Below are 54,964 nucleotides of genomic sequence, written 5' to 3' on the forward strand. Positions count from 1 at the left end.
GCCAGCCTCATCGAAACATGCAAACTGGGCGGTATCAACCCGCAGGCCTACCTCGCCGATGTCCTCGCACGCATCGTCCTGTGCGGCGACACAGATCCCATCGATGATCTGCTCCCCTACAACTGGGGAGATAGTCGCGTCACCGCCAGCCCCGTCATCGATCAGGCCGCCTGAGCGCTCCCCTGTGGGAGTGTTTTAGCGCTTACGATCGGCTGGCGGTAGGGCGATCCAGAAAATTCCGTTTGTTTCGAGCGTGTCGAGAAACCTTGGCTCAGCGCTACCCGCTTCTCGACTTCGCTCGAAGTGAACGGGGTGGGGGAGGGGCCTGCTACAGAATTGGGCGCGTGCTGAATGGATCCCGGATCAAGTCCGGGATGACGGCAGTTTTTGGGGCTGGCGTGGGGTCAGGTTCCCTCCACCCACAGCACCGCGCCCTCGGCACCCGTCACGCGGACCCGCGCGCCCGCTTCGCTGTCCGGGCCGCGGGCGGTCCAGACGCTGTCGCCGACCTTGACCCGGCCTTCGCCGCCGCGGATCGGCTCTATGACTGTCACCAGTTCGCCGATCAGGCGGGCGGTGCGGTCGTTGAGATTGGGGTCGGTCGAGGGCACCGGATTGTCCACATACCAGCGTCGCCCGGCCCAGACCGAGATGACGCAGAGCGCGGCGAAGATCAGCAGTTGGAGCGGAATGCCGATCGGCAGCGCCAGCGCGGCGAGGCCGGTGATGGCGGCGGCGATCGCAATCCAGATCAGGAAGACGCCGGGGATCAGCACCTCCGCAATGGCCAGCAGCGCGGCGAAGACCAGCCAGGCCCAATGATCCTGGAGCATGCTGAGCCAGTCGTTCATGGGGTGGTCCTGTGGTTGGTGGGGTGGGGTGTTTTTGCGTCGTTTCGGTGGCGGTGGGGCGCTATCGCTCCGGCGTCGTGGATAGCGGAGAGTGTGGGAGATGGGTTCCCGCTTTCGCGGGAATGACGGGGGTGGGTGGGGCCAAACACAATCCGTTCGGGCTGAGCTTGTCGAAGCCCTCGCCTGAGTGGAGCGAAGGCCTCACTTCGTTCGGCTGAGCCCCCTTCGACTGCCCGCCTGCGGCAGGCGCTCAGGACAGGCTTCGACAGGCTCAGGGCGAACGGTTTTAGGAGGATGCGTTGCGCTGCGGGCTTCTCGACTTCGCTCGAAGCGAACGGAAGGTGGAGGACTGGGCCGCTCAAATTGGACCGGTTGCGCAGGGGCGTCATGGCCACCCCCGTCAACCCTGCGCTTGGCCGAACGGGCCTCGGCGCGGCGCGGCGGGTGGCGGGGGAGGGGTGGGGGTGTCGCCCAGCGCTTCCTTGGCGAGCTGGCCGATGCCGCCGAGCGTGCCGATGAGTTGGGTCGCCTCGACCGGGAAGAGGATGGTCTTGGCATTGGGCGAGGTGGCGAATTGTTGCACCGCGTCGGTATATTTCTGGGCGATGAAGTAATTGAGCGCCTGCGGATTGCCGGCCGCGATCGCGTCCGACACCATCTGGGTCGCCTTGGCTTCGGCTTCCGCCTCGCGCTCGCGCGCCTCGGCATCGCGGAAGGCGGCTTCGCGGCGGCCTTCGGCTTCCAGGATCTGCGACTGTTTCTGACCCTCGGCGCGCAGGATCTCGCTGCTTTTCAGGCCCTCGGCCTCCAATATGTTGGCGCGCTTCTCGCGCTCCGCCTTCATCTGCCGGCCCATGGCGTTGACGATGTCGGCGGGCGGGCGGATGTCCTTCAGCTCGACGCGGGTGATCTTGATGCCCCAGGCGTTGGTGGCGTGATCCACCACGGAGAGGAGGCGGGCGTTGATCTCGTCGCGCTTCGACAGGGTTTCGTCGAGGTCCATCGAGCCCATCACGGTGCGCAAATTGGTGGTGGCGAGCTGCATGATGGCGACATAGAGTTCGGACACTTCATAGGCGGCCTTGGCGGCGTCGAGCACCTGGAAGAAGACCACGCCGTCGACCGACACCATGGCATTATCCTTGGTGATGATTTCCTGCCCCGGAATGTCGACGACCTGCTCCATCATGTTGATCTTGCGACCGACGGCGTAGAAGAAGGCGGGGTAGAAATTGAGGCCGGGCTTCGCCACCTCGGTAAAGCGGCCGAAACGCTCGATGGTATATTGATAGCCCTGCCGCACCACCTTGACGCTGACCGCCAGGTAGAAGAGCACCAGAAACGTGACCGTGAGTGCGAAGGTCGTCACCATATGTCCTCCCCAGAGAAGGGGATCACTATGGCGGCTATTCGTTAACGGGAAAAGGCAAAGTGATGGAGAGACATAAGATGCAGTTGCGCCACGCCCGATCCCTGCTGTTCCTGCCCGCGTCCAATCCGCGCGCGGTGGCCAAGGCGCGCACACTGGCGTGCGACATGGTGATATTGGACCTGGAGGATGCGGTGCCCGACGCGGACAAGGCGGCAGCGCTGGACGCGGCGGTGGAGGCCGTGGGCGAGGGCTTTGGCGGGCGGCTGATGGCGGTGCGGATCAATGTCGAGGGGATGCCGTCGCACGGGCCAGAGATGGTGGCATTGAAGCGCACCGCGGTTGACTATGTGGTGCTGCCCAAGGTCGAGAATGCCAAGCAGGTGAAGGATGTCTATTCCGTCGCGCAGAAGCCGGTGATCGCGATGATCGAGAGCGCCAAGGGCGTGCTGGCGGCGCCGGGAATCGCGGCGGGCGAGGGTTGCGCGGCGCTGTTCGTGGGCACCAATGATTTGCGCAAGGATCTGGCCATTCCGCCCTCGGCCGGGCGGGCGGGACTGGCCCATGTGCTGCAGAGCGTGGTGCTGGCGGCGCGGGCGGCGGGCATCGCGGTGTTCGACGGCGTGTTCAACCGGCTGGACGACGAGGCGGGGCTGGAGGCGGAATGCGCCGAGGGCCATGGCTTCGGCTTTGACGGCAAGACGCTGATTCACCCCGGACAGGTGCCGGTGGCGAACCAGGCGTTCGGCCCGGATGCGCAGGCGGTGGCGGATGCGCGCCGGCTGATCGAGGCGGCGACCGGCGGGGCCGAGCGCTTCGAAGGGCGGATGATCGAGGCGATGCATGTCGAGGAGGCGCGGGCGCTGGTGGCGCGGGCGGAGGCGGTCGGGCAATAGCGAAAGGCGACAAGGCATGGCGGTGCGGTTCGACAAGGTTGCGATCATCGGGACCGGCCATGTCGGCGCCACGGCCGCCTATGCGATGATGCTGCGCGGGCTGTTCACGCAGATATTGCTGATCGATGCGGACGGGCCGCGCGCGCAGGCCGAGGCGCTGGACATTGCCGACGCCAATGCGCTGGCGCGGCCGGCCCATGTCCTGCGCGGCGACTATCGGGATGCGGGCGACGCGGCGATCCTGGTCATCACGGCGGGCGCGACCACCCATGGCGAGGAAAGCCGGCTGTCGGTCGCCGGACGCAGCGCCGCCATCGTGGCGGACTGTGCGCGGCGTGTGGTGGAAGCAGGCTTTGGCGGGGTGATGATCGTCGCGTCCAACCCGGTCGACGCGATGGCGCAGGTGGCGCAGCGCGCGTCGGGCCTGCCGGCGGGGCAGGTGATCGGCACCGGGACACTGCTCGACAGTGCGCGCTTTCGCCGGCGGCTGGCCGACCGGCTGGGGGTGGCGCCGGTGTCGGTCGAGGGGCAGGTGCTGGGCGAGCATGGCGACAGCGAGGTGGCGGTCTTTTCGGGCGTGCGGATCGGCGGGGTGACGCTGGACCAGTTTCGCGGCGGCGCGGTGCTGGACCGGGCGGAACTGGCGCATGAGACGATGCGGGCGGGCTATGCGATCAACTATGGCAAGGGCCATACAAGCTATGGCGTGGCGACGGCGATCGTGCGGCTGTGCGAGGCGGTGCGGCGCGACGAGCAGGTGGTGCTGCCGGTGTCGACCCTGGCCCATGGCGAATGCGGCGTGGCGGGCGTCTATCTGAGCCTGCCCTGCGTGATCGGGGCGCTGGGGGTGAGCCGGGTGCTGGCGCCGGATCTGGATGCGGAGGAACGGGCGGCGCTGCAGGCGTCGGCGACGGTGCTGCAGGGCATCATGGACGGGCTGGAATCCCATTGAAAATCCCCGGCGATCATCCCTCCGGCAGGTCCACCCTGGGCAGCAGTTCCGCCTCCAGCGCGGGATAGAGGTGGGAGACGCTGCGTTGCAGTTCGTATCGGGCGGCGGCGATGGTGGCGAAGCGGTCGGGGATGGGGAGGGTGCCGGCCTCCACCATGTCGAGGCCGGACTGCACGGCGGTGCGCAGCATCGCATCGAGCCAGTCGAGCCAGTCGCGGGTCTGGGCGATGGCGCGGGTGCCGGCGGGATCGAACGGGCCATGGCCGGGGATCGCCGCCTTGTGCGGCAATCTGGCGAGCGCATCCAGGCTTTCGCGCCAGCGGGCGAGGTTCGCGGTCGGGGTGCTGGGCGCGCGGTCGAGGAAGAGCAGATCGCCTGCGACCAGCGTGCCGGTGCGTTCGTCCAATAAGGCGAGATCGGCATTGCTGTGGCCGGCGAGCGGCAGCAGTTGCAGGCGGCGGCCGCCGAAATCCTCCGCCGGCTGGTCGATCCGCCGGCCCGGCAGGGCGAGGTCGGTGCCGCGCATCCAGTCGCCCAGCAGGCGATAGAGCGCATCGGAAAAACCGCGCCCGTCCCATTCCATGTCGGCGATGGTGCCGGGCAGGGCGGCGACGATGGCGGGTTCGAAAGCGGCGATGCCCATGCCATGGTCGGGATGGAGATGGGTGACATAGACCCGCACGACCGGCTGGCCGGTCAGCGTCTCCGCCATTTTCCTGAGCATATGGCCATAGCGGATCGACGGGCCGGCATCGACCAGCAGCGTGCCGGCCGGGGTGGCGATGATCACGATATTGGCGATCGCGCCGCCATTGGCGAAGAGCATCGGTTCGTCGGCGCCATGGATCATCCACAGGCCATCGGCGACCGGCTGCGGATCGATGCGATACTCGTCCGTCGCGGCGCCGGTCAGCAGGGGGAGGGCGCCGGTCATGCCGGCCAGCGCCTGTCGGCGGTTGAGCATCATCGGCCGGTCGCGCCGGTGGCAGTGGGCAGTGGGGACTGGTGGGCGACGGTCACCTTGGCGAGATAGGCGCGGCCATTGGTGTCGCGCGCAGCGATGGAGAGCGTGTCGCCGGGATGGGCGCGGGGCATCAGGGTGATGGCGGGGTCTTCCGCCACGGCGGCCCATATCTCCATCTCGCCGAGCAGCCCGCCGTCAGGGCCGGTCACGCGCATCTGTTCGATATGATAGGTCGGGATATTGGCGACGAAGCCGGTGTCCATCGGATGGCGGAAGGTGACGCGCAGCCGACTGGCGCCGTCGGCCATCGGCCAGGCTTCGCCGTGCATTTCGCCCAGATGCTGGGCCCAGTCGCCCTTCACCCGGCTGACCGGTGGGGCCGAGCAGCCGCCGCCCGCCGCATCGACCCAGCCGCCGCTGACCAGCCATTGGCCGTCCGCCAGTTGCACCGCGCCGCGCACCGGGGTGCGCTGGTCGAGCTTGATGCGGGTGGCGACATAGGGCTGCGCGCCGGCGGGGCGATAATCGATGGCGATCGGGATGGGATTGAGATCAGCGAGGATCAGCATGCGCCTGACTGGACCGAGGCCCGGACCGAGGCCGCGCGCGTCGAGCGCGATCGGGAAGCTGCGCTGGTTTTCCGCGATTTCGGGATAGCTGACCTTCACGCGCGGGTCGAAGCGGACCGGATCGTCGCCGAAGATGGTCTGCGCATGGGCGGTCCACATGGGCGAGTGCAGCGGATCGGCGGGATAGGGCGCGCGGGCAGGCGCGATGCCGCCGCTTGCCAGCAGGCAGGACATGGCCATGGCTGTCAGGGTCTTGCGCCTGTTCATCCTCTTCTCCCAAAGTCCATGCCTAGCGCCGGGAAAAACCGGCTACCATTGCACCTTGGGTCGTGGAGCCTGGGAGGGATGGGGATGCGGGCGAGGATGGGGCTGATGGCGGCGCTGCTGCTCGTGCCGGGGGTGACGGAGGCGCAGGAGGCGGGGCTGTTCGACGCGGCGGGCTATCGCATCGCTCATTATCGCAGTCCCGTGCATCGCCCGCCCGAGGGCGTGGGCCGGATCGCGCCGGCCGCGATCGCCGGGCTGCGGGCGGATGTCGACATGATCCTGATCGACGTGCTGCCGGCCGAGGGCGGCCATCGCGAGGCGGACGGACGCTGGCAACTGGCGCAGCCGCATGAGAGCATCCCCGGCGCCCACTGGTTTCCCGAAAGCGGGCGGGGCGCGCCGATGCCGGATATCGCCGACTGGTTCGCGCGCGGGGTTGCGCGGCTGACCGGCGGGAGGCGCGACCGGATGATCGTCACCTTCTGCCGCGCGGATTGCTGGATGGGCTGGAATGCGGCGCGGCGGCTGCGGGCAATGGGCTATCGCAATATCTGGTGGCTGGCCGAGGGGATGGACGGCTGGCGCGATCTGGGCCGAGACCTGAGGCCCGTCCAACCCGCGCGCCGATAGGACCAAAGGTCAATTGTCTGGCCCCCGTTTTTGGGCATGTTGCACGCTAACGGGGTAGTTCAAACCATTGATTTTCGGGAGAGAGTAAATGCTTCATCGTTCGGCGCTGGCGATCATCGGCGGCCTGGCCATGGCCAGTGCGATGCCGGCCGCGGCCAAGGACATCACCGTCCATATGAAGAACAAGGGCGCCGATGGCGCGATGGTGTTCGAGCCGTCCTTCGTGAAGGCGGCGCCGGGCGACGTGATCCATTTCCAGCCGACCGACCCCAGCCATAATGCCGAGACCATCTCCACCATGTTGCCGGCCGGCGCGACCCCGATGAAGGGCGCGATGAACAAGGAGGCGGTGCTGACTGTCAGCAAGCCGGGCCTCTATGGCATCAAGTGCATGCCCCATTATTCGATGGGCATGGTGGCGCTGGTGCAGGTGGGCAAGCCGACGGCGGCCGATGTGACGGCGGCCAAGGCGGTCAAGCTGCCGCCCTTCGCCGCCAAGCGGATGAATGCGGCGCTCGCCCAGGTGAAATAAGCGCGGGCCGGTCCCGCAAACAGGCAGGCCGGTCATCCACCAGGATGGCCGGCCTGTTCTCTGTCATTCGTAGCGCAGCGCGTGGATCGGGTTGGTGCGCGCGACGCGGAAGCTGTGCGCGCCGATGGTCAGGATCGCGATCAGCAGCGCCAATCCGCCCGCCAGCAGGAAGGGCAGGGGCGTCAGCGCGATGCGGGAGTCAAAGCCATTGAGCCAGTCCCGCATCACCCACCAGGCGACCGGCCAGGCGATGAGGTTGGCGATCAGCACCGGGCGGGTGAACTGCCAGACCAGCAGTTGCACGATCTTGCCCGTGCTGGCGCCCAGCACCTTGCGGATGCCGATTTCCTTGGTCCGGCGCTGCGCGGTGAAGGCGGACAGGCCGAACAGGCCAAGGCAGCCGACGATCACCGCCAGCAGGGCGAAGGCGGCGAAGGCCTGGGCCCGTGCTTCTTCGGCATGATAGACTTCGCGCACGATATCGTCGCTGAAGCGCGCGCTGAAGGGCACTTCGGGAGCGAGCCGCTTCCACACGCTTTCGATCCGCGCCAGCACCGTCGCCGGATTGCCATGATAGCGGATCAGCATTTCGTTATGATTGTCGCGATCGAAGAGGAAGAAGATCGGGTCCATCGGGTCGCGGATCGAGCGGAAGCGCGAATCCTGGACGACGCCGATGATGGTGATGGGCACGCTGCCGCCAAATTCGTCGCGCACCAGGCCGCCGCGCACCTGCTTGCCGATCGCGTCCTGCGGTGAGGCAAAGCCCAGCCGCTTGACCGCCAGTTCGTTGACCACGGTATTGGCGCCGCGCGCGGCAAAGGCCCGCTCGGCCTCCGGAACCTCCGGGAAGGGACGGGTGATGTCGTCGATCGGCCGGTTGATGTCGAAGCTCCGCCCGGCAAGCAGCTTGATGCCCATCGTGTCGAAGAATTTGGTGTCGACCTGATAGATGCCCATGCTGATCGGCTCTTCACGGCCGGGCACGAGGATACCGCTATTGGTGTTGTTGGTGGTGCTGATGCCGATATTGGTGCGGCCGACCGAGGTCACGCCGTCGACCTTCTCGATTTCCCGCACCATCGTGTCGAGCACCGGATCAAGCTGGCGGCGGCTGATGCCGGAAATCTGGATCAGCCCCTCGCGCTTGTAGCCGGGATCGGAATTGCGGGCGTAGAGGGTCTGGGCATAGACCACCGCCGTGCAGATGATGAGGCCGATCGACACGGCGAACTGGGCGACGACCAGCGCACTGCGCAACCGGCCCGATCCTTCCGCATCGGCGGCCGACTTGTTGGCCTTGAGCACGCGGGCGGGCTGGAAGCGGGACAGGTAGAAGGCGGGATAGGCGCCGCCGGCCACGCCGACCAGCAGCACCAGGCCGATGATCGGCAGGATGAGGCCGCCGCTGCCGAAATAATGGAGGCTGAGGTCCGCGTCGAGGAAGCGGCTGACCAGCGGCAGCAGCAATTCGGTCAGCGCCAGCGCGACCAGCATCGCCACCGCCGAGACCAGGATGGATTCGCCGATGAATTGCAGCACCAGCTGGCGGCGATTGGCGCCCAGCACCTTGCGCAGGGCAACTTCCCGCGCGCGCTGGCTGGCGCGGGCGGTGGCGAGATTGACGAAATTGACGCAGGCCATGCCCAGGATGAGCAGGGCGACGATGGCGAAGGTGATGATCGAGCCGCGATCATTGCCCGGCGTCATCGACCCGTTCTGAGCCCGACCAAGATGGACGTCGCGGACATTGACGAGGGCGAAGTTCATGTCGTCGCCCTGGTTGAAGCGGCGGCCGCCGAAAAACTGGTCGGGGATGTTGCGCTTTTCCCATTGCGGCAGCTGGGCATTGATTGCCTTGACGTCGGCGCCGGGCTTCAGCCGGACATAGATCCAGCCCGACTGCCAGCCATATTGGCTGAGGAAATCGGGCGTCTGCGCCCAGTAGCTGGGCGGATCATAGCGGGCGAGCATGGTGAGCTTGAGGTGCGAGGCCTTGGGCAGATTCTTGAGCACGCCATTGACGCGATAGTCGGTCGAGATGCCGCGCGAGATGAGCGTCAGCGTCTGGCCCATCGGGTCTTCGCTGCCGAAGCGGCGCTTCGCCTCGCTGTCGGTCAGCACCATGTCGCCGGGCTTGGCCAGCGCGGTGCGCGGATCGCCCTTCACCAGCGGCAGGTCGAGCACGTCGAACACCGGGCCGTCGACGAATTTCATGTCGTCCACTTCGGTCGCGACGCCGTTGCGCAGCACGACTGGCCCCGCCGAAAGCAGATGGACGGCCGCGGCGATCTGCGGAAAATCCTTCCGCAGCGCCGCCTGCGCGACATAGGGCGCCATCTGGAGATTGTTTTCGCGGCCGCCATGCGGATCGGTATAATAGGTCTGGAACTGGAAGGTCCGGTCCGCCTGCGGCATCCAGGCGTCGAAGGTCAGTTCATTGCGGACGAACAGCAGGATGATGAGGCAGGCCGCCATGCCGGTCGCCAGCCCCAATATGTTGATCGCCGCATAGGTGCGGCTCTTGAGCAGCGACCGTAGGCCGACCGTCAGATAATTGCGCCACATGGGAAGTCTCTCCGTCTTGGGCTGTCAGGCGGCGCGGCGCCGTTCCTGCAGGATGCGGCCGTCCAGCATGTGGACGACGCGGCTGGCATAATCGGCATGGGCGGGCGAATGGGTGACCATGACGATGGTCGATCCTTCGGCGTTGAGCGTCTGGAGCATCTTCATCACTTCCTCGCCATGGCTGGTGTCGAGGTTGCCGGTCGGTTCGTCGGCCAGGATCAGGCGCGGTTCGGACACCAGCGCGCGGGCGACGGCAACGCGCTGCTGCTGGCCACCCGACAGCTGGCTGGGCCGGTGGCGGGCACGATGGGCGATGCCGACCCGGTCCATCACCGCCTCGACCTTCGCCTTGCGCTCGGCCGCGGGCATGGCGTGATAGAGCAGGGCGAGTTCGATATTCTCGGCCACGCTCAGCTCGTCGATCAGGTTGAAGCTCTGGAAGATGAAGCCCAGATGCGTCTTGCGGATGCCCGCCAGCCTGGGCTCGGGCAGGCCCGCAATCTCGGTGTCGCCAAAGCGGTAGGAGCCGCTCGACGGGCTGTCGAGCATGCCGATCATGTTCAGCAGGGTCGACTTGCCGCAGCCCGACGGGCCCATGATCGCGACAAATTCGCCCTGGAAGATGTCGAGGTCGATCGCGTCGAGCGCGGTGGTTTCGACCATGTCGGTGCGATAGACGCGGCTGAGTTCACGCAGGCTGAGCAACGCTTGGGTCATGTCTTTGCCTTTCACTTCTTTTCGAGGACCAGCCGATCCTTGTCGGCAAACCCGGTATAGGGGGATGTGAGCACCTGCTCGCCGGGCTCCAGCCCGTCGAGGATCTCGATATAGTCGGCGTTGCGCCGGCCCAGGCGCACGGCGCGCTTCACCGCCTCCCCGCCGTCGGGCGTCACCACGAACACCCAGGCACCGCCGGTGTCATTGTAGAAGCTGCCATTGGGGATGAGGCGCGCGCGCACCGGATCGCCCAAGGTCAGCTTGGCCTGGAGCGTCTGGCCGCGCTGGATCTGGGGCGGTTCGCCGTCGAGGAATTGCAGGTCGATCTCGAACTGGCCGTTGCGCACGGTCGGATAGATTTTCGCGACCTTCATCCGATAGCTCTTGCCGTTCCAGTCGACCGTCGCGGTCTGGCCAAGCTGGACACGGGGCAGGTAGAATTCGTCGATCCCGGCGACCAGCTTGTTGCGGCCGGGGCTGTCGATCTGGCCCAGCCGTTCGCCGCGCGCCATCGACTGGCCCACCTGGATCGAGAAGGCGGAGACGGTGCCGGCGACCGGCGCGCGCAGGTTCAGTGCCTCCAGGCTGGCGCGGGCGACGCCCAGGCTGGACTGGAGGGTTTCGGCCGAGGTGCGCAACTGGGCGAGCTGGCTGGTCTGGAGCCGCTCGTCAGTCTGCTGGGTGCGGGCGAGGACGGCCCGGCGATCGCGCTGGTAGCTGAGGTCGTCGCGCGTGTCGGCAAAGGTCCGGCCGGCGACGAAGCCGCGCGCGGCCAGCGGCGCTTCCCGCTCATATTGGCGCTGCGCCTTCTTGAGGTCGAGATCGGCCTCCAGCATGGCGCGGTTGTTGGTGAGCCGGTTCTGCGACAGCGCCAGTTCCTGGCTGCGCATGGAATTGAGCTGCTGCGTCACTTCGGTCTGGCGGGCGAGGACGGACAGTTGCAGTTCGGCGTTGGACAGGCGGGCGAGCAACTGGCCCTTCTGGACGGTGGCGCCATCCTCGACCAGCACCTCCTCGACCCGGCCGCCCTCGATCGCGTCGAGATAGACGGTGATGAGCGGGGTGACGCGGGCGCGCAGCGGCAGGAAATCGTCGAACCGGCCCTGGCTGACGGTGGAGACGACGATGCGGTCGGCCGGCAGGGTCTGGCTGTTGCTGCGGGGCATATAATACCAGGCGGTGCCGATCAGCGCGATCGCGCCGGCGGCGCCCAGTGCGACCTTGGCGCGCAGCGGCAGCGTCTTGCGCGCCACCACCCGGTCCATCGCGCCGCCGCTGGTGGGCGCGGCGGCCCGCGGCGTTTCGCTGGGGATGCTGACGACGCTCATGCGAGGCGGCTCCACTGTCCGATTCCGAACATTGCTTGTCCGATAGCGAACATCAGGCGAGGAAGGGCTTGCAGCCGGTGCCGGCGCGGGCGGGGCAGCGGAGATGCCCGGCCTCGGCCGTCATCTGGCGCGGCGCTTCGCAGCCGAATGGCCGGGAAGCGGCCTGCGGCGCGGCCATCACCAGCAGGGTGGCGGCGATGCCGAGCAGGATCGAAAGCGGTTTTGACAGCGAGGAGCCGGGCCGGCGATACATTGTCAGTCTCCATCTGGACTTGGGGCACATGCCCTTTGCCGGATGCTTCGCAAGCGGCGTGCCAGTTGCCTTTTTGCGAGCATATGCGGGACGGGATCCGGGCCGTGACGGGTCTGGCACGGATATTGATTGCACGGTTCCGGACAGGCGCTGTACGGGAGCGAACGGATGACAGAGGGGCGGATGACACAGGAGAAGCCATTCGAGCTGTGCGTCGTCATCGATGATGATGACGACATATTGCTGGCCGCGCGCCTGTTGCTGCGCGCGATCTTTGGCGAGGTGCTGACCTTTCGCGACCCGGAATCCGCCTTTGCCGCGACCGCCGGCCTGACCCCCGAAGCAATCCTGCTCGACGCCAATTTCTCGCGCGGGGCGACCAATGCGGCGGAAGGGTTCGAATGGCTGGGCCGTTTCCTGGCGCGCGATCCGCAGGCGGTGATCGTGATGATTACCGCCCATGCCGGGGTGCAGGTCGCGATCGAGGCGATGAAGCGCGGTGCGACCGATTTCGTGACCAAGCCCTGGTCGAACGAGCGGCTGCTGGCGACGGTGCGCACGGCTGCGGCGCTGCGCGCGTCGCGCAAGGCGGTGGCGCAGAAGGACAAGGTGGCGATGATCGCGGCGGCGCCGGCCGGGGAGACGCCGTTGCTCGGCACGTCACCGGCGATGGCGCGGGTGCAGCAACTGATCGACCGTGCCGCGCCGACCGACGCCAATGTGCTGATCCTGGGCGAGAATGGCACGGGCAAGGAACTGGTCGCGCGCGAACTGCATCGCCGATCGCGCCGGGCCGAGCGGATCATGCTGCCGGTCGACCTGGGTGCGGTGGCCGAAAGCGTGATCGATTCCGAATTATTCGGGCATGTGAAAGGGGCCTTCACCGATGCGCGGGCCGACCGGATCGGGCGGTTGCAGGCGGCCGATGGCGGCACATTGTTCCTGGACGAGATCGGCAATCTGCCGCTGCATCTGCAGCCCAAGCTGCTGACCGCGCTGGAACAGCGCAAGGTGACGCCGGTGGGCGCCAACAAGCCGGTGCCGGTGGACATCAGGGTGATCGCCGCGACGAACCTGAGCGCCGGGCAGATCGCGGACGAGGGGCGGTTCCGACAGGATCTGCTGTTCCGCCTGAATACGGTCGAGATAGTGTTGCCGCCGCTGCGCGAGCGGCGCGAGGATATTCCCGCGCTGGTCGCCCATTATCATGCGCTCTATGCCCGCAAATATGCCCGGCCGGTGCATCCGATCGCGCCCGAGCTGATGGCGGCGCTGGTCGCCTATGACTGGCCCGGCAATGTCCGCGCGCTGCGCCATGCGATCGAGCGGGCGGTGATCCTGGCCGGGGACGCACCCTTTGGCATCGAGGATATCCCGCTGCGCAGCCATGGCAGTCCCGAGCCGGTCCGGATCGACCGGGCCGCCGTGGTGGAGGCGCCGCCACCACCGGACGACATGAATCTGGAACGGGTCGAGCGCCGGCTGGTCGAGACCGCGTTGATGAAGCATGGCTATAATATCTCCAGCGCCGCCGCCGAACTGGGCCTGACCCGCGCCTCCCTCTATCGCCGCATGGAAAAACATGGGCTTTGATCGACGCTTCTCGATCGGCCTGGCGCTGCGGCTCGTCATGGCGATGGCGTGCCTGGTGGCGCTCGCCTGGGCGCTGATGACGCCGGACCTTGGCGCCGTGCGCATCCTGTGCGCGATCGGCGCGGCGGTCAGTGCGATGGCGCTATGGCATCATGTGCGCCGCGCCAATTTCGAACTGGCCCGCTTCGTCGAGGCGATCGAGTTTGGCGACCTGCAGGCGCGCTTTGCCCGGCCGGGGTCGGACAGCGGCTTCGACCAGTTGGGCGCGGCGCTCGATCGCGGTATCCGAAAGCTGCGCGACGATCGGGTGCGCTTGCAGGAGGCATCGCGCTTCTATGAGGCGCTGGCCGATGATGCGCCCGCCGCGCTGCTGACGATCGCGCCCGATGGCCGCATCGAGCCGGTGAACAAGGCGGCGCGCAAGCTGTTCAACCGCCATGCCGGGGTGCGGCCGGACGATTATGCCCCCTATGGCGGCCATTTCGCCGCGACGCTGACCGCGCTGGAGCCGGGGCGCAGTCAGACCATGTTGATCGAGACCGATATCGGGCCGCAGCGCGTGCTGATCCGCTGCGCCAGCCTGACCCGGCTGGGCGGGGCGACGCGGGTGATTGCGGTGCAGGTGATCCAGCAGGCCCTGAACGCGGTCGAGGTAGCGGCGCAGAGCGACCTTATCCGCGTGCTGACGCATGAGATCATGAATTCGATGACGCCGGTGACCTCGCTCGCCCGCACCGCGTCGGACCTGATGGCGCAGGCGGACGATGGCGGCGATCCGCTGATCGCCGATGCCCGTGCTGCCGTCGATACGCTGGCCCGGCGCGCCGACGGGGTGATGCATTTCGTCGAAACCTATCGCACCATCACGCGCCCGCCGCTGGTTGACCGCCGCCTGTTCGCGGCGCGGCCCTTTGCCGATGAGCTGGCCAAGCTGTTTGCGGCCGATGCCGATCGCGCGAGCGTGCATCTGGATGTGCGGGTCAGCCCGGCCGACCATCGCATCGATGCCGATCCCGACCTGTTGGCGCAGGTGGTCATCAACCTGTTGCGCAATGCGGCGGATGCGGCCGAATGCCATCGCGACCGGCCGGAAGTGTCGCTGAGCATCGCCGCGATCAGCGCCGGGCGCACCCGGATCGAGGTGGCAGACAATGGCCCCGGCGTGCCCGAGGCGCTGCGCCACGACATTTTCCTGCCCTTCTTCACCACCAAGAAGACCGGCAGCGGGATCGGCCTGAGCCTCGGTCGGCAGGTGCTGCTGGCGCATGACGGCACGATCGAGATCGACAGCGCGCCGTCGGGCGGCGCGCTGTTCCGGCTGACGCTATAGCGCGGTGGCCGGCCCCGGTCAGGGGCAGGGGTCGGGCAGGTCGCGATGCACCGCCTCGATCGCGGCGATGGCGTCGGCGCTGAGCGTCAGGTTGACGCTGTCGATGTCGGCCCTGAGCTGGTCCAGCGATGTCGCGCCGATGATCGTCGCAGTGACGAACGGGCGGCTGTTGACATAGGCGAGCGCGAGCTGGGCGGGATCAAGGCCATGGGCATGGGCGATCGCGACATAGCGGGCGGCGGCCGGCGCCTGGCCGGGCAGGTCGTAGCGGACGAACTGGCGCGCGACGTCGCGGCGGGTGCCGGGCGCGATCACCCCGCCCAGATATTTGCCGGTCAGATTGCCGCCGGCGAGCGGCGAATAGGCGAGCAGGCCGACATCTTCACGCAGGGCAAATTCGGACAGGCCGATTTCGAACACGCGGTTGAGCAGATTATAGGCGTTCTGGATCGACGCGATGCGGGGCAGGCCCTGGTCCCGCGCCAGGCGCAGATATTCGCTGACGCCCCAGGGCGTTTCGTTCGACACGCCGACATGGCGGATCTTGCCCGCCTTCACCAGATCGGCAAGGGCATCGAGCGTTTCCTCGATCGGCACGGTGTCGGGCCGGTCGGCCAGAGCGGACAGGCCGCGCACGCCGAAGGAGGGGACGGGCCGGTCGGGCCAGTGGACCTGGTAGAGATCGATATAGTCGGTCTGCAACCGGCGCAGGCTGTCGTCGATTGCCTGTTCGATGTTCCGGCGGTCCAGCCGGTCCGCCGTGCGGATGCCGCGCGAGGGATCGCGGGCGGGGCCGGCCACCTTGGTCGCCAGGATGATGTCGTCGCGCTTCTTTCGCCCGGCGATCCAGCTGCCGATATAGGCTTCGGTCAGGCCCTGGGTCTCGCGGCTGACCGGGGTGACCGGATACATTTCGGCGGTGTCGATGAAATTGACGCCCTGGCCGATCGCATAATCGAGCTGGGCGTGCGCTTCGGCTTCGCTGTTCTGCGATCCCCAGGTCATGGTGCCAAGGCAGATCAGGCTGACCCAGAGGTCGGTGCGACCGAGCGTGCGATATTCCATATGTCATGGCCCTTTCGTGGCAAGCGACTGGTTTCTAGCCGTTTGTCGGGAAATGCAAAGCCATGGCGGGATCGGTTGAGAAACTATCATTGACAGCATCCGTCCGGCCGCAGACAGGAAACAGCTCGTCCATCGGTTAACCAAAGGCTCATCGGATCGCCCTAGGTTGCGACTCCTTCCCTGTTGGTGCGTTGATCGAGCATGTCTGACCTGTCTGATCTCATCCTGGACATGATTACCCGCTATGGCTGGTGGAGCGGGCCGATCATCGGCGTGCTGGCCTTTTTCGAGTCGCTGGTGGTGATCGGGCTGTTCGTGCCGGCGATCGCCACGATGATCGCGGTCGGCGGGCTGATCGGGGCGGGGCTGGTCGATCCGGCGCCGGTGTTCGCCTGCGCCGTGTTCGGCGCGATCCTGGGCGACTGGGTATCCTATACGCTGGGGCGGTCGGTCGGGCCGGCCATCTATCGCCATCGCTGGCTGCGCGGGCATCGGCTGGCCTTTGCGCGGGCGCGGCTCTTCTTTCGCCGCTATGGCTTCATCTCGGTGCTGCTCGGCCGCTTCCTGGGACCGGTCCGTTCGACCGTGCCGGTGGTCGCGGGCGTGGTGAAGATGCCGCATGGCCCGTTCCAGATCGCCAATATCCTGTCCGCCCTGCTGTGGGTGCCGGCGCTGCTGCTGCCCGGCTATCTGGCCGGCGGCCGGCTGACCCATTTCGATTTCGAGGCGGAGCATTTCGCCATGATGGCGCTGGGCCTGTGCCTGGTGCCGCTGCTGCTGGGATGGCTGGCGATCCGTTTCTTCAACAAGCCGCGCCAGCGGCATCGCACCATGTCCGCACAGCGCGGCTGAAAGGTTGATGACAGGCTGCTTCGCTAATCGGCGGCGGCCCAATTCACACCCAATAGGCTGTTCGCTGCGGCGGTGATGTTCTTCACGTCGTTGCCTTGCGGGACGGCGAGAGGATTTATGAACGACATCTGGACTCACATAGTCGCCGATTTTTCCAATCTCGGCTCTCCATCCGCGCTGGCCGCCTTTGGCCAGGTCGTGCTGATCGACATCATGCTGGCGGCGGACAATGCGATCGTCGTCGGCGCGCTGGCGGCCGGCCTGCCGCCGGCGTCGCGGCGCAAGGTGATCGCGATCGGCGTGATCGCCGCGCTGGTGCTGCGCATCGCCTTTGCCCTGCTGGTCACGCAGCTGATGCAGCTTGTCGGCCTGGTCTTTGCCGGCGGCCTGTTGCTGGTCTGGGTCGGCTGGAAGATGTGGCGCGAACTGCGCGCGCATGGCGAACCGGAAGATGCCGAGGATATTGCCGGAAAGGCGGCGCCGAAGGGCTTTGCCCAGGCGGCCTGGGCGGTCGCGATCGCCGACGTCAGCATGAGCCTGGACAATGTGCTGGCGGTGGCCGGCGCGGCGCGGGAGCATCCCGGCATCCTGGTGATCGGCCTTGTCCTGTCGGTGGCGCTGATGGGCGTGGCGGCGAACCTGCTGGCCCGCGTGATCGAACGCTATCGCGCGATCGCCTATTTCGGCCTTATCGTGATCCTCTATGTTGCCGGCAAGATGATCTATGAGGGGGCGATCGATCCGGCCACGGGCCTCATCACCCTGTTCTGATAAAAAGAATGGCGGGGCCGGTCAGTCGGCCCCGCTCTTCCTTCCCATGGAGGCAAAGCCGAGCGGCGCGCCGATCAGCACCAGGATGACGCGGGTCAGATGGTGGATGACGACGACGCCCGGCTCCAGCGCCAGGCTGAGCGCGACCATGCTCATTTCGGCGAGACCGCCCGGCGAATAAGCGAGCGTCAGCAGCACCGGATCGACCCCGGCAAGCGTGCCGATCCCCGCCGCCCAGGCAAAGGTGACGGCCAGCAGGATCGCCGTCGACCCAGCCGCCAGCGCCAGGATGCGCAGCAATTCCTTCAACGTCAGGCCGACGAAGCGGCAGCCCATGGTGGCGCCAAGGCCGACCTGTGCCGCGGCCAGCGCCCAGCCGGGAATGCGGAAATCGGCCAGGCCGCTCATATGCACGGCGGCGCTGACCGCCAGCGGCCCGACCAGATGCCAGGCGGGCAGGCGCAGCAGCCGGCCGATCAGCAGGCCCAGAAGCGCGCAGCCCAGCCCCCAGAAGAGCAGCGACCAGCTGGCGACATCGCCGGTCACCGGGGTGATGGCGCTGGCGGCGACCGGCGCATGGTCGAGCCGGATCAGGAAGGGCAGGATGAAGACGACGAGGAAGATACGTGCGCCATGGATCAGGCCGATGGCGCGCTCGTCGGCGCCGCGCTCCGCCCCCATCACCACCATCTCGGCAATGCCGCCGGGCATGCCGGCGAAATAGGCGGTGGCCGGATCGAACTTCGCGACCTTGCGGAAATAGGTGACGCACAGCAGCGCGGCGGTGGCGAGGAAGAAGGGCAGGGCGGCGAGCGGGATGATCCAGTCGCGCGCCTGTGGCAGAAGATGCGGGCCAAAGCTGCTGCCCAGTACCACGCCGATCACCGCCGCCATCGGGCGGCGGGTGGCGGCGGAGGCCTGAATCGGCAAACCGGCGACGCTGGCGACCGCGCAGGCCGCCATCGATCCGAGCACCCAGGGCAGTGGCGCATGGATCGACCAGAAAAGCGCGCCGCCGGCCGCCCCGACGGCAAGCGCCGCCAGGAAGCGGAGAAGCGTGTCCAATCCCCTAGGCGACAAAGGGGAAGGCCAGGGCGATCATGCCGACCAGGGTCATGACGATGCCGACCGCGGCGGCGGGCAACAGGGTGAAGCGCTGATGATCGGCCAGGTCCACGCCCGCCAGGCTGACCAGCAGATAGGTGGAGGGGACCAGCGGGCTGAGCAGATGGACCGGCTGGCCCATCAGCGAGGCGCGGGCGATCGCCATCGGTTCGACGCCATAATGGGCGCCGGCTTCGGCGAGGATCGGCAGCATGCCGAAATAGAAGGCGTCGTTGGAGATGAAGAAGGTGAAGGGCATGGAGAGCAGGGCGGTGATCGGCGCCATATAGGGGCCGAGCGCGGGCGGGATGACGCCGACGACTTCCTTGCTCATCGCCTCCACCATGCCGGTACCGCCGAGGATGCCGGTGAAGATGCCGGCGGCGAAGATCAGCGACACGACCGACAGGACATTGCCGGCATGGGCGGCGATCCGTTCCTTCTGCTGGGCGACGCCGGGATAGTTGACGATCATGGCGATGGCGAAGGCGATCATCATCAGCACCGAGAGCGGCAGCACGCCCCAGACCAGCAGGACGAGCAGCGCCACCACCAGCAGGCCGTTGAACCAGCGCAGATGCGGCCGGCGCGCTTCGGGATATTGCGAGACGCCCAGGTCCGACGGGGCGACCGACTGGCGCGCCTGCACCTTGCCCAGGCGCCGGCGTTCCTTGATCCCGAACCAGAAGGCGAGGCCGAGCAGGAAGGCGAGGCCGGCGATCATGCCGGGGATGAGCGGCAGGAACAGGGTGGCCGGGTCCAGTTTCAGCGCGCTTGCGGCGCGGGCGGTCGGCCCGCCCCACGGGGTCAGGTTCATGATCCCGCTCGTCACCATCAGCAGGCAGACGAGGTAGAGCCGGTTCATGTCGAACCTCTTGTAGAGGGGGAGCAGCGCAGCGATGGTGATGATGTAGGTGGTCGATCCGTCGCCGTCGAGGCTGACGATCGAGCAGAGCACCACCGTGCCCAAGAGGATCAGCAGCGGATCGCCATGCACGATCTTCACCAGCCGGGCGACCAGCGGGTCGAACAGGCCGGTGTCGGTCATGGTCGAGAAGAAGAGGATGGCGAACAGCAGCATGACGCCGGTCGGCGCCAGATTCTTGATGCCGTCGATCATCATGTCGCCAAGGCCGGCGGCCTGACCGGCGATCACGCCGAACAGCGAGGGGATGACGATCAGCGCGACCAGCGGGGTCATCCGCTTGGTCATGATCAGCGTCATGAAGGTGGCGACCATCAGGAAGCCGAGCAGGGCAAGATTCATCGCTGCGTCCTTGAGGGGGCTGGAGGAAGGAGGATCAGAAGGTCACGCCGACACGGGCGCTGACGGTCTGGCCGTCATCGCCGCCCGTGTAGGTGCCGGCGCGGTTGTTGGTGTGCCACTGGATGCCGTTGAGCTGGATCCGGGTGAAGCTGTTGAGATACCAGTTGACGCCCAGCGTCGCGGCCCAGCCGTCGCCGCCCAGCACCAGGTCGGTATAATCGAGATTTTCGTAGCGGGCGGTCAGTTCGATCGCGCCGAGGCCGCCGTCCAGAACGGGGTCGAGCACATTGGGCTGGCCGAAGCTGCCGAGGCGCGGGTTGTAGGGCGGCAGTTCGCCGGTCAGGAACAGGCCGCTCGACAAGCTCCAGGCCTTGCTTTCGAAGCTGGGGCGTCCGCCGTCGAGGCGTGCGATGCGGCGGCCGGCCTCACCCATCACCCACAGGCCGCCGACATAGCCGCCCAGTTCCGCGCCATAGCCGGTGGTCGAGCGGCCGCCGAGCAGTTCGCCGGTGGTGACGCGGACCGCGCCGTTGAAGCGGCCGCCGATGACGGTGCTGCGGGTCAGCGTGGTCGCGGCGGAGGACAGGGCTTCGTCGAAGAACCAGCCGCCGACATGGAGCAGCGAGCGATCGGTCCTGATCGGGTTCCAGTGCGCACGGCCGCTGAAGGTACGGCTGTCATTGGTCGCCTGTTCGCCATCGACGCGGTCGCCGGTCACGCTGAGCGAGGCATGCCAGTTGGGACCGAACATGCGGCCCATGATGCCGATGCCGTAGAAGCCGCGCTGCGGGATGATGGCGGTCGACACCACGCCCCGTTCCAGGAAGGGGGTGGAGTCCGAACCGGTACTGCCTTCGAAGGCGCGGTCGTTGAACAGGTGCCCCGCGCGCACGTCATAATCGACCTTGCTGCTGATCTTGTTGCGATAGCCCAGGAAGGCGGTGACGATGTCGACCTCATTCTCCGAAAAATCGCTTTCGAACTGGTAGAAGAAATGCGGGCCGACGCCGCCTTCCAGACCCAGGCGCAGCGCGCGCATGCCGGTCGTCGTGGTGTTGCGGCCGCCATATTTCGACCCCAGGGTCGAGCTGACGTCGACCAGGATGCGGCCGCGCGGCTTGTAGGTGAAGACGCCGTCGGCCGAGCGGAAGACGGGCAGGCCCGCGCCCCATTCGGTGGTGACGCCGGACGGATTGGCGGCGACCGCGCGGGCCTGGGCCACGTCGATATCGGCCGGGCCGGGCGGCACGATCTGTGGCGCGAAGGGGGCGATGACCAGCGGCTGGGCCGTGTCCTGCTGCGCCATTTGCGGCGCGGGCTGCGCAGCGGCGGGGGGCGTCGCGGTCTGGGCGGCGGCCTGTTGCCCCTCGATCTTGTCGAGCCGGGCCTTGAGCGCGGCGATCTCGGCCGCCTGGGCCTTCACCAGTGCGGCCAGGTCATCGGCGCTGGGCGCCTGGGCGAGGGCGGGCGTGGCGACGATCAGTGCCAGCGCGGCGCAGCCGCCGCGCAACATCAGATGGGTCATGCTTATCGGGCTCCGGAAACGAGGGCCGCCTGCCATTCGCGCAGGAAGCGCTGGCGCGTGAGGCGGTCGAGATTGACGAGAAGCTGTGGGCCGACGCGGATCGAGCGGGCCTGGGCAGCGGGCAGACGGCGGCCGTTGATATCGGTCCGCACCGGCCAGAGGCTATGTTGCGCGAGCAGCGATTGCCCTTCGCGCGAGAGGAGGAAGTCTAGGAATAGTTTGGCCGCGGCGGGGTGCCGCGCCTCGCGCGCGATGAAGGCGATGCGCGACATCACGATGGTATAATCTTCGGGAAAGACGACGCCGATGCGCGGGTCGCGGCGGGCGCGTTCCTGCGCGTAGGAGCCGATCACATTATAGGCGATCGAGAATTTGCCTTCGGCCACGCCGCGCAGCATCGGTTCGGTGGTGATGTGCAGTTGAGGCCGGGTCGCGGCCATCGCCTCCACCAGCGAACCGGTGTCGCGGGTGATGGCATAATCCTGCGTCAGATAGAGATAGCCGGTGTTCGAGCGGGCGGGGTCGAAGGTCGCGACCTTGCCGGTCAGCGTCTTGCGATCCTTGCGCAGCATCGCCTCCAGCGCGGCATGGCTGCGCGGCGGATTGGCAATCGCCTTCTTGTTGTAGACATAGGCGATCGGCTCTGCGGTGACGCCAAAGCCCATATTCTTCCACACCGCATTGGCGGGCAGGGCGGGCTTTTCGGGGCTGGCATAGGCCTGGGCAAAGCCGTCGTTGATGAGCTTGACCTGCTGGTCCATCGCCGACGACCAGACCAGGTCTGCCGACATCCGGCCGCTGCGCGCCTCGGTCGAGAAGCGGCGGAACATCTCGTTCGATCCGAGGTCGGAATAGCTGACGGTGACGCCGGGATAGCGGCGCTGGAACGCCAGGATGACCGGTGCCATTTCCGACGTGTCGGCATTGGCATAGACGATGACCTGCCGTTCGGCACGGGCATCGCCGATCAGATCGTCATAGGAACGCGGATAGCCGGTTGGCCTTTGCGCTACCGCTGTCGCGCTGGTGACGGACAGGCTTGCCAGCGCCGCCACTATCTGAATAACCCTTCGCATCGACCCTGCTCCTCACATGTTCCGTTCTTCTGTCGGATTGGGAGAGGCAGTTACGAAGCCAAGCTGTCATCAACCTTTCAGCATCGGGTGCCCTATTCGGATTTTGATGATCGAGGATGACGCCGCACTGGCGCGCAGCATTGCAGCCCTGCTGCGGGCGGGCGGCCATGCGGTGGACCATGTCGCGACCGGCGAGGATGCGCTGGCGGTGGTGGGCGGGGAACCCTATGCGCTGGTCATACTGGACGTGGGCCTGCCCGATATCGATGGCTTCACCGTATTGGCGGAATTGCGCCGGCGCGGGGAGAAAGTGCCGGTGCTGATGCTGACCGCGCGCGATGCGCTGGACGACCGGGTGCGGGGGCTGGACCTGGGCGCCGACGATTATCTGCGCAAGCCCTTCGAGCCGCAGGAACTGGAGGCGCGGGTGCGGGCGCTGGGGCGGCGGCGAGGCGGCGATCCGACCCCGGAAATCACGGTCGGACCGCTGACCATCAATCGATCGACTGGTGTCGCCGATGTCGCCGGACGGGCGCTGGACCTGCGCCGGCGCGAACTGGCGGTGCTCGAGTCGCTGGCGACCAGGGCCGGGCAGGTGGTGCCGCGCGAATTGCTGATCGGCGAGGTGTTCGGTTTTGACGAGCCGGTCGGCAGCAACGCGATCGAGGTGCATGTGACCCGGCTGCGCGGCAAGCTGGCGCCCGACGGGCCGGGCATCCGCACGGTGCGCGGCGTGGGCTATATGCTCGATGCCCAATGAGGGATGGCCATCGGGCGAGGGGCGGGCCATTGCCCTGCGCACCCGCCTGCTGGCGGCGATGCTGGGGCCGATGCTGGGCGCGGCGGCGATCATCGGCGTGGGCGGCGCGACGCTGATTTCCGACGTGGTCCGCCGGACCAACGACCGGGTGCTGGGCGGTGCGCTGGGCGCGATCGCGGAAACCGTGCAGGTGGAGCGGGGCGAGGTGACGCTGGACCTGCCGCCCGCCGCCTTCGGCATGCTGGAGAATAGCGAGCGGGACAATGTCTATTACCGGATCGCGGTGGGCGGCACGTTGCTGACCGGCTATGCCGATCTGCCCGCGCCCGACCCGCGGACCATGCCGGTCGACCAGCCGCGATTCCGCTTTGCCCGGTATCGTGGGCAGGACATCCGCATCGGCGAGGTGAAGCGCAGCCTGCCGCGGATCGCCGACCCGGTGATCGTGCAGGTGGCCGAGACGCTGGATAACCGGCGGGCGCTGATGCACCGGCTGATGATCGCGCTGCTGATCGGCGAACTGACGCTGGTGGGGGTGGCGATCCTGCTGCTGCGGCCGGCGCTGGGCTGGAGCCTGCGGCCGTTGCTGCGCCTGCGGCGCGCGGTCGAGGCGCGCGATGGTGATGCGCGACCGGATTTCTCGGCGCTGGATGCGGGGCCGCTGCCGAGCGAATTGCGGCCATTGGCGCGGGCGTTCAACCGGCTGCTGCGTCAGCTGGATCAGGCCACGGGGGGCGTCCGCCGCTTCACCGCCGATGCCTCGCACCAGATGCGCACCCCGATTTCGGTCCTGAAGGTGCAGATCGAGCTGGCGCGCCGGGGATCGCGCGAGGCGTTCGACGAGATTGCCGATGCGGCGCAGCGGCTGGAGCGGCTGGTGACGCAGTTGCTGGCGCTGGCGCGGGCCGAGGAGGCGGGCGCATCGCCGCCGCTGGAGACGGTAGACCTGAAAGAGGTCAGCGCGGTGGTGGTCAACCGGCTGATCAACCAGGCGATCCAGGCGCAGGTCGAACTCAATCTGGAAGCGTCGGACGCGGAAAGCTATCGCGTCGAGGCGCATCGCACGCTGGTGTTCGAGATATTGGCCAATCTGGTCGACAATGGCATCCGCTATAACCGGCCCGGCGGCACGGTGACGATCGCGCTCGCGCAGGGCGAGGATGCGACCCTGATGACGGTCAGCGACGATGGCCCCGGCATTGCGGTGGAGCATCGCGACAAGGTGTTCGAACGCTTCTTCCGCGTGGGCGGCGCCAGCGCGCCGGAGGGGACGGGGCTGGGCCTTGCCATCGTCCAGTCCGCCGCGTCGCGCATGGGCGCGCAGGTGGAGATTGTCGAGGGCGGCGCGGGCACGCATATCCGCGTGCGCTTTCCGCGACGGGGGGAGGATGGCGGGGTTTAGCGCTTCTGCCCACTGGCGCGCAGGCGGCCGCTTCGTGGCGCACCCACCCCCGGCCCCTCCCTTGGAAGGGAGGGGAGTAAATGTGCGCATGATGAGCGCGGCGGCAGGTCGGGATAGCTTTGCGCGATCGGCCCGAGCGCGTCGGTGAGCGGGGCCAGCCAGGGTTCGAAGCGCCGCCAATGATCGACGCCGCCGGTATAGATGGGCTGGCGCACCTGTTCGGAACTGGCGGTGCGCACCGCCCGGTCGGTCTGCCAGAAGGACAGGCAGGCCGCCTCGAAATCGAGGCCGAGATAGGCGAGCAGCCGGTCGACCTCGCCGGGCGTGTCGGCGACCATCTGTTCGTAGATGACACGATGGACCCGGCCCGGCGCGGCCGCGTCATAGGCGGCCATCAGCGCGACATAGTCCCGATAATAGAGGCCGATGTCGGTCAGGTCATAGGTGAAGGCCTGGCCGCGCGCGAAATGCTGTTTCCAGCCGGAAAAGCAGCAGCCCATCGGATGACGGCGCGCGTCGATGATGCTGGCATTGGGCAGGATCAGCTTGATGAGGCCGACATGCTGCCAGTTGTTGGGCATCTTGTCGATGAAGCGCGGCTTGTCGCTCTGGCGGTGGACGCGGGTCTGTTCGACATATTCCTCACCCAGCCGCTGGCGGTCGGCCGGGGTCAGCGATGCCGCCATGACCGTGAAATCGGCAAATTCGCCATCGTCCACCCGCGATTGCAGGCGGCTGGCGATCATCATCATCTCGGGCAGCTCCATCGTGCCTTCGACCTGGCTGTGGCTGGCGAGAATCTGTTCGACCAATGTCGATCCCGCGCGCGGCAGGCCGACGATGAAGATCGGGTCGGGCGCGGGGCAGCCGCCATCGCCCATGGCGGCGATGAAGGGCGCGCTGAAGGTCGTGGCGGTGGCCGCGACTTCGGCGGAAAATTCGCCGGCATCGTGGCGGATCATGGCGCGGCGCAGCCGGTTGCCGGCGTCATAATGGCGGAAGGCCGCTTCGTCCGCCTTGCGATCCTCCTGCGCCTTGCCGAGCGAGAAATGGAGGTGGAAGACATCCTCGCCATCGGTCTGGCCATCGCGGGCCAGGGTTTCGAGCGCGCGCTCCATCGTGGCGATGTCGGCGGCGTCGAGCTTCACGGTCTTGAGGTTGGCGAGGCTCCACCAGGCTTCGCCCATGGTCGGGCGATGATGCACCGCCTGGCGATAGGCATGGACCGCGTCGGCCTGTCGCCCCAGCGTCTTGAGCGCATGACCCAGATTCTGCCAGACCTGCGGCTGGTCGGGCCGATCGGCCAGCAACCGCTCATAGATGGCGCGCGCCGCGTCCTGATCGCCCAGCCGCACCAGCACCGATGCGCGGATCAGGTCATAGCCCGGATTATGGATCGGCGAGCGGGCGAGGGTTTCGGCATGGGCCAGCGCTTCGCTCAGGCGGTTGTTCTGCAACAGCAGGCGGATGAGGAAATCGCGGGCGAGGTCGAAGCCGGGCGCCAGCGCGACGGCGCGCTCGACATGAGCGAGGGCGGCATTCATGTCGCCGCGCCGCCATTGCACCTCGCCCATCAGGCGGGTGCCGGCGGGATCGTCGGGCAGGCGATCGGCGCGCGCCGCCAGCAGCATTGCCGCGTCGTCCAGTCGCCCCTCGTTCATCGCCATTGCCGCTTCCAGCAGGTCGCGATCGCGCGAGGCGGCGTGGACGCCCGACAGGTCGGCACGCCAGGCATCGCCATCGCGCCCTACCGTGCGCAGCAATCCGGCCAGCAGGAACCAGCCGCCGGGGACGCCGGGTTGCTGGTGGGTCAGGCTTTCGAGCGCGCCGATCGCCTGACGCTGGTCGCCGGCTTCCTGCGCGGCCTGGGCCAGTTCCCACAATATCGCGGGGACATTGGGATGCTGGCGGGCGAGGGGGGCGAGCCGGGCCAGTGCGGCCTTAGGCTTGCCGAGGCGGCGTAGCGCCTGTCCGATCAGCAGTTCGGCGGGGGGCAGGCGCCCGGCCCGGCGCAGGATCGCTTCGGCCTGCGCCAAGGCCGCATCGGGGCGGGCGTCGAGCAGGGCGGCGGCGTCTGCCAGCGCCGTCTGGATGCTGTCGGTTGCCGGTACGGCGGACGCGTTCCCCATAGCCCCTCATATTTGTGCGACTGCTCAAAATCTTATGTCGGCTGCAGGCAGGCGTCGAGTCAGCTTGTCGTAAAAGTTTCAAAAAGTCGCCGAACAGCCGCTTGACAGGGCGTGTCCGATCGGCAGTATCGAATTTAGGACAGTTGTTCTGATTGCTGCAAAAGCGAACTGTCCGGGGATTATGGAACAGATAAACAGCGTGGCCAGCGTCTGGCGGCGATCCTGAAAGAGTCTCTCTTTCGGGCGGGGCATCCTTCGCCCTGTCGGCCGCCGGTGCGCGAGGCCATGCGAACGCGTCAGGGAAGGAGACCCGGAGCACCGGGCGAATTTCGCAGGAGAGGACGAGTCGCAACGCGTATCAGGGGGTATTCGTATGGCCATTCGTCTCCGCTCGCGAAGAGTGCGCACGTTCTGCGCGCTTGGCACGAGCACGTTCCTCACACCGATGATCCTGTCCGCGCCGGCACTGGCGCAGGCCCCGGCGGCCGATGCCGCCGCCGCCGATGCGGCCGCCGCCGAGGCCGAACAGGGGCTGGGCGAGATCGTCGTCACCGCGACGCGCAGCGCGCAGAGCATCCAGAAGGTGCCGATTTCGATGCAGGCGCTGGGTGCGGAGAAATTGCAGGAACGACAGGTGAAGGGCCTGAGCGATTTCGCCGCCCTGCTGCCGTCGGTCTCGTTCGAGGGCATTGGCCCCGGCCGCAACACCGCCTTCTTCCGCGGTATCGTGCCCGCCGGCGGTGCCTATGCCTCGGTCGGCTATTATCTCGACGACATGCCGATCACCGGCACCGAAGTGCCTGATATCCATGCCTATGACCTGGAACGGGTCGAGGCGCTGTCCGGGCCGCAGGGCACACTCTATGGCGCCGGCTCGCTGGCCGGCACCATCCGCCTGATCACCAACAAGCCCAAGCTCGACAAGTTCGAGTTCGGCTATGACGTGGAAGCCAATAAATATGGCAAGGGTGATTTCGGCGGCCAGCTGGAATCCTACATCAACGTGCCGCTGGCGCCGACGCTGGCGGTGCGGGCCATGGGCTATTATCGGCGCGACGGCGGCTATATCGACAATACGCCCAACAACGGCACGTTCAACGATGGCAGTTCGTCGACCCTGACTCTGGGCGACAACAACCCCAACACATCCTACACGCTCGACAATAGCGACATCGCCAAGGATGATTACAACACCATCCGCGAATTTGGCGGCCGCTTCCAGCTGCTGTGGCAGCCGACCGAGGGCTGGGACATCACGCCCGAGATCACGGCCCAGAAGCAGGTGGCGCGCGGCTATTTCGGTTATGATCCGCGGGTCGGCGACCTGGAAGTCCATGACTATGACCAGACCAAGAATGACGATCGCTGGTATCAGGCGGCGCTGTCGATCCATGGCCATATCGGCGATTGGGACATCGTCTCGGCTACCGGCTATTTCAAGCGCCGCACCCGCACGCTGAACGACTATACCTATTACACGGTCACCTATGACGGCTTCGGGCCGGGCTATGAAAGCTATCTGCAATTTTTCGACAATTGCACCGGCTCCGGCGCCAGCCAGCAGTGCCAGATGATCAATCCTACCCAATATTATCATGCCGACACGCACCGCAACAAATTCACCCAGGAATTGCGGATCTCGACGCCCAAGGACTGGCCGTTCGACGTGACCGTCGGTGGCTTCTACCAGCGGCAGAAGAATGAGTTGAACACCAGCTATGCGATCCGCGGGCTCGACACGATCACCGGCTATACCGCGACCGGCGGCGGCGATGTGGCGGGCGGGCTGATCGGCGTGCCGGCCATGTATGGCATCGCCTATGACGAGGATGGCAATCCCTATTTCGATACCAGCGACGTCATCAACGCCAACGGCAATCCGCTGGGCACGATGATCCTGGGCACCCAGGCGGTGAAGGGCGACGCCTTCTATTATGTCGAGCAGGACCAGCTCTATCATGACAAGGCGATCTTTGCCGAAGGTCATTACAACATCACGCCGACGCTGAAGCTGACCGGCGGCATCCGCTATTTCTGGACCGACTATAAGGTTCGGGGCTTTGCCGGCGTCGCCGGATCGGCCGCAGGCGTGGGCTGCACCACGCCGCTGCCCGATGACGAGCGGCTGACCTGCGTCAACACCAACCCCAATGCGGCGGACGGCACCGGCCGCTACAAGGAGGATGGCGAGACCCACAAGGTCGCGCTCGACTGGCAGTTCCAGCCCGACAAGATGGTCTATTTCAACTATTCGACCGGCTTCCGCCCCGGCGGGTTCAACCGGCCGCTGCGCATCCGCAGCCTGGGCAAGATCGTCAATGTCGCGCCGTTCAAGTCGGAAACGCTGACCAATTTCGAGGTCGGCGTGAAGACCACCTGGAACAATATCTTCCGCTTCAACGCCGCCGTCTATTATGAGAAGTGGAACAATATCCAATATGGCGTGGTCGTGTCTGGCGCACAGGGCGCGGGCATGACCGGCAATGCCGGCAAGGCCGAGGTCAAGGGCATCGAATATGATGCCGACCTGCGGCTGGGCAAGGTGACGATCTCCACCTCCGGCGCGTTCAACGATGCCAAGCTGAAGGGCGATTTCTGCAACTTTGCGCTCAATACCGAGACCGAGTCCATTGCGCAGCTGAGCAGCTGTACGCTGGGCGAGTTCGTCGAAGGATCAAGCCCGCCGACGCCGCAGGTCGCGGCCGCCAACGGCACCCGCCTGCCGCGCCAGCCGCGCTTCAAGGGCACGACATCGATCCGCTATGACACCGACTTGGGCGATTATGCCGCCTATGTCCAGGGCGCGGCGCTCTACCAGACCGGCGCGACGCAGGATCTGAACGTCGAGAGCAACGAGCTGCTGGGCAATACCAAGGGCTTTGTCAGCTTCGATTTTTCGGGCGGGATCAAGAAGGATGGTTGGAGCGTCACCCTGTTCCTGCAGAACGCCTTCGACAAGCGCGGGCAGCTGACGCGCAACACCTTCTGCTCGATCGACTTCTGCGCCAACAGCTCGCGCACCTTCACGATCAAGCCGCAATTCTTCGGCATAAGGTTCGGCCAAAAATTCTAAACAGGTCGCCGAACAGGATGGCCATGCCCTGCACGATATGCGCGCGGGGCATGGCCATTTTCATCGGAGTAGCGGGCATGCTGCTCGCCATGCCGGTGGCGCCGCGCGCGCAGGAGGATCATTCCGGCCTGACGCGCGCAGCCTATCGCGCCCGATGCCTGATGTGCCACAGCCGCGCCGCGCCAGAGGGTGTCTCACCGGAGATATTGGCAGGGCTGCATTCCGAACCGGGGCTCAAGCCGGCGGCCGCGATGCCGGGCGTCAGTTGCTGGCGGCGCTGCACCAATTGCTGGCCCGCAGAGCCGCGGGAGGGACGGAAGTAAGTCCCTATTTCTTCTCATATTTCCAGTTGCGACCCTTGCCCTCGCCAATCCAGTCGACGGCCTGGGCGATGCGCTTGTCGCGGGTGGCGTCGGTCTTCGCCTCATTGATCCACTCGCAATAGTCGCGGATCTTGCCGGGCGGGAAGGCGGCCCAGATGGCCGCCGCCACCGAGTTGGCGGCGATGGCGTCGGCGAAGGCGGGGTGGACGGGCAAAGGCGCTTTGGGCGGCTTGGGGCCGGTGCGTGGGCGATCGCCGGCGTCGATCAGGGCCATGGCCTGGGCGATCAGGCCGGCGATGGCGGCATCGGACGGGAGGTCGGAAAGGGCGGTGAGGCGGCCGAACTGGCCCATGGCGTCGTCGCTGGCATCTTCCCTGCCAACCTTGTCATGCCAGAAGCCGAAGGCGGCATGGCCCTTGAAGGCGGCCATGTTGGCGAGATTCTGGTCCCTGTAGGTGAAGAAGGGCATGCCCCATTTGACCGCTTCGCCGATGTCCGGCGATGCGGCGTGCATCAGCGCGCGGATATGGATGAGAATGGGGCGGGCGAAATCCGCCTGGCGGGCGATATAGGCGTCGATCCGCGGGTCCATGGCCATAGGATGATCCCCCTCGCTGTGCCGCGGGCTCAAGCGGCTGTCCCGATCGGCCGGTGATGCCATCAGCCGGCGGGCAGTGCAACGCACGGGGCGCAGCGAGGGGGACTGCGGGCGCGCCCCTTTCACGCGCCCGCAGAGCCTGGCTCAGTTGGCGGCGCGCGGGGTGTCCGGCGTGTCGAGCAGGGCGATGGCCATGGCGGGGCCACCCGCGCGACGGGCGAAGCGGGCATTATTGTCGAGCGCCTGCCGCTGGAGATCGCGGATCTGCCGATTGTAGCTGGCCTGGGTCGTGGCGAAGAGGATGGTGGCGACATAATTCTGCCCGGCGCCGATGCCGGCGGGCAGCGGATGCAGGGTCGGGATGCTCTGGATGGCGCGCATCGCCGCCTTGTCGAGTTGGCGCGAGCCGGACGAGTTGAGCAGGGCGATGCCGGCCGGCGCACCGCTGTCGCTGCAGGCGAACTTGACCTGGACGATGCCTTCCTCCGGCCCGGACAGGATGGTGGGATAGCGCAGCCGGTTGGAGAGGATGTTGCCGGTGCGTTCGACCCAGCGGTCGAGCGTGGGCGGGGCGGTGGTGGGCGCCGTCACGTCGATCGAGGGGGCGGATGATTGGGCGCGGGATGCGGCCGGCAGCAGCAGCGGCACGGCAAGGCAGAGGCAAAAAAGCAGTTTCATGTTTCGATCTCCTGAGAGCGGATGATCGGCCGGGGGCGGGAAGGACGTCGTTGGTCGGCCCGCATGCGGTCGAAGGTGCAGACGGCGACCCGGCAATGTCTGCACCCGCATTTTTTATCAGGCGAAAGATGAAATGACAATTTCATAAATGAATTTGCCATTTAGATGCTTAAGATGTTTGGAAATTAAAATTTAGTTGCAAATGCTTTTCGTGAGAACAGCGTTTCTTGAGTGGCCTCTCTGGCGCTGGATGACAGGGGAAGGGAAGAAGTCCCGGAAAACCGCGCGCTATTCCGGTGCGCGGGCCGGCATGGCGCAGGATGGCGGGGGCGCGCGTCGACCATGGCGGGACGGTCCACTTGAGGCTGGCGCGCCCGAGTCTTCGTCAACCCTTGTGGCGCGCCGTCAGCAGATAGTTGATCGCTGTGTTGGCCGACAGGGTGAAGCCGCGCGCCGGATCGAAGGCGAGGCCGCTGCTGTCGGTGACTTCCAGGCCGGCGTCGTCGAGCAGGGCGGTCAGTTCTTCGGGGGTGATGAACTTGGACCAGTCATGCGTGCCCTTGGGAATGCCGCCGATGCTTTCGCCGATGGTGATCATGGCGAGGCGGGACATGGGCGTGCGGTTGGGGGTGGAGAGGATCATCAGGCCATCGGGCGCGAGCTTGGCCGCGAGGGCGCGAACGAATGCGGCGGGATCGGCGACATGTTCGATCACCTCCATCGAGGTGACGAGGTCATAGCCGCTGTCGCTGACCTGCTCGACCGGGGTGGCGCGATAGTCAATGGCGAGGCCCTGGCCCTGTGCATGGGCGACAGCGACGGCGATATTTTCCGGCGCCGCGTCGAGGCCGGTGACGCTGGCGCCGAGGCGGGCGAGCGGTTCGGCGAGCAGGCCGGCGCCGCAGCCGACATCGAGCGCGCGCTTGCCGGCGAGTGGACGGAAGCCATGATCGTCGCTGTCGCAATGCCGGTCGATCGCGGCGCGGATATAGGCGAGGCGGACCGGGTTCAGCTTGTGCAGCATCGCGCTCGACCCCTTGGGATCCCACCAGTCGGCGGCCATGGTGCCGAAATGGGCGGCTTCCTTCGGGTCGATCGTCGCGGTCGTCTCAGTCATCATGCACCTTGGGTCTTGCTGGGTGGCGAAGCACCCGTGCCGCCGTTCTAGCAGCGGGCGGCGGGAAGGCCAATGTGCCATGCTGTCATAGCTATGTCTTTGAAGGCGGGGCATGTAGGAGCGCGGGCAGCGGCCAGGTGGGCGAGCGGATGGCGGGATTGCTTGCCATATCCGTCGCGGCTGCTAATAGGGCAGCCGTTTTGCCCCTTTGGGACATTTTGTTTCACAATTGGAGCAGTGTCCGATCCGATTGCATCGGCTCGGCTGCTCCATATCTTTTGTTGGTCGCGTTTTCCGAGTCAGCAGGTGTTCCACCTGCTTCGAAAACGCTTAAAGGACAGGTTCGACAAGCAAATGGCGCGCATCGTGATGAAATTCGGCGGCACCTCCATGGCGGGGATGGAGCGAATTCGCAACGTGGCCGCGCGCGTCAAACATGTCGTCGATCAGGGCCATGAAGTGGCGGTCGTGGTATCGGCCATGGCCGGCGAGACCGATCGCCTGGTCGGCTTCTGCAAGGAAGCCTCGGCGCTCTATGATCCGGCCGAATATGATGTCGTCGTGGCGGCGGGCGAGCAGGTCACCAGCGGCCTGCTGGCGATGACGCTCAAGGCAATCGGCGTGGACGCGCGCAGCTGGCTGGGCTGGCAATTGCCGATCCGCACGATCGAGGCCCATGCCAAGGCGCGCATCAGCACGATCGAGACCGATGCGCTGATCGCGGCGATGCAGTCCGGCCAGGTCGCCGTCATCCCCGGTTTCCAGGGCATGATGGACGATGGCCGGGTGTCGACGCTGGGCCGTGGCGGTTCGGACACGTCGGCGGTTGCGGTGGCCGCGGCGGTCAAGGCCGATCGCTGCGATATCTATACCGACGTCGACGGCGTCTACACCACCGACCCGCGCATCGTGGCGCGTGCCCGCAAGCTGGACCTCGTCACCTATGAGGAAATGCTGGAGCTGGCCTCGGTCGGCGCCAAGGTGCTGCAGACCCGCTCGGTCGGCCTCGCCATGAAGGAAGGCGTGGTCGTGCAGGTGCTTTCCTCCTTCGATGATCCCACCCAGGACGACCTCCCCGGCACGCTGATCGTGAGCGACGAGGAACTGGAAGCCAAGCTCAAGGAAACCAAGATGGAACGTCAGCTCATCACCGGCATCGCCCATGACAAGAATGAGGCGAAGATCATCGTCACCCGCGTGCCCGACAAGCCGGGCGCGGTGGCCAGCATCTTCACCCCGCTGGCCGATGCGGCGATCAATGTCGACATGATCATCCAGAATGACAGCAAGGACAATGAGGAGACCGACGTCACCTTCACCGTCCCGCGCGCGGACCTCGCCCGCAGCGTCGACATATTGGAAGCGAACAAGGACGCGATCGGCTTCCGCCGCATCATCACCGACACCGAAGTCGCCAAGATCAGCGTCGTGGGCGTGGGCATGCGCAGCCATGCCGGCGTCGCCGCCACCATGTTCAAGACGCTGGCCGAGCGCGGCATCAACATCGAAGCCATCTCCACCAGCGAGATCAAGGTTTCGGTGCTGATCGACGAGGACGAGACCGAACTGGCCGTCCGCGTGCTGCACACGGCTTACGGTCTGGACGCCCCGGCGGCTTGACAGACATACTCCCCTCCCTTCTAGGGAGGGGCATGGGGGTGGGTGCGATTGCGTCAGCAATCGCCGCCTGCCTTGGTGGATAGGGAGGAAGCTCGCTTCGCTCGCTACCCACCCCAACCCCTCCCTTGAAAGGGAGGGGCTTTTTTATGTTGTAGGATATGACGATGACCACTGCCAAACTCGCTTCCCTGATGGCCCGCGGCACCGAATTTCTGGGCTGCGAGAGCGCGATCCTGTGCGGGGCGATGAGCTGGGTCAGTGAGCGGCATCTGGTGTCGGCGATCTCGAACGCCGGCGGTTTCGGCGTGATTGCCTGTGGCGCGATGTCGCCCGAATTGCTGGACGCGGAAATCGCGGCGACCAGGGCGCTGACCGACAAGCCGTTCGGCGTGAACCTGATCACCATGCATCCGCAACTGTTCGACCTGATCGCGGTGTGCGCCAAGCATGACGTGAGCCATGTGGTGCTGGCCGGTGGCCTGCCGCCCAAGGGCAGCATCGAGGCGATCAAGGCCAATGGCGCCAAGCTGATCTGCTTCGCGCCCGCGCTGGCGCTGGCGAAGAAGCTGGTGCGATCGGGCGTCGACGCGCTGGTGGTCGAGGGCATGGAAGCGGGCGGCCATATCGGTCCGGTCGCGACCAGCGTGCTGGCGCAGGAAATCCTGCCGGAAATGGCGCAGCAGGTTCCGGTGTTCGTCGCCGGCGGCATCGGCCGGGGCGAGGCGATCGCCGCCTATCTGGAAATGGGCGCGGCCGGTGTGCAGCTGGGCACCCGTTTCGCCTGCGCGAGCGAGAGCATCGCCCATCCCGCGTTCAAGAAGGCCTTCTTCCGCGCGTCGGCGCGCGATGCCATTGCGAGCGTGCAGATCGACCCGCGCCTGCCGGTCATCCCGGTGCGCGCGCTCAAGAATGCCGGCACCGAAGCCTTCACCGCGAAGCAGCGCGAAGTCGCCAACCTGCTGGACAGCGGCGCGGTCGACATGGGTGAGGCGCAGTTGCAGATCGAGCATTATTGGGCCGGGGCGCTGCGCAAGGCGGTGATCGACGGCGATGTCGAGGGCGGGTCGCTGATGGCGGGCCAGTCGGTCGGCATGGTGACCAAGGAAGAGCCGGTTGCCGACATCATCGCCGAGCTGATGGCGCAGGCCGCAACGGCGCTGGAACGCCGCGCGGCCTGATCCCCGCTGCCTGAAAAACAGGCTTTATCGGCTTTTAACCAATATCGGGCATGGTTTCCGGCATCAGATTTGCCGGAGACCGTTCATGCGTGCCTCGATCCGTCACCTGCTATTGTGCCCGCTGGGCGGGATTGCGCTGCTGTCTGGCTGCGCGGGGCAGCGGGAGGTGGCGGTTGCGCCGCCGCCTGCGCCCGTGCGGGCGCAGCCCGTGCCCCAGCCGCTGCCGCCGATGGGCGCGACAGCCAATATGCAGATACCGGCGATCGGTGCCGATGGTCAGCGCGTCACGCCCAACCGCGATCTGAGTGGGCCGGCAACGCTGTGGCATATGCGCATGGCGCTGAACGTGGCCGCCCTGTCCTGCCAGGGGAGCGGCGACGCGGCGCGGCTGCAATATAATGCGCTGCTGGCCCGGCACAGGGCGGCGCTGACGCGGGCCAATGCGCAGGTCGAGGGCGAATTTAAGGGGCAGTTCGGCGGCGGCGCGATCGCGCAGCGCGAGCGGCTGAATACAATCGTCTATAATTTCTTTGCCCTGCCGCCGGCACAGGCGGCCTTCTGCGCGGAGGCGGTGCGGGTGGGGGCGACCGTCAACAGCCTGCCCGCGGACCAGTTGCTGGCCTATGCGCCGACCGGCCTCGCCGCGCTGGAAAAGCCCTTCACCGACTTCTTCGATGCCTATGCCCGCTATCAGACCGACCTGGCGGCATGGCGTTCGGGGCGGACGCTGGCGATGGCGCCGGTGCTGCTGGAGGTCCGGCTGAGCCGGGCGGACCTGATCGCGGATGATGGCGTGACGGTGCCGAAGGGGGCGATGCCGCGCCTGCTGGCGCGCGCCGACTGAGAAAAATCGGCTATTTCCGGCCTTTTTCGCGATGCTCGGCTTGCCGCATTGCAACCAATTGGGATAGCGGGCTTTTAACAGCAACCGGGCGGGGGTTCAGCGGTGAACCACAGGCGGGGCCGTCCTTGGCTGCGCGTTAAGCATATTTCCTCCGGTGGAAATGCCCGGCATGTTTGCCGGGCCAGATCGTCGGAGTAGTTGATGTTCCTGCCACGTTCCCTGTCTTCCCGCCTGTCGCTGCTTGCTCTGACGGCGCTGGCGGCTTGTGCGACGCCGGTGAAGCAAGTGCCGCCCACGCCGCCGCCGGCGGTGGTGCCGACGGTGATGCCGACCCCGCCGCGCTATTCCGCGCCCGACATGGTGCCGCCCGACAAGGACGAGGCCGGAAAGTTCATCACCCCCAATCGCGATTCCCAGGGCGACCAGGCGCTGTGGCATGTGCGCATGGGGCTGAACGTCGCGGCGCTGGGCTGTCCCGAGACCAATGGCCAGACGCGCATATTGTACAACCAGATGCTGACCGTGCATGGCGCGTCGCTGAAGCGCGCCAACGACACGCTGGAGGTCAGCTATCAGCAGCGTTACGGCAGCAGCGCGATCCGCATGCGCGAAGTGCTGAACACGCTGGTCTATAATTTCTTCGCCCTGCCGCCGGCGCAGAAGGCCTTCTGCCAGAAGGCGGTGGCGACGATGACGATCATCAACGGGCTGACGCCCGAGGCGCTGGCTGCCTATGCGCCCAAGGCGCTGGACGAGCTGGAACAGCCCTTCCGCGATTTCTGGGCGGAATATGAGGATTATCTGCGGCGGCTGGAGGAATGGCGCAAGCGCTTCGGCGCGACGGTGAAGCTGGTCGGCCCGGTCGGCGGCGATGATCTGAACGACCATGAACCGCCGGCGCCGACCGCGCCCGCGCCGATGGGGCAGGTGCCGGCCACGCCGATGCAGCGGCCGTCGGACATGATCCTGCCCGATGCGCCGGCTTCCGCGCCCGCGCCTGCTGCTCCGGCTCCGTCTGCGCCGGCCTCGGCTGTTCCGGGAACGCCGAGCGCGCCGCCGCCGGTGGTGCCGACCCAGCCGCAGGTGCAGGCGCCCAAATTGCCGTTGCAGCCGGTTCCCGCGCCGCCCGAAAGCTGATCGCCGGTCAGGCGTCGCGCGCGTCGAAGCGGGCGCGGGCGCCCTCGACCGTAGCGAGATTGCGTTCGGCCCAGACCCATACGCCGCAGAAGGCGGCGCTGAGGCTGTTGCCGAGCGGGGTTAGGGCATAGTCGACGCGCGGCGGCACGACCGGATGGACGGTGCGGGTAAGCAGCCCGTCGCGCTCCATCTGGCGCAGCGTCTGGGTCAGCATCTTCTGGCTGATCCCCTCGACCGCGCGGCCGACCTCGGTAAAGCGCAGCGTGCCGCGCTCCTCCAGCAGTTCCAGGATCAGCATCGTCCATTTGTCGGCGACCCGGCCGATCAGTTCGTTGACGAGTCGCTCCACCCGTGGATCGAGTTCGGTCGGCGGATCATGGTCGAGATACTGCTCGGCGGCCGCTATTTCGGCGGTGGCGAAGCGGGATTCCAGAGGATTTGCCATTTCTTACCTTTGGGTGCCTATGGCACTTTACGGTGCCTTCTTTCCAAAAGAGAGTGTGGGGCTAAATTAGTGGGCAAGCAACCAGTCACAGGAGCTTTCCCCATGAAAAATTCCGGCAACACCATCCTCATCACCGGCGGCGGTTCGGGCATCGGCGCGGCGCTGGCCCATGAATTCCACGCGGCGGGCAACCAGGTCATCATCGCCGGGCGGCGGCAGGCGGCGCTCGACGCGGTGGTCGCGGCGCACCCCGGCATGGCGTCGATGGTGATCGACATGGAAGATCCGGCGGCGATCGCCGCCTTCGCGGACAAGCTGGTCGCCGATTTCCCGGCGCTCGACGCGGTGCTGCTGAATGCCGGCATCATGGTGGCGGAGGACCAGATCGACCTCGCCATCGCCGAGGCGACGGTGGCCACCAATCTGCTCGGCCCGATCCGCCTGAGCCATGCGCTGCTGCCGCATCTGCTGGCGCAGAAGAGCGCGACGATCCTGACCGTGTCGTCGGGGCTGGCCTTCGTGCCGCTGGCGGCGACGCCGACCTACAGCGCGACCAAGGCGGCGATCCATGGCTGGTCGCTGGCGATGCGCGAGCAGCTCAAGGGCACGGGCGTCGATGTGGTGGAGATCGTGCCGCCGGGCGTGCAGACCGACCTGATGCCCGGCCATGCCGAAAATCCGCAGATGATGCCGCTGGCCGATTTCATCAGCGAGACGATGGGCCTGTTGCGGCAGGAGCCGACCCCGGCGGAAATCCATGTCGAGCGGGTCAAGTTCCTGAGCGAGGCGACCAAGCGCGGCGAGTTCGACCAGGTGTTCGGGATGCTGAACGGGGCGCATTGAGGCCCTGAGCCTTGCCTCCCGCATGGGAGAGGACTATCTGGGCTTCGTCAAGCGAGGCCACGTCCTCCCCCGCCATGCGGGTTTCAAGTCCGGGACGGCCCGGCGCCCCTTGTGAAGGAGCGCCATCATGGCCTGGATTGCCCTGTTTTTTGCCGGATTGCTGGAAATCGTCTGGGCCTTTGCGATGAAGCAGTCGCATGGCTTCAACCGGCTGGTGCCGAGCCTCATCACCCTTGGCGCGATGATCGCCAGTTTCGGCCTGTTGTCGCTGGCGATGCGTAGCCTGCCGCTGGGCACCGCCTATATGATCTGGACCGGGATCGGCGCGCTGGGCGCCTTTGCCGTCGGCGTCGCCTTTATGGGCGAAGCGATCAGCCCGGCGCGGCTGGCGGCGGCGGCGCTGATCCTCTCTGGTCTTGTCATGATGAAGCTGGCGTCGCCGGGTTGACGGTTGAGGGGGCCTTGGGTGGCAGCGGGAAGAGGCGGACGAACCGTTCCGCCAGCGCCCGGTCGCCCTCCACCTGCAGGGCCGGCGCCATCGCGGCGAAGGACTGGCCGCCATAGACGATCGCGGCGAGCGCATTCTGGTCGCCGGTGAAGATCACATCGGCGCCGGCCGCCTCGCCCCGGTCGATGGTGAAATCGCCATCATGGAGCGTGGCGCGAAATTCCTCCTCACCGAAGCGGAAGCCGATGGTGGCATCCAGATCGCCGATCGCGGCGCGATCGATCATCGTGCGCATCGACATCACCACCGACACCTGGCTCATCGGCATGCCCGGCTGCATCGTCGGCGATCGGCAGGCCCAGCGGCCCAGCACCATGAACAATATTTCCGACTCGCGGCCCCACTCGGTCAGCTCGTAAATCTGGCTGGCGGCGGGCGGGGGCAGGCGGCGGCGGACAAGGATGCTGGCCGCTTCCAGCTCCTCCAGCCGCTGGGTCAGCACATTGGCGCTGATTCCGGGCAGGCTGGCGCGCAGGTCGGTGAAGCGCTTGGGGCCGAGCAGCAATTCCCGCATGATCGGCATCGCCCAGCGATCGCCGATCAGATCGAGCGCATGGGCGGTGGCACAGCCATCCTGATAGGCGCGTTTGCGCGGGTTGGGACTCATTGGTTATCTTTTCTAACTTGTCTGTTGCATAATGTAATCTTCGGGCGCACAAAGTTCAAGTCGGCGACTCACGACAAGGTGCGAGCCGCCATGAAAGCATGAGGAGAGAGACGATGGCCGATGCGCCCGCGCCGAAGATGATCTTCGTCAACCTGCCCGTCACCGATCTGCCCGCCGCGATTGCCTTTTATGAAGCGGTCGGCGCCGTGCGGAACAATGATTTCGCCGATGACAGCGCGCAGATGATCAGTTTTTCCGAGACGATCCATGCGATGCTGCTGACCCATGAACGGTTCGCCGGCTTTACCCCGCGCAAGATCCCCAATGCCCATGAAACCGCGCAGGTGTTGCTGTGTTTGAGCGAGACGAGCCGGGACGCGGTGGACGCGACGGTGGACAGGGCGCTGGCGGCGGGCGGGACCGAGCCGAACCCCAAGCAGGATCATGGCTTCATGTATGGCCGCAACTTTGCCGATCTGGACGGCCATATCTGGGAAGTGATGTGGATGGATGTCGCCGCCGCAATGGCCGCGAACCAGGGAGAAACTGCCGACGCCTGATGTCGACGACCTTGCAGAAGGAGAGAGACGATGAGCTATATGGACGGGTTCGTGATCCCGGTGCCCAAGGGCAACAAGGAACGCTACAAGGAGGTCGCCGCCTATGCCGCGCCGATCTTCATCGAACATGGCGCGCTGCGCGTGGTCGAATGCTGGGCCAACGACATCAAGCCCGGCAAGGTCAATGATTTCCGCACGGCCGTCATCGCCGAGGAGGATGAGGAGGTCGTCTTCTCCTGGATCGAATGGCCCGACAAGGCGACCCGCGATGCCGGCGCCGAGAAGGTGATGAAGGATGAGCGCATGCAGCCCAAGGAGGGCGAGGACATGCCCTTCATCGGCGCGCGGCTGATCTATGGCGGGTTCGAGGTGCTGGTCGACCACAAGTAAGATTGACCGCCATTCCGCCCAGGCGGGCCTGCAAAGCGCGCTTTTCTGCGTTCCGGTGCTCACGTACTTTAAGTACGCTGCGCTCCGTTACTCGAAAATCACGCTTTTCGGCTCCACCTGACCGCAATGACGATCAATCCTGGAACTCGTGTTTTCGGGAGACGGACGATGACCGACTTCAATGGCAAATTCTTCTGGTACGAATTGATGACCAGCGATCCCAAGGCGGCGCTGGCCTTTTATGGCGATGTCGTCGGCTGGACGGCAGAGCCGTTTGGCGGCGACCTGCCCGACGGCCCTTATCAGGTGATTTCCGGCAGCGCCGGGCCGCTGGGCGGGGTGATGGCGATCCCGGCCGAGGCGAAGGATTGCGGCATGACGCCCTGGTGGGGCGGCTATGTCGGGTCGGCCGATGTCGATGCCGATGCCGAACGGCTGAGCGCGGCCGGCGGCAGCGTGAAGCGGCCGCCCGAGGATATTCCGGGCGTCGGCCGCTTTGCGGTGATGGCCGATCCAGGCGGCGCGGTGTTCATGCTGCTCAAGGGATCGAGCCCCGAGGGGATGGATGCGCCGCCGCCGATGGCGCCGGGCCATGTCGGCTGGCACGAGCTATATGCCGGCGATTTCGACAAGGATCTGGCCTTCTATACCGGGCAGCTCGGCTGGTCGAAGGGCGAGGCCATGGATATGGGCGAGATGGGCAGTTACCAGCTTGTCTCGCAGACCGGCTCGACGGACTTTGACGGCATGACCGGCGGCATCATGCCGGTGCCGCCGATGATGCCGGTGCCGCTATGGCTGTTCTACTTCACCGTCGGCGACATCGATGCGGCGGTCGAGCGGGTGACGGCCGGTGGCGGCACGGTGCTGCAGGGGCCGATGGAGGTGCCGGGTGGCGCCTGGATCATCCAGGCGACCGATCCGCAGGGCGCGATGTTCGCGCTGGTCGGCAGCAAGGGAGAGGGGTGATGGACAAGATTTCCCCTTGCCTGTGGTTCGACGGCCAGGCCGAGGAGGCGGCGCATTATTATGCGTCGGTGTTCGGCGGGTCGGTCGACCATGTGAGCTATTATCCCGAGGTCAATCCCTCGCCTTCGCCGCTGCCGGGCGGGAGCGTGCTGCTGGTCGAGTTCAGCCTGTTCGGGCAAAGCTATCAGGCGTTGAACGGCGGGCCGCAATTCAGCTTCGACGAGGCGATATCGCTGTCGGTGGCATGCGCGGACCAGGCCGAACTGGACGGCTATTTCGATCGACTGACCGGCGATGGCGGCACGGCCGGGCCGTGCGGCTGGGTAACCGACAAATATGGCCTCTCCTGGCAGTTGGTGACGCGCCAGATCATGGACAATTATCATAGCGGCGACCGCGCCGGCATTGCCCGGATGATGCAGGCGATGATGACGATGCAGAAGCTGGACAGCGGCGCGATGCACGCGGCGTTCCTGGGAGAGGCGGCATGAGCGGGGCGGAGCATGAGCTGTCGGTCACCTGCCTGATCGAGGCGCCGCGCGAGATTTGCTGGAAGGTGTGGACCGACCTGAAGGATGAATGGTTCTGTCCCAGGCCCTGGCGGGCCGAGGTGATCGAGGAGGATATGCGCCCCGGCGGCCGCAGCGCGGTGCAGATGTTCGGGCCGGATGGCGAGGAAACCGGGCCGATGGAGGGCATTTTCCTGGAGGTGGTGCCGGGTGCGCGGATCGTCACCACCGACGCCTATGCCGCCGGCTGGATCCCGCAGAGCCCGTTCATGACCGCGATCTGGGACTTTGCGGCGGAGGGCGATGGCACCCGCTTCACCGCGACCGCGCGCCACTGGGACGCGGAGGCGAAGGCGCGGCATGAGGAAATGGGCTTCCATCCCGGCTGGGACGAGATGATGGCCCAGTTCAAGGCGCTGTGCGAGACGTCGGCCGCGAGCGCCTGAGCGGATCGCCGACGGGCTGGTCGGGCACCAATATTTCCGCCGGGTCCATTTTCGACATGGCGATGGCGGCGCGCATGAAGAGCAGGGCGGGGCGCAGCGATGTGTCGCCGCCTTCCTGCACCAGTTCCCGCAGCGCGCGGACGAACAGGTCGGCCCAGCGTTCGATATCCACGCCCTGGCCACGCAGGATCAGCGCGGTGGCGCTCCAGTGCCGCTGGAGCAAGCCGATCATGTCGGCATAGTCGCGGGAGTCACCGACACAGGCATCGGTCATTTCGCGGAAGATCGGGCCGAGCAGCAGTTGCGGCTTGCCATCGCCCACGCCCGCCCAGAGCGAGCCGGGATATTCGGCGAGTAGGCCATTCAGGGCATCGCCGAAATAGCGCAGCCGCCCGTCATGGGTCGCGACCTCGATCAGCGGGGCGGCGGTGCCTTCCTGCTCGGCGCGATGGCGCAGCAGCATCTGGCAGGCGAAACCGGCCAGGGCGCCCAGCGTCTCTTCGGCCGAACGGGTGCGCGGCGGACGGACCCGGTCGAGCAGGCGACGGGCAAGCGCCTCGTCCGGATCGAGCAGGGCGGGGATGCCCTGTCGCGCGCGATCGACGCGCTGCAGGCCGCGCGTTGCGTGGCGGACCCAGAGGAAGAAGCTGATGCTGAACAGCGCGAAGCTGGCCGCCATGGCGCCGAGCAGCGGCAGCGCATGGGCGTTGCGGACAGGCGGCAGGAACAGCGCGAACAGGCAGAATATCGGCAGCAGGGCGAGCGGCAGCAGGCGCGCGACGCCGCGACGCAGGCGCTGCGCGGTGGACATGTCGGGGATGGCATATTGGCCGCCGATCAGGCCGAACGGCATGAACAGCGGGCGGCCGTCCGCACCATGGCCAAAGGCGCTGTCGATGAAGCTGGTCGTGAGGCGGCGCATGGCAAGGGTCCGGCAGGAAGGAATGCGGGCGCGCCGCGGCGACAGCCTGACGGGAAAGCTGTTACCGGAATATGAGGGAATGGACTGAAGGGGGTGTTTACCCTTCCGCGCGATGTCGCGATTTCAATTAAACGCTATTCTTTGCTTGTGCGCCGCTGGGGCAAATTCGGACGGTCTGCAAACGACCAGTTTTAGACGTTTATCTCACCAACGGTCCTGCCCGATTGCGGACATCCGGTTATCGATGCAAAGTGCATCGATGCAATATTCATCTCTTGTCGCGTTTCTTTCTGGATCCCTATCTGCCCACGCGTTGGCGGAAGAAATCGCAGATGAGGTGGCTAAGTTTTACGCTGATCTCCGGGAAACCAAGCATTGCTTCATCGCGATTTCAGATGGGCCAAATTTTGTCATGGACAAGGCTGCTGCTCGCCTGTTGCTCCACGCGGTAGCTGCCGGCCAATTGCCTGCTGAAACAGCGGTGTATGTTGCCGATTGCATCGTAGCAAGCGACGATATTGAGTTTGCTGATGAAGCGACACGAGACGCGGTATTTTTCATCGAAGATGATAGCGGTCTCTTTATAGAAGGCCGCAGCGAAATATGGACACAATCAGAAATCTTACAGGCTTTGGCTATGCTCAATTGAATGTCTGATTCTAGGGAATATTGAGCGAAAACCCGACTGACTGCTACCCACCCCTTTCCGTCATTCCCGCGCAGGCGGGAATCCATCTCCTGATCTTGCATCTGGTCCGACGCTGGGGAGATGGATCCCCGCCTGCGCGGGGATGACCCTATGAAACAGGTGGCCAGCTTCCCACCCATCCTCGCCATTCGGCGGGCGTCGGGCTTGTCTGCGCGCGGCTTAGCGTGGTTTCGCGGTTTCGACGGCATAGATGGCGGGGCTGCCGGCGACATTGCTGCGATAGACCAGCCATTTGCCGTCGGGCGTGAAATGCTGGTTGGGTTCGAGCGTATAGTCATGGCTTGCGAGATCGACGAGCCGTTCCGTCTCCAGCGTGCCGGTGGCGATCAGCGTGTCGCCGCCGAGCGTGTTGCGGGCGCGGGGATTGTCGTCGGGGCGGGGGTGAAAGAGGCTGATATATTTGCCGTCATTGGCGCCGTCGCCCGAGAAGCTGCGGCCGTCGGGCGATGAGGCGAAATGATAGGAGCCCTGGCCCGGACGGATCGCATACCAGCGGCGCGCGCCACTGGCGACGTCATGGCCGGCGAGCCAGCGCATCCCCTGTGGCATGATGAGGTCATACCAGATGGTGCGGCCGTCGGGCGCCCAATATTCATGGCCGGCAATCTCGCCCTGCAGGATGCGCTGATGCACCTTGGTCCTGGCGCTGCCGTCGGTGCGGATGGTCCAGATGCGGTCGACCTGCTGCCAGGGGCCTTCATGGCAATACATGAGCAGATGAGGATCGGTCGGCGAGAATTGGACATGGTTGAGCCAGTCCTTCGACGCGGTGATGCGGCGCTGCTGGCCGGTGGCGATGTCGATCGCGAAGATTTCCATCGGCACGCCGGCGGCGAGCCGGGCCTCCATCCATTTTTCCTTGGCGGCGGCGAAGGAGAGGGGGCGGCCCTGATCGTCGGTGCCGCTATAGCTGGGCGAGCCGGTTTTCGGATCGCGCTTGCCCTGGGCGGCGATGGCGGGCGGCGGCGGGGCGAGTTCGCGATGACCGGCGAGCAGCGTGTCGTCGGCATTGATGGATTCGATGCGGCCGCCGGGCATTGCCGCGATACGGCGGCGCTTGCCGCTGTCGAGATCGACCGACCAGACGATGAAGGACGGCTCGCCCTCGCTGCTGCCGGTCGGGTTGGTGGTATAATAAGCGACATTGGCGCGGTGGCCGACGAACAGCAGCCGGTCGACCTTTTCCTTCAGCACCAGCCGGGTGGTCCAGTCGCTGGTGTTGGCGACGCGAATCCCCTCCGGCGTCAGATAGACCATGCGCTTTCCGTCGGGGGTGAAGGGATTATAGTTGAAATAGAGGCCGTAATTGCCCGGCCGGTCATCGACGCGGACGATGCGGTGGCCGGTGGTAGGGTCGGTCCAGCTGGCGGGCGCGGGTGCTTGCGCTGCGACGAGCAGGGGGAGGGCCAGCCCGATCATTGCCTGCCTCAACCGCATCCCATCCTCCCAGTTCAAGTTCAATTTGCGGGATTGGATACCGCATATCGGGAATTTGGCAAGGCGGCTGTGATGCGGGCGCGGCGCGTGCTTGCAGGGCCAAGTCTTTGACAGAGGAGGGCAATAAGGCGCGGGCTTCTGAAATATTCGTGAAATGACGGGGCAAAATCGGGTGGCCACAGACGGGGCGGAGATTTTCCACCCACATGAAAGGCCATGACATGACTTATCCCTCGCTCCTGACCCTGGGCGCCGCCGCGCTGATGGCGACGCTCGGCGCGCCGGCCATGGCGCAGGCGCCGCATCATGGCGCGAGCCAGCCGGTGAGCAGCAAGGCGCCGGCCAAGAAGCCTGCTCCGACCAAGGCCCAGCCGACCAAGGCCCAGGGTCGTTCGACCGGCGCGGCGCATCAGAAGGCCTGCCGCAATCGCTACAAGAGCTATGACGCCAGGCTGGACAGCTATCTCTATCGCGGCAAGCGGGTGCGCTGCACGCTCTGATCGCGATCGACGCGGGGCGGTGCCGGGGGACGGCGCCGCCCCGTTCCTGTTTTCATGAAGAAGGACGAGGCGCGATGCGCAAGATGATGATCGGGGCGGCGCTGCTGCTCTGTTCGGCGCCGTTGCTGGCCCAGGGGGGCATGGGTGGCGGCATGGGCGGCGGCGGCGGCCCTCCCGGTGGCGGCGAAGGCCGGCCGCAAAAGCCGCGCGAGATGAAGCCGATCAAGCGCAGCCAGATCGACAGGATCGTGACCGCCATGTTTGCCGAAGCCGACAGCAATCGCGACGGCATGGTGACGATCGACGAATTGCGGCTGGTGGTGCAGGCGCGGCGCGAAGCGATCATCCGCACGCGTTTCGATGCGATCGACAGCAATCATGACGGCACGCTGAGCCTGGCCGAGTTTCAGGCGTGGCAGAGCAGCATGGGATCGGTCGCGCTGTCGGAAACGGGCGCGATGGGCGATCAGGGCGGGCCGGTGGCCGAGGCGATCATGCCCAAGCTGGGCGACGACCCCGAGGACGCGATACTGGGCCGGCTGATCGAACCGCTCAATGCCAGCGCGATCGCGCAGGCCAACAGCAATTATGATGCCGGCGCCTCGCTGGAGGAAGTGCTGGCGTTCGAACATGCCCGCTTCGATGCGGCGGACGCCGATCATGACGGCGTGCTGTCGGCCGAGGAGATGCGCAGCCTGATGCCGCGGCGTGGCCCCGGTGGAGGCCCCGGCGGCCCTGGTGGCCCCGGTGGACCGGGCGGCGCGGGCGGACCGCCGCCGCGCAACTGACGGGATTGATGCCGATGCCTTGCCTATCCTTGTCCTGCCGTCGGGCGGGCGGCGCCCTGCTGCTCGCCGGATGCAGCCTGTTTGCCCTATCGACGCCCGCTGCGGCGCAGAGCGTGGCGAGCGACGATATCGTCGTCACCGGACAGGCGCCGCCGGGCGCGGTGATCGGCGACATTCCCGCGCAGAACCAGCTCGGCCGTGCCGACATCGATGCCTATGGCGTCGGCACGGTCAGCGAATTGCTGGACGAGATCGCGTCGCAGACCAGCAGCAATCAGGGGCGCAGCGATGACGGCCCGGTGGTGCTGGTCAACGGCAAGCGGATTTCGGGCGTCAACGAGGTCAGCGATCTGCCGACCGAGGCGATATTGCGGCTCGACATCCTGCCCGAGGAGGTCGCGCTCAAATATGGCTATGATGCGCAGCGCAAGGTGGTGAACATCATCCTGCACCGCCGCTTCCGGTCGCAGGTCGCCAATGCGGGCGGCGGGATCGCGACGGCGGGGCAGGGCGAAAATCTGGCCGGCGATGTCGGCTATACCCGGATTCGCGACAATGACCGGGTGAGTGTGACGGCGCGGGCCAAATCCTCCGCCTCGCTGCTGGAAAGCGAGCGGGACGTGATCGTCGATCCGGAGGCGGCGGGCGATCCGACCGGGCGGGTCAGTGACGACCGCGCCTATCGCACTCTGTCGCCTGCCACCCGCAGCTATATGCTGAACACCACGGTCGCGCATCAGTTGAGCGAGACGGCGAACCTGTCCTGGAATGGGCGGGCGGACTACAAGACCAGCAAGGCGCTGAATGGCCTGCCCACCGGCAGCCTGACCGACGGTGACGAGACGGTCGATCGCATCCTGTCGCTCGATCCGCTGCATCAGGACACGCGCGCGCTGACGCTGAGCAGCGGCGTCAGCCTGAATATCGACCTGTCCAAGACCTGGCGCATGTCGGTGATCGGCAGCTACAGCCATAGCGACAGCCGGACCGACAGCGATCGCGGCTATGATCTGGACGATGTGCAGGCGGCGCTGGACGCGGGCGATGTGGCGGCCGATGGCGTGCTGCCCACAAGCCTGCTGGGGGCCATGGGCACGCAGAAGGCGCGTGCGTTGCAGAACACGGGCAGCGCCAGCCTGCTGGTCAATGGCAAGCTGTTCAAGCTGCCGGCCGGCCATGTCGGCATGAACCTGCGCCTGAGCGGCGACACGAGCAGCCTGCGATCGTCCAGCACGCTGGATGGGGTGATGTCGCAGCGGACCGCGAGCCGCACCAATGGCGGCGCGCAGATCAGTTTCGACCTGCCGATCGCCAGCCGGCGCAATGGCTTCCTGCCGGTGCTGGGGACGCTGACCGCCAATATGAACGCGTCGGTGACGCAGGTATCCGACTATGGCACGCTCGGCACGCTGGGCTATGTCCTCAGCTGGACGCCACGCACCGGCATCACCATCATCGCGGCGGTCAATAATGACCGGACCGCGCCGACGCTGGACCAGCGCAACAGCCCGACCATCACGACCAGCAATGTGCGCGTCTATGACTATGTGCGCGGGCAGAGCGTGACGGTGACGCAGGTGAGCGGCGGCAATCCGGCGCTGACCGCCGACAATCGCCACCAGTTCAAGCTGGGCGCGACGGTGAAGCCGCTCACCAAGGTCAACCTGACCCTGTCCGCCAATTATGTGAGCAGCGAGACGCGCGACGCGATCATCAGCCTGACCGGCGTATCCTCTGCATTGGAGGCGGCCTTCCCCGATCGCTACAGCCGCGACGAGGAAGGGATGCTGACGCGGATCGACACGCGCTCCGTCAATGTCGCGCGCGAGGAAGTGAAGCAGCTGCGCTGGGGCCTCAATTTCACGCAGCTATTGCGCAAGCCCAAGCGACCCGAGCCGCCGGCCGGCTTCGTGCCGCCATGGCGGCGGGCGGCGGCGCAGGGCGATGAGGCGCAGATGGCGGCGCCAAAGGCAGAGGGTGACGATGCGCAGCCCGCAGAGGGCGCGCCCGGCGGTGGTCCCGATGCCGAGCAGGATGCGATCCTGGTCGACGGCCACCGGCCCGATGATGCGACGCCGATGGGGCCGCCCGGCGGCTTTGGCGGGCCGGATGGCTTCGGCCCGCCGCCTGGCCCTCCGCCCGATGGCATGGGGCCGCCCGATGGTCCGCCGCCCGGCGGTGGACCTGGTGGTCCCGGTGGCCCCGGCGGGCCAGGTGGACGGGGCGGCTTCGGCCCGCCCGGTGGCGGTCCGTTCGGCGGCGGCAGCGACAATGGCGCGCGGCTGCAACTCTCGCTCTATCACAGCATCATGCTGCGCGACGCGGTGCTGCTGAGCGAGGGCGGGCCATGGGTCGATTTGCTGAATGGGGGCACGCTGGGCGGCAGTCCGCAGCCGCGCCACAAGGTGCAGCTGAGCAGTGGCTTGATCGACAATGGCGTCGGCATCCGGCTGGACGGCAACTGGCAGAGCGCGTCGCATGTGACCGGCGACCAGACAGCGTCGGGTGGCGACCTGCGCTTTGGCGAGCTGGTGACGTTCGACCTGCTGCTGTTTGCCAACATGGCCAACCGGTTCCGCGGACAGGACTGGGCGCGGGGCATGCGGGTGAGCTTCACCGTCGGCAATCTGCTGAACCGGCGGCAGAGCGTGACCGATGGCACGGGCGCGACGCCGGTCGCCTATCAGCCCGCCTATCTCGATCCCGAGGGGCGGACGCTGATGCTGTCGGTGCGGAAGATATTCTGAATTGGGAAGGGGCGCCTGCTGAATCGGCGTCCCTTCAACCTGATTGAAAATCGGTCATAAAATGCGCATCTGGCGCGGATGAGCAAAATCTCTTTCCTTGCCCGGATGGTGGCGCCGATCGGCGTCCTGCTGGGGACCCCCGCCGCTGCGCAGGAGGCGCCGGACTTTTTCGGCGCGGCGCTGTGCCAGCCGCCTTATTCGACCGACAGCGCGACCGCCCTGTATGAAGCCGCCGAAAAGGTCGCCAAAGCAGATACATCGATGCTGGGGGCGGCGATCTATACGCTGCCGGCGCCGATCGAGCGGGACGGCTTTGTGGCGCGGGCGGTGGTCTTCGCCGGCATGTCGGTCGGCGTGTTGCTGGATGGAGAGGTCGCAGAGGCCGCGGCGGCCCGTTATGGGCTTGCCAGGGAAAAGAGCCGCCTGTTCGGCGCGTCGAGCCTGGGCTTTGCGCGGCAACTGGACGATGCGGCGCAGGACATGCGCGAGATGGGGCTGATTTCCGTCGTTGCGCGGCAGGGGCCTGCCCTGGCGGGGCGGACATTGCTGACCTGTGAGTTCGTGTCGCATGAGGATCGCAAGGCGCTGGACAGTCAGGAAGGCGATGCGCCCTGATATGAAAAGGGGCGCCCGGTTGTCCGGACGCCCCTCCTTCGTGACGGCTTTGCTATGGGATGCCGTGGTTCAGGCCTTGTAGACCTTGTCCACAGCCGCACAGAATTTCGTCATGTCTGCGGCCGAACCGACGGTGACGCGCGAGACATTGGGCCAGATCGGCCAGTTGCGGCCGATCTGCACCTTTTCCGGCGAGGCGAGCAGGGCGGCCTGCATTTCCTTGGCCGGCTTGTTCCAGTTGACCATGAACATGTTGGCCTGGCTGCCGGGCTGGACTTCGATGCCCTTCTTGGTGAGCCAGGCGATGGTCTGGTCGCGGGCGGCGATCATCTCGTCGCGGCGCGCCTTGATGAGCGCGGCTTCGGGATAGACGGCGTTGCCGCAGGCCATGGCGGTGATCGACAGGCCGCCGGCCGACGGACCGAACAGCATCAGGCGCTTCTGCACTTCGGGATCGGCGAAGGTGAGGCCGAGGCGGATGCCGGCCATGCCGAACAGCTTCGAGAAGGTCCGCATGACGATGATGTCCTTGCGGTTGCCGATCAGCGAAGCGGCGCTGGGTGCGTCCGAGAAGTGGATATAGGCTTCGTCTACCAGCAGCATGGAATCGGCCGGCTTGTTGTCGAGCAGCCACTTGATGTCGGCGATCGGCGTGATCGTGCCGGTCGGGTTGTTGGGCGTGCAGATATAGTAGAGGCCGGCGTTCGGGTTGGCGGCCAGCATGGCCTTGACGTCATGGCCCTTGCCGACGGCCTGGGGCGCCATGGCGATCGGCGCCTTGAGATAATCGGCGGTGCGCCAGGCGGATTCGAAGGTCGGGTCGGCGGTGACCAGGCCCTTGGTCGGCGAGCAATAGGCCGCGACGGTCGAGACCAGCGGGCCACCCGAGCCGGGCCACAGCATCACCTGGGCTTCGGGAATTCCCTCCACCTTGGCGATGGTCGAGACCAGGTCGCCACGATAATTGTCGGGATCATACCAGTTGCCGACGGCGCCGGCCTTGGCAATGGCGTCGACGCCCGAGGGGAAGGGGCCGGTCCAGCATTCGTTCGAGCCGATGCGCACCGCGCCCTTGATGCCGCGGGCGGCCTGCTGCTGCGCGAAGGCGGGCGCGGCCAGCATTTCGTGCATCGCGGCGCCGGCGCCGATCAGGGCGGCAACCTTGGCAAGCTGGCGGCGCGAATAGCCGCGCTCGATCAGGTCTTCCCGCGCTTCCTTGTCCAACATCATGGTCATGCCGATTGTCCCCTTGTTTTCCTGCGAAATGCCTTGGATTTCGTCTGGAGAAACGAAGGCGGAAACAATTTCCGCAATGCAAAAGGGGCTGCGGCACGCTTTATTTTGCGCGCCGCAGCCCCTTTTTCGTAAGGTCAGGTCAGATCAGGCTTTCCAGACGGCGTCCACAGCCTTGCAGAAGGCGTCCATCTCGCTGGCCGAGCCGACCGAGATGCGCGAGACATTGGGCCAGATCGGCCAGTTGCGGCCGATCTGCACCTTCTGCGTCAGCAGGGCGGCCTGCATGTCCTTGGCGGGCTTGCCCCAGTCGACCATGAACATGTTCGCCATGCTGCCCGGCAGCACCTTGATCCCCTTCTTGGTCAGATGGGCGATCGCCTTGTCACGGTTGGCCGCCATTTCGGCCTGACGCGCCTTGATGAGATCGGCCTGGGCGACCGAGACGGTGCCGCAGGCAACGGCCGTCATCGGCAGCATGGCGGTGACCTGGCCACCGTCATAGCGCATCATCTTTTCCATCAGCGAGGGCGCGGCGAAGGTGAGGCCGAGGCGCATGCCGGCCATGCCGAACAGCTTCGAGAAGGTGCGTAGCACCAGCACGTCGTCGCGGGTGGCGGCGAGCTTGGCGGCGCGCGGCGTGTCGGTCCAGTGGATATAGGCTTCGTCGACCACCAGCACCGAATCCTTGGGCTTGTTGGCGGCCAGCCATTCGATGTCGCCGATCGGCGTGATCGTGCCGGTCGGGTTGTTGGGCGAGCAGATATAATAGACGCCGGCATTGGGATCGGCCGCCAGCATCGCCTTCACGTCATGGGCATTGTCCTTGGTCAGCGGCACCTTCGTCACCTTGGCGCCGAGCCAGGCGCCGGTGCGCCAGATCGCTTCATAGGTCGGGTCGGCGGTGACGATGCCCTTGGTCGGCGAGGCGAAGGCGACGGCGACGCGGCTCAGCGGATCGGACGAGCCGGGCCAGGCGACGATGCGGTCGGCCGGAATGCCCTCCACCTGCGCGACGGCGGCGAACAGCTTTTCATGCTCATTGTCGGGTTCGTAGCGATTGCCTTCGGTCACCAGCTTGAAGGCGGCTTCGGCGGCGACCGGGAAGGGGCCGGTCCAGCATTCGTTGGCGCCGATGCGGACCGCGCCTTCGACCGGCTTGGCGGCCTGCTGGGCGGCGGCACCGACGGTGCGCATCGCGACGGCGCCGGCGCCGAGCAGCGCGGTCACCTTGGCCAGCTGGCGGCGCGAATAGCCGCGGTCCAGAAGCTCCTGTTCAAACTCCGTTGGCGTGGTCGTTTCCATGGTCCCTGACTCCCAGACATGCTTGATGCTGCCTTTGTGGCGTTAGACGAATGTACAGCATGTATCCGCCACGCAAATGAGGAAGATGACCTAGCTTATCAGCGATGCGCAACAATCGTGCTTTTCTGCGGGGTTCATGAACATATCGCGAGGAAAGCGCTTGGAAAGAAAGCCATGCATCTGTTAGCGATTTGCCATGCCCAGTACGCCCGCCGCCGCCGCCCGCCAGATCCTCGTCCGCCTGCAGGAGGTGATGGCGGCGCGCACCAGCGCGCAGGCCAAGCTGAACAAGGTGGTGGAGATCATCGGCGAATCGCTGTCGAGCGAGGTCTGCTCCATCTATCTGGTGCGCGAGGGCGTGCTGGAACTGTTCGCGACCCGCGGCCTGAAGCAGGAAGCGGTGCATGTCACCCGCATGGCCAAGGGCGAGGGGCTGGTCGGCCTGATCGCCACCAATGTCGAGCCGCTGAACCTGGACGAGGCCGCCGCCCATCCCGACTTTTCCTATCGCCCGGAAACCGGCGAGGAGCTGTTCCACAGCTTTGCCGGCGTGCCGATCGTGCGGCGCGAGCGCGCGCTGGGCGTGCTGTGCGTGCAGCATGTCGAGCCGCGCAAATATGAAGAGGTCGAGATCGAGGCGTTGCAGACGGTCGCCATGGTGCTGTCCGAGCTGATCGCCAATGCCGAGCTGGCCGATGACGGTCCGACCGATGCGCGGGTGCAGGAAACCGGATCGAACATCATGACCGGCCTGCAACTGGTGATGGGCATGGCGCGGGGCCATGTCGTCTTCCACCAGCCGCGCGTCCATATCGAGCATACCGTCGCCGAGGATACGGAAGCGGAACGGCAGCGGGTCATTTCCGCCTTTGCCAAGATGCGCGAACAGATCGACCGGATGACCGGCACGGCCGATTTCGGGACCGAGGGCGAGCATCAGGAGGTGCTCGAAACCTACAAGATGTTCGCCTATGACGAGGGCTGGATCCGCCGCATCAACGAGGCGATCGACAGCGGCCTGACCGCCGAGGCGGCGATCGAGCGGGTGCAGCAGCGCACCCGGATGCGGATGCGCCAGATCGACGATCCGCTGCTGCAGGACCGGATGCACGATCTGGAGGACATGGCCAACCGGTTGCTGCGCATCGTGTCCGGGCAATTGGGGACGGCGGCGCAACTGGGGCTGCGGCAGGACGCCATCCTGATCGCGCGCAACCTGGGGCCGGCGGAGCTGCTGGAATATGACCGGCGGCGGCTGAAGGGCGTGATCCTGGAGGAAGGGTCGCTGACCGCCCATGTCACCATCGTCGCCCGCGCCATGGGCGTGCCGGTGCTGGGCCGGGTGCGCGACATTCGCCACCGGGTCAATGAAGGTGACCTGATCCTGATGGATGTCGCCGAAAATGCGCTGCTGATCCGGCCGACGCCCGACATGGAGGAGGCGTTCGAGACCAAGCTGCACATCACCCAGAAGCGGCGGGCGGAATTTGCCGCGCTGCGCGACCTGCCGTCGGTGACGCAGGATGGGGCGCGGATCGAGCTGATGGTCAATGCCGGCCTGCGCGAGGATGCGCAGGCGCTGGACATGGTCGGCGCCGACGGCATCGGCCTGTTCCGCACCGAATTCCAGTTCCTGGTGTCGGCGACGCTGCCGCAGCGCGAGAAGCAGCAACGGCTCTACAAGGATGTGCTGGACGCGGCCGGCGACCGGCCCGTCATCTTCCGCACCGTCGACATCGGCGGTGACAAGGCGCTGCCCTATATGACGCGCGAGGATGACGAGCATGAGGATAATCCGGCCATGGGCTGGCGCGCGATCCGGCTGGCGCTGGACCGCGACGGCCTGATGAAGGCGCAGGCGCGCGCCTTGCTGGAGGCAAGCGCGGGCAAGGTGCTGAACATCATGTTCCCGATGGTGTCGGAACCCTGGGAGTTCGAGGAGGCGCGCACGCTGGTCGAGCATCAGCGGCAATGGCTGATCGGGCAGAAGAAGAAGCTGCCGGTGGCGGTGCGCTATGGCGCGATGCTGGAGGTGCCGGCGCTGGCCGAGGTGCTGGACCTGCTGTTGCCGCAGCTCGATTTCCTGTCGATCG

Annotated in this window: 53 protein-coding genes (1 of these 53 cut by a window edge); 30 read left to right on the forward strand and 23 right to left on the reverse strand. The window is 66.3% G+C overall.

The features are described 5' to 3' along the window. Nucleotides 1-174, forward strand: a 174-nt coding sequence (locus tag BRX37_RS12720; RefSeq protein ID WP_164522454.1) for a transposase domain-containing protein, incomplete at its 5' end; no start/stop codon positions are given. Between the two features lie 230 nt (nt 175-404). On the opposite strand, the gene BRX37_RS12725 is transcribed toward BRX37_RS12720, so the two are convergent. Both BRX37_RS12725 and BRX37_RS12735 read right to left on the reverse strand, forming a co-directional pair. Next, on the reverse strand, nt 405-851 hold the full coding sequence (locus BRX37_RS12725) for an NfeD family protein (RefSeq protein WP_125987388.1): 447 nt from the start codon (nt 849-851) through the stop codon (nt 405-407). 400 nt (nt 852-1,251) lie between these two features. Next, nucleotides 1,252-2,223: an SPFH domain-containing protein gene (locus BRX37_RS12735; RefSeq protein ID WP_125987390.1), complete on the reverse strand. Its 972-nt coding sequence runs from the start codon at nt 2,221-2,223 to the stop codon at nt 1,252-1,254. 77 nt (nt 2,224-2,300) lie between these two features. Between BRX37_RS12735 and BRX37_RS12740 the strand changes: the two genes are divergently transcribed. Both BRX37_RS12740 and BRX37_RS12745 read left to right on the forward strand, forming a co-directional pair. After that, complete coding sequence (locus tag BRX37_RS12740) at nt 2,301-3,116, forward strand: HpcH/HpaI aldolase/citrate lyase family protein (RefSeq protein ID WP_125987540.1); 816 nt, start codon at nt 2,301-2,303, stop codon at nt 3,114-3,116. 16 nt (nt 3,117-3,132) lie between these two features. Continuing rightward, complete coding sequence (locus BRX37_RS12745; RefSeq protein WP_125987392.1) at nt 3,133-4,068, forward strand: lactate/malate family dehydrogenase; 936 nt, start codon at nt 3,133-3,135, stop codon at nt 4,066-4,068. Nucleotides 4,069-4,081: 13 nt separating this feature from the next. Here the strand turns inward: BRX37_RS12745 and BRX37_RS12750 are convergent, their stop codons facing one another. Together BRX37_RS12750 and BRX37_RS12755 are read right to left on the reverse strand one after the other, a co-directional pair. Further along, complete coding sequence (locus tag BRX37_RS12750) at nt 4,082-5,035, reverse strand: quinoprotein relay system zinc metallohydrolase 1 (RefSeq protein ID WP_125987394.1); 954 nt, start codon at nt 5,033-5,035, stop codon at nt 4,082-4,084. Next, nucleotides 5,032-5,868 (reverse strand): quinoprotein dehydrogenase-associated SoxYZ-like carrier, encoded by an 837-nt coding sequence (locus BRX37_RS12755; RefSeq protein ID WP_125987396.1) that lies wholly within the window; start codon nt 5,866-5,868, stop codon nt 5,032-5,034. Before BRX37_RS12755 ends, BRX37_RS12750 begins: the two co-directional genes overlap by 4 nt. Nucleotides 5,869-5,952: 84 nt before the next feature. Between BRX37_RS12755 and BRX37_RS12760 the strand changes: the two genes are divergently transcribed. After that, the gene (locus tag BRX37_RS12760) at nt 5,953-6,498 is read left to right on the forward strand and encodes a rhodanese-like domain-containing protein (RefSeq protein ID WP_318276676.1); all 546 of its coding nucleotides are present in this window, start codon (nt 5,953-5,955) and stop codon (nt 6,496-6,498) included. An 88-nt stretch (nt 6,499-6,586) separates the two neighbouring features. Next, on the forward strand, nt 6,587-7,030 hold the full coding sequence (locus BRX37_RS12765; RefSeq protein ID WP_017501382.1) for a pseudoazurin: 444 nt from the start codon (nt 6,587-6,589) through the stop codon (nt 7,028-7,030). A 63-nt stretch (nt 7,031-7,093) separates the two neighbouring features. On the opposite strand, the gene BRX37_RS12770 is transcribed toward BRX37_RS12765, so the two are convergent. The 4 genes from BRX37_RS12770 to BRX37_RS12785 are packed head-to-tail and all read right to left on the reverse strand — an operon-like array spanning nt 7,094 to nt 11,896. After that, nucleotides 7,094-9,598 (reverse strand): ABC transporter permease, encoded by a 2,505-nt coding sequence (locus tag BRX37_RS12770; RefSeq protein WP_125987400.1) that lies wholly within the window; start codon nt 9,596-9,598, stop codon nt 7,094-7,096. Between the two features lie 24 nt (nt 9,599-9,622). Continuing rightward, nucleotides 9,623-10,315 (reverse strand): ABC transporter ATP-binding protein, encoded by a 693-nt coding sequence (locus BRX37_RS12775; protein WP_004208064.1) that lies wholly within the window; start codon nt 10,313-10,315, stop codon nt 9,623-9,625. Nucleotides 10,316-10,326: 11 nt separating this feature from the next. Next, entirely contained in the window at nt 10,327-11,643 is a 1,317-nt protein-coding gene (locus BRX37_RS12780; RefSeq protein ID WP_125987402.1) for an efflux RND transporter periplasmic adaptor subunit, read from the reverse strand. A 52-nt stretch (nt 11,644-11,695) separates the two neighbouring features. After that, nucleotides 11,696-11,896 (reverse strand): hypothetical protein, encoded by a 201-nt coding sequence (locus BRX37_RS12785; RefSeq protein ID WP_125987404.1) that lies wholly within the window; start codon nt 11,894-11,896, stop codon nt 11,696-11,698. Between the two features lie 183 nt (nt 11,897-12,079). Here BRX37_RS12785 and BRX37_RS12790 point away from each other — a divergent pair, with 183 nt between their 5' ends. Then, the gene (locus tag BRX37_RS12790) at nt 12,080-13,489 is read left to right on the forward strand and encodes a sigma-54-dependent transcriptional regulator (protein ID WP_202600499.1); all 1,410 of its coding nucleotides are present in this window, start codon (nt 12,080-12,082) and stop codon (nt 13,487-13,489) included. Further along, a complete protein-coding gene (locus tag BRX37_RS12795) occupies nt 13,479-14,819 on the forward strand; it encodes a sensor histidine kinase (protein ID WP_125987408.1) in 1,341 nt (446 codons plus the stop codon). The genes BRX37_RS12790 and BRX37_RS12795 overlap by 11 nt, the downstream gene beginning before the upstream one ends. An 18-nt stretch (nt 14,820-14,837) precedes the next feature. Here the strand turns inward: BRX37_RS12795 and BRX37_RS12800 are convergent, their stop codons facing one another. Further along, nucleotides 14,838-15,884, reverse strand: coding sequence for an NADP(H)-dependent aldo-keto reductase (locus BRX37_RS12800; RefSeq protein ID WP_010335553.1), 1,047 nt, complete (start codon nt 15,882-15,884; stop codon nt 14,838-14,840). Between the two features lie 201 nt (nt 15,885-16,085). On the opposite strand from BRX37_RS12800, the gene BRX37_RS12805 reads away from it, so the two are divergent. Together BRX37_RS12805 and BRX37_RS12810 are read left to right on the forward strand one after the other, a co-directional pair. Then, nucleotides 16,086-16,736: a DedA family protein gene (locus BRX37_RS12805; protein WP_004208058.1), complete on the forward strand. Its 651-nt coding sequence runs from the start codon at nt 16,086-16,088 to the stop codon at nt 16,734-16,736. A gap of 117 nt (nt 16,737-16,853) precedes the next feature. Continuing rightward, nucleotides 16,854-17,507, forward strand: a complete 654-nt coding sequence (locus BRX37_RS12810; RefSeq protein WP_048937702.1) for a YjbE family putative metal transport protein — start codon at nt 16,854-16,856, stop codon at nt 17,505-17,507. Between the two features lie 21 nt (nt 17,508-17,528). Here the strand turns inward: BRX37_RS12810 and BRX37_RS12815 are convergent, their stop codons facing one another. From BRX37_RS12815 to BRX37_RS12830, 4 genes are read right to left on the reverse strand one after another with little or no spacing between them, the layout of a single operon-like run. Then, nucleotides 17,529-18,572 carry an AbrB family transcriptional regulator gene (locus BRX37_RS12815; RefSeq protein WP_069336181.1) on the reverse strand — a complete coding sequence of 348 codons (1,044 nt, stop codon included), beginning with the start codon at nt 18,570-18,572 and terminating at the stop codon, nt 17,529-17,531. A 4-nt stretch (nt 18,573-18,576) separates the two neighbouring features. Next, nucleotides 18,577-19,878, reverse strand: coding sequence for a CitMHS family transporter (locus BRX37_RS12820; protein ID WP_004208055.1), 1,302 nt, complete (start codon nt 19,876-19,878; stop codon nt 18,577-18,579). A 34-nt stretch (nt 19,879-19,912) separates the two neighbouring features. Further along, entirely contained in the window at nt 19,913-21,403 is a 1,491-nt protein-coding gene (locus BRX37_RS12825; RefSeq protein WP_125987410.1) for an OprO/OprP family phosphate-selective porin, read from the reverse strand. 2 nt (nt 21,404-21,405) lie between these two features. Continuing rightward, nucleotides 21,406-22,479 carry an ABC transporter substrate-binding protein gene (locus BRX37_RS12830; protein ID WP_037520256.1) on the reverse strand — a complete coding sequence of 358 codons (1,074 nt, stop codon included), beginning with the start codon at nt 22,477-22,479 and terminating at the stop codon, nt 21,406-21,408. A gap of 106 nt (nt 22,480-22,585) precedes the next feature. Here BRX37_RS12830 and BRX37_RS12835 point away from each other — a divergent pair, with 106 nt between their 5' ends. After that, nucleotides 22,586-23,239, forward strand: coding sequence for a response regulator (locus BRX37_RS12835; RefSeq protein ID WP_125987412.1), 654 nt, complete (start codon nt 22,586-22,588; stop codon nt 23,237-23,239). Further along, complete coding sequence (locus tag BRX37_RS12840) at nt 23,229-24,641, forward strand: sensor histidine kinase (RefSeq protein WP_125987414.1); 1,413 nt, start codon at nt 23,229-23,231, stop codon at nt 24,639-24,641. The genes BRX37_RS12835 and BRX37_RS12840 overlap by 11 nt, the downstream gene beginning before the upstream one ends. Here the strand turns inward: BRX37_RS12840 and BRX37_RS12845 are convergent. Next, nucleotides 24,638-26,770, reverse strand: a complete 2,133-nt coding sequence (locus tag BRX37_RS12845) for a sulfotransferase (protein WP_318276677.1) — start codon at nt 26,768-26,770, stop codon at nt 24,638-24,640. The two genes, BRX37_RS12840 and BRX37_RS12845, sit on opposite strands and share 4 nt — an antisense overlap. A 445-nt stretch (nt 26,771-27,215) precedes the next feature. On the opposite strand from BRX37_RS12845, the gene BRX37_RS12850 reads away from it, so the two are divergent. Further along, nucleotides 27,216-29,843, forward strand: a complete 2,628-nt coding sequence (locus BRX37_RS12850; protein ID WP_125987542.1) for a TonB-dependent receptor — start codon at nt 27,216-27,218, stop codon at nt 29,841-29,843. 50 nt (nt 29,844-29,893) lie between these two features. Continuing rightward, on the forward strand, nt 29,894-30,166 hold the full coding sequence (locus tag BRX37_RS12855) for a hypothetical protein (protein ID WP_125987416.1): 273 nt from the start codon (nt 29,894-29,896) through the stop codon (nt 30,164-30,166). 4 nt (nt 30,167-30,170) lie between these two features. On the opposite strand, the gene BRX37_RS12860 is transcribed toward BRX37_RS12855, so the two are convergent. From BRX37_RS12860 to ubiG, 3 genes are all read right to left on the reverse strand, one after another. Further along, entirely contained in the window at nt 30,171-30,764 is a 594-nt protein-coding gene (locus tag BRX37_RS12860) for a YdeI/OmpD-associated family protein (protein ID WP_125987418.1), read from the reverse strand. A 144-nt stretch (nt 30,765-30,908) separates the two neighbouring features. After that, nucleotides 30,909-31,442, reverse strand: coding sequence for an energy transducer TonB family protein (locus BRX37_RS12865; protein WP_125987420.1), 534 nt, complete (start codon nt 31,440-31,442; stop codon nt 30,909-30,911). 385 nt (nt 31,443-31,827) lie between these two features. Beyond that, nucleotides 31,828-32,562 carry a bifunctional 2-polyprenyl-6-hydroxyphenol methylase/3-demethylubiquinol 3-O-methyltransferase UbiG gene (gene ubiG, locus BRX37_RS12870; RefSeq protein ID WP_125987422.1) on the reverse strand — a complete coding sequence of 245 codons (735 nt, stop codon included), beginning with the start codon at nt 32,560-32,562 and terminating at the stop codon, nt 31,828-31,830. Nucleotides 32,563-32,913: 351 nt separating this feature from the next. Here ubiG and BRX37_RS12875 point away from each other — a divergent pair, with 351 nt between their 5' ends. The 4 genes from BRX37_RS12875 to BRX37_RS12890 all read left to right on the forward strand — a co-directional run bounded on the left by BRX37_RS12875 (nt 32,914) and on the right by BRX37_RS12890 (nt 37,338). Further along, a complete protein-coding gene (locus BRX37_RS12875; RefSeq protein ID WP_004208043.1) occupies nt 32,914-34,179 on the forward strand; it encodes an aspartate kinase in 1,266 nt (421 codons plus the stop codon). 164 nt (nt 34,180-34,343) lie between these two features. Continuing rightward, nucleotides 34,344-35,357: an NAD(P)H-dependent flavin oxidoreductase gene (locus tag BRX37_RS12880; protein ID WP_125987424.1), complete on the forward strand. Its 1,014-nt coding sequence runs from the start codon at nt 34,344-34,346 to the stop codon at nt 35,355-35,357. Between the two features lie 85 nt (nt 35,358-35,442). Continuing rightward, nucleotides 35,443-36,201 carry a hypothetical protein gene (locus BRX37_RS12885; protein WP_125987426.1) on the forward strand — a complete coding sequence of 253 codons (759 nt, stop codon included), beginning with the start codon at nt 35,443-35,445 and terminating at the stop codon, nt 36,199-36,201. Nucleotides 36,202-36,402: 201 nt separating this feature from the next. Continuing rightward, entirely contained in the window at nt 36,403-37,338 is a 936-nt protein-coding gene (locus tag BRX37_RS12890) for a hypothetical protein (protein WP_125987428.1), read from the forward strand. Nucleotides 37,339-37,345: 7 nt separating this feature from the next. On the opposite strand, the gene BRX37_RS12895 is transcribed toward BRX37_RS12890, so the two are convergent. Then, nucleotides 37,346-37,783 carry a winged helix-turn-helix transcriptional regulator gene (locus tag BRX37_RS12895; RefSeq protein ID WP_125987430.1) on the reverse strand — a complete coding sequence of 146 codons (438 nt, stop codon included), beginning with the start codon at nt 37,781-37,783 and terminating at the stop codon, nt 37,346-37,348. A 102-nt stretch (nt 37,784-37,885) separates the two neighbouring features. Here BRX37_RS12895 and BRX37_RS12900 point away from each other — a divergent pair, with 102 nt between their 5' ends. After that, entirely contained in the window at nt 37,886-38,626 is a 741-nt protein-coding gene (locus BRX37_RS12900; protein ID WP_125987432.1) for an SDR family oxidoreductase, read from the forward strand. A gap of 127 nt (nt 38,627-38,753) precedes the next feature. Then, on the forward strand, nt 38,754-39,074 hold the full coding sequence (locus BRX37_RS12905) for a DMT family transporter (RefSeq protein ID WP_125987434.1): 321 nt from the start codon (nt 38,754-38,756) through the stop codon (nt 39,072-39,074). Here BRX37_RS12905 and BRX37_RS12910 read toward each other — a convergent pair. Next, nucleotides 39,046-39,741, reverse strand: a complete 696-nt coding sequence (locus BRX37_RS12910) for a winged helix-turn-helix transcriptional regulator (protein WP_125987436.1) — start codon at nt 39,739-39,741, stop codon at nt 39,046-39,048. The genes BRX37_RS12905 and BRX37_RS12910 overlap by 29 nt on opposite strands. A 113-nt stretch (nt 39,742-39,854) precedes the next feature. Between BRX37_RS12910 and BRX37_RS12915 the strand changes: the two genes are divergently transcribed. The 5 genes from BRX37_RS12915 to BRX37_RS12935 all read left to right on the forward strand — a co-directional run bounded on the left by BRX37_RS12915 (nt 39,855) and on the right by BRX37_RS12935 (nt 42,615). Continuing rightward, entirely contained in the window at nt 39,855-40,301 is a 447-nt protein-coding gene (locus tag BRX37_RS12915; protein ID WP_004208034.1) for a VOC family protein, read from the forward strand. A 30-nt stretch (nt 40,302-40,331) separates the two neighbouring features. Next, complete coding sequence (locus BRX37_RS12920) at nt 40,332-40,691, forward strand: DUF1428 domain-containing protein (protein ID WP_125987438.1); 360 nt, start codon at nt 40,332-40,334, stop codon at nt 40,689-40,691. A gap of 168 nt (nt 40,692-40,859) precedes the next feature. Further along, the gene (locus BRX37_RS12925) at nt 40,860-41,660 is read left to right on the forward strand and encodes a VOC family protein (protein WP_125987440.1); all 801 of its coding nucleotides are present in this window, start codon (nt 40,860-40,862) and stop codon (nt 41,658-41,660) included. Beyond that, nucleotides 41,660-42,151, forward strand: coding sequence for a VOC family protein (locus BRX37_RS12930; RefSeq protein WP_048937684.1), 492 nt, complete (start codon nt 41,660-41,662; stop codon nt 42,149-42,151). Before BRX37_RS12925 ends, BRX37_RS12930 begins: the two co-directional genes overlap by 1 nt. Then, nucleotides 42,148-42,615: an SRPBCC domain-containing protein gene (locus BRX37_RS12935; protein WP_125987442.1), complete on the forward strand. Its 468-nt coding sequence runs from the start codon at nt 42,148-42,150 to the stop codon at nt 42,613-42,615. The genes BRX37_RS12930 and BRX37_RS12935 overlap by 4 nt, the downstream gene beginning before the upstream one ends. On the opposite strand, the gene BRX37_RS12940 is transcribed toward BRX37_RS12935, so the two are convergent. Then, nucleotides 42,578-43,537 (reverse strand): hypothetical protein, encoded by a 960-nt coding sequence (locus tag BRX37_RS12940; protein ID WP_125987444.1) that lies wholly within the window; start codon nt 43,535-43,537, stop codon nt 42,578-42,580. The two genes, BRX37_RS12935 and BRX37_RS12940, sit on opposite strands and share 38 nt — an antisense overlap. A gap of 244 nt (nt 43,538-43,781) precedes the next feature. Between BRX37_RS12940 and BRX37_RS27285 the strand changes: the two genes are divergently transcribed. Further along, complete coding sequence (locus BRX37_RS27285; RefSeq protein ID WP_318276678.1) at nt 43,782-44,186, forward strand: hypothetical protein; 405 nt, start codon at nt 43,782-43,784, stop codon at nt 44,184-44,186. Between the two features lie 219 nt (nt 44,187-44,405). On the opposite strand, the gene BRX37_RS12950 is transcribed toward BRX37_RS27285, so the two are convergent. Beyond that, on the reverse strand, nt 44,406-45,665 hold the full coding sequence (locus BRX37_RS12950; RefSeq protein ID WP_125987446.1) for an oligogalacturonate lyase family protein: 1,260 nt from the start codon (nt 45,663-45,665) through the stop codon (nt 44,406-44,408). A gap of 239 nt (nt 45,666-45,904) precedes the next feature. Between BRX37_RS12950 and BRX37_RS12955 the strand changes: the two genes are divergently transcribed. From BRX37_RS12955 to BRX37_RS12970, 4 genes are all read left to right on the forward strand, one after another. Next, nucleotides 45,905-46,183 (forward strand): hypothetical protein, encoded by a 279-nt coding sequence (locus BRX37_RS12955; RefSeq protein WP_318276679.1) that lies wholly within the window; start codon nt 45,905-45,907, stop codon nt 46,181-46,183. A gap of 74 nt (nt 46,184-46,257) precedes the next feature. After that, entirely contained in the window at nt 46,258-46,971 is a 714-nt protein-coding gene (locus BRX37_RS12960) for an EF-hand domain-containing protein (protein ID WP_125987451.1), read from the forward strand. 14 nt (nt 46,972-46,985) lie between these two features. After that, nucleotides 46,986-49,718 (forward strand): TonB-dependent receptor, encoded by a 2,733-nt coding sequence (locus BRX37_RS12965; RefSeq protein WP_125987453.1) that lies wholly within the window; start codon nt 46,986-46,988, stop codon nt 49,716-49,718. A gap of 78 nt (nt 49,719-49,796) precedes the next feature. After that, nucleotides 49,797-50,333, forward strand: a complete 537-nt coding sequence (locus BRX37_RS12970) for a hypothetical protein (RefSeq protein WP_125987455.1) — start codon at nt 49,797-49,799, stop codon at nt 50,331-50,333. A 69-nt stretch (nt 50,334-50,402) separates the two neighbouring features. Here the strand turns inward: BRX37_RS12970 and BRX37_RS12975 are convergent, their stop codons facing one another. Together BRX37_RS12975 and BRX37_RS12980 are read right to left on the reverse strand one after the other, a co-directional pair. Next, on the reverse strand, nt 50,403-51,569 hold the full coding sequence (locus BRX37_RS12975; RefSeq protein ID WP_125987457.1) for a pyridoxal phosphate-dependent aminotransferase: 1,167 nt from the start codon (nt 51,567-51,569) through the stop codon (nt 50,403-50,405). Nucleotides 51,570-51,713: 144 nt separating this feature from the next. After that, a complete protein-coding gene (locus BRX37_RS12980; protein WP_004208021.1) occupies nt 51,714-52,871 on the reverse strand; it encodes a pyridoxal phosphate-dependent aminotransferase in 1,158 nt (385 codons plus the stop codon). 196 nt (nt 52,872-53,067) lie between these two features. Between BRX37_RS12980 and ptsP the strand changes: the two genes are divergently transcribed. After that, nucleotides 53,068-54,964, forward strand: the 5' portion of a protein-coding gene (gene ptsP, locus BRX37_RS12985) for a phosphoenolpyruvate--protein phosphotransferase (protein ID WP_125987459.1). The gene runs 377 nt beyond the window's last position; only the first 1,897 of its 2,274 coding nucleotides appear in the window; its start codon is at nt 53,068-53,070; its stop codon lies off the right edge, out of view.

Source organism: Sphingomonas sp. S-NIH.Pt3_0716, assembly GCF_003950715.1.
GTDB lineage: Bacteria > Pseudomonadota > Alphaproteobacteria > Sphingomonadales > Sphingomonadaceae > Sphingobium > Sphingobium yanoikuyae_A.

What these genes read in the sequence shown, in the direction of transcription:
- BRX37_RS12725 (WP_125987388.1), bottom strand. Translation starts at nt 851, where the DNA reads ATGAACGACTGGCTCAGCATGCTCCAGGATCATTGGGCCTGGCTGGTC.
- BRX37_RS12735 (WP_125987390.1), bottom strand. Translation starts at nt 2,223, where the DNA reads ATGGTGACGACCTTCGCACTCACGGTCACGTTTCTGGTGCTCTTCTAC.
- BRX37_RS12740 (WP_125987540.1), top strand. Translation starts at nt 2,301, where the DNA reads ATGCAGTTGCGCCACGCCCGATCCCTGCTGTTCCTGCCCGCGTCCAAT.
- BRX37_RS12745 (WP_125987392.1), top strand. Translation starts at nt 3,133, where the DNA reads ATGGCGGTGCGGTTCGACAAGGTTGCGATCATCGGGACCGGCCATGTC.
- BRX37_RS12750 (WP_125987394.1), bottom strand. Translation starts at nt 5,035, where the DNA reads ATGATGCTCAACCGCCGACAGGCGCTGGCCGGCATGACCGGCGCCCTC.
- BRX37_RS12755 (WP_125987396.1), bottom strand. Translation starts at nt 5,868, where the DNA reads ATGAACAGGCGCAAGACCCTGACAGCCATGGCCATGTCCTGCCTGCTG.
- BRX37_RS12760 (WP_318276676.1), top strand. Translation starts at nt 5,953, where the DNA reads ATGCGGGCGAGGATGGGGCTGATGGCGGCGCTGCTGCTCGTGCCGGGG.
- BRX37_RS12765 (WP_017501382.1), top strand. Translation starts at nt 6,587, where the DNA reads ATGCTTCATCGTTCGGCGCTGGCGATCATCGGCGGCCTGGCCATGGCC.
- BRX37_RS12770 (WP_125987400.1), bottom strand. Translation starts at nt 9,598, where the DNA reads ATGTGGCGCAATTATCTGACGGTCGGCCTACGGTCGCTGCTCAAGAGC.
- BRX37_RS12775 (WP_004208064.1), bottom strand. Translation starts at nt 10,315, where the DNA reads ATGACCCAAGCGTTGCTCAGCCTGCGTGAACTCAGCCGCGTCTATCGC.
- BRX37_RS12780 (WP_125987402.1), bottom strand. Translation starts at nt 11,643, where the DNA reads ATGAGCGTCGTCAGCATCCCCAGCGAAACGCCGCGGGCCGCCGCGCCC.
- BRX37_RS12785 (WP_125987404.1), bottom strand. Translation starts at nt 11,896, where the DNA reads ATGTATCGCCGGCCCGGCTCCTCGCTGTCAAAACCGCTTTCGATCCTG.
- BRX37_RS12790 (WP_202600499.1), top strand. Translation starts at nt 12,080, where the DNA reads ATGACACAGGAGAAGCCATTCGAGCTGTGCGTCGTCATCGATGATGAT.
- BRX37_RS12795 (WP_125987408.1), top strand. Translation starts at nt 13,479, where the DNA reads ATGGGCTTTGATCGACGCTTCTCGATCGGCCTGGCGCTGCGGCTCGTC.
- BRX37_RS12800 (WP_010335553.1), bottom strand. Translation starts at nt 15,884, where the DNA reads ATGGAATATCGCACGCTCGGTCGCACCGACCTCTGGGTCAGCCTGATC.
- BRX37_RS12805 (WP_004208058.1), top strand. Translation starts at nt 16,086, where the DNA reads ATGTCTGACCTGTCTGATCTCATCCTGGACATGATTACCCGCTATGGC.
- BRX37_RS12810 (WP_048937702.1), top strand. Translation starts at nt 16,854, where the DNA reads ATGAACGACATCTGGACTCACATAGTCGCCGATTTTTCCAATCTCGGC.
- BRX37_RS12820 (WP_004208055.1), bottom strand. Translation starts at nt 19,878, where the DNA reads ATGAATCTTGCCCTGCTCGGCTTCCTGATGGTCGCCACCTTCATGACG.
- BRX37_RS12825 (WP_125987410.1), bottom strand. Translation starts at nt 21,403, where the DNA reads ATGACCCATCTGATGTTGCGCGGCGGCTGCGCCGCGCTGGCACTGATC.
- BRX37_RS12830 (WP_037520256.1), bottom strand. Translation starts at nt 22,479, where the DNA reads ATGCGAAGGGTTATTCAGATAGTGGCGGCGCTGGCAAGCCTGTCCGTC.
- BRX37_RS12835 (WP_125987412.1), top strand. Translation starts at nt 22,586, where the DNA reads ATGATCGAGGATGACGCCGCACTGGCGCGCAGCATTGCAGCCCTGCTG.
- BRX37_RS12840 (WP_125987414.1), top strand. Translation starts at nt 23,229, where the DNA reads ATGCCCAATGAGGGATGGCCATCGGGCGAGGGGCGGGCCATTGCCCTG.
- BRX37_RS12845 (WP_318276677.1), bottom strand. Translation starts at nt 26,770, where the DNA reads ATGGGGAACGCGTCCGCCGTACCGGCAACCGACAGCATCCAGACGGCG.
- BRX37_RS12850 (WP_125987542.1), top strand. Translation starts at nt 27,216, where the DNA reads ATGATCCTGTCCGCGCCGGCACTGGCGCAGGCCCCGGCGGCCGATGCC.
- BRX37_RS12855 (WP_125987416.1), top strand. Translation starts at nt 29,894, where the DNA reads ATGGCCATTTTCATCGGAGTAGCGGGCATGCTGCTCGCCATGCCGGTG.
- BRX37_RS12860 (WP_125987418.1), bottom strand. Translation starts at nt 30,764, where the DNA reads ATGGCCATGGACCCGCGGATCGACGCCTATATCGCCCGCCAGGCGGAT.
- BRX37_RS12865 (WP_125987420.1), bottom strand. Translation starts at nt 31,442, where the DNA reads ATGAAACTGCTTTTTTGCCTCTGCCTTGCCGTGCCGCTGCTGCTGCCG.
- ubiG (WP_125987422.1), bottom strand. Translation starts at nt 32,562, where the DNA reads ATGATGACTGAGACGACCGCGACGATCGACCCGAAGGAAGCCGCCCAT.
- BRX37_RS12875 (WP_004208043.1), top strand. Translation starts at nt 32,914, where the DNA reads ATGGCGCGCATCGTGATGAAATTCGGCGGCACCTCCATGGCGGGGATG.
- BRX37_RS12880 (WP_125987424.1), top strand. Translation starts at nt 34,344, where the DNA reads ATGACCACTGCCAAACTCGCTTCCCTGATGGCCCGCGGCACCGAATTT.
- BRX37_RS12885 (WP_125987426.1), top strand. Translation starts at nt 35,443, where the DNA reads ATGCGTGCCTCGATCCGTCACCTGCTATTGTGCCCGCTGGGCGGGATT.
- BRX37_RS12890 (WP_125987428.1), top strand. Translation starts at nt 36,403, where the DNA reads ATGTTCCTGCCACGTTCCCTGTCTTCCCGCCTGTCGCTGCTTGCTCTG.
- BRX37_RS12895 (WP_125987430.1), bottom strand. Translation starts at nt 37,783, where the DNA reads ATGGCAAATCCTCTGGAATCCCGCTTCGCCACCGCCGAAATAGCGGCC.
- BRX37_RS12900 (WP_125987432.1), top strand. Translation starts at nt 37,886, where the DNA reads ATGAAAAATTCCGGCAACACCATCCTCATCACCGGCGGCGGTTCGGGC.
- BRX37_RS12905 (WP_125987434.1), top strand. Translation starts at nt 38,754, where the DNA reads ATGGCCTGGATTGCCCTGTTTTTTGCCGGATTGCTGGAAATCGTCTGG.
- BRX37_RS12910 (WP_125987436.1), bottom strand. Translation starts at nt 39,741, where the DNA reads ATGAGTCCCAACCCGCGCAAACGCGCCTATCAGGATGGCTGTGCCACC.
- BRX37_RS12915 (WP_004208034.1), top strand. Translation starts at nt 39,855, where the DNA reads ATGGCCGATGCGCCCGCGCCGAAGATGATCTTCGTCAACCTGCCCGTC.
- BRX37_RS12920 (WP_125987438.1), top strand. Translation starts at nt 40,332, where the DNA reads ATGAGCTATATGGACGGGTTCGTGATCCCGGTGCCCAAGGGCAACAAG.
- BRX37_RS12925 (WP_125987440.1), top strand. Translation starts at nt 40,860, where the DNA reads ATGACCGACTTCAATGGCAAATTCTTCTGGTACGAATTGATGACCAGC.
- BRX37_RS12930 (WP_048937684.1), top strand. Translation starts at nt 41,660, where the DNA reads ATGGACAAGATTTCCCCTTGCCTGTGGTTCGACGGCCAGGCCGAGGAG.
- BRX37_RS12935 (WP_125987442.1), top strand. Translation starts at nt 42,148, where the DNA reads ATGAGCGGGGCGGAGCATGAGCTGTCGGTCACCTGCCTGATCGAGGCG.
- BRX37_RS12940 (WP_125987444.1), bottom strand. Translation starts at nt 43,537, where the DNA reads ATGCGCCGCCTCACGACCAGCTTCATCGACAGCGCCTTTGGCCATGGT.
- BRX37_RS27285 (WP_318276678.1), top strand. Translation starts at nt 43,782, where the DNA reads ATGCAAAGTGCATCGATGCAATATTCATCTCTTGTCGCGTTTCTTTCT.
- BRX37_RS12950 (WP_125987446.1), bottom strand. Translation starts at nt 45,665, where the DNA reads ATGATCGGGCTGGCCCTCCCCCTGCTCGTCGCAGCGCAAGCACCCGCG.
- BRX37_RS12955 (WP_318276679.1), top strand. Translation starts at nt 45,905, where the DNA reads ATGACTTATCCCTCGCTCCTGACCCTGGGCGCCGCCGCGCTGATGGCG.
- BRX37_RS12960 (WP_125987451.1), top strand. Translation starts at nt 46,258, where the DNA reads ATGCGCAAGATGATGATCGGGGCGGCGCTGCTGCTCTGTTCGGCGCCG.
- BRX37_RS12965 (WP_125987453.1), top strand. Translation starts at nt 46,986, where the DNA reads ATGCCTTGCCTATCCTTGTCCTGCCGTCGGGCGGGCGGCGCCCTGCTG.
- BRX37_RS12970 (WP_125987455.1), top strand. Translation starts at nt 49,797, where the DNA reads ATGAGCAAAATCTCTTTCCTTGCCCGGATGGTGGCGCCGATCGGCGTC.
- BRX37_RS12975 (WP_125987457.1), bottom strand. Translation starts at nt 51,569, where the DNA reads ATGACCATGATGTTGGACAAGGAAGCGCGGGAAGACCTGATCGAGCGC.
- BRX37_RS12980 (WP_004208021.1), bottom strand. Translation starts at nt 52,871, where the DNA reads ATGGAAACGACCACGCCAACGGAGTTTGAACAGGAGCTTCTGGACCGC.